This is a genomic window from Mycobacterium sp. P7213 (genome assembly GCF_900604305.1).
Lineage (GTDB): Bacteria > Actinomycetota > Actinomycetes > Mycobacteriales > Mycobacteriaceae > Mycobacterium.
This window is the reverse complement of record NZ_UWOA01000036.1, coordinates 1-49712: the sequence shown is the minus strand read 5'-3', so window position 1 is coordinate 49712 and position 49712 is coordinate 1. Positions and strand designations below refer to the sequence as shown.

General features: G+C 68.9%; 38 protein-coding genes. 28 read left to right on the top strand and 10 right to left on the bottom strand.

Annotated features, from left to right (window positions below):
* Nucleotides 1–2589: non-ribosomal peptide synthetase (locus EJK91_RS14770; protein WP_125079300.1), on the top strand; the 2589-nt coding region annotated here is incomplete at its 5' end.
* Nucleotides 2590–2630: 41 nt separating this feature from the next.
* Entirely contained in the window at nucleotides 2631–3320 is a 690-nt protein-coding gene (locus EJK91_RS14765; protein ID WP_024440701.1) for a cutinase family protein, read from the top strand.
* A gap of 8 nt (nucleotides 3321–3328) precedes the next feature.
* Here EJK91_RS14765 and EJK91_RS14760 read toward each other — a convergent pair whose 3' ends face one another.
* Nucleotides 3329–3700: a nuclear transport factor 2 family protein gene (locus EJK91_RS14760; protein ID WP_024440700.1), complete on the bottom strand. Its 372-nt coding sequence runs from the start codon at nucleotides 3698–3700 to the stop codon at nucleotides 3329–3331.
* A gap of 211 nt (nucleotides 3701–3911) precedes the next feature.
* On the opposite strand from EJK91_RS14760, the gene EJK91_RS14755 reads away from it, so the two are divergent.
* From EJK91_RS14755 to EJK91_RS14720, 8 genes are read left to right on the top strand one after another with little or no spacing between them, the layout of a single operon-like run.
* The gene (locus tag EJK91_RS14755) at nucleotides 3912–4658 is read left to right on the top strand and encodes a thioesterase II family protein (protein ID WP_125079299.1); all 747 of its coding nucleotides are present in this window, start codon (nucleotides 3912–3914) and stop codon (nucleotides 4656–4658) included.
* A complete protein-coding gene (locus EJK91_RS14750) occupies nucleotides 4651–5976 on the top strand; it encodes a beta-ketoacyl [acyl carrier protein] synthase domain-containing protein (protein ID WP_125079298.1) in 1326 nt (441 codons plus the stop codon). The genes EJK91_RS14755 and EJK91_RS14750 overlap by 8 nt, the downstream gene beginning before the upstream one ends.
* Nucleotides 5970–8918 carry an SDR family NAD(P)-dependent oxidoreductase gene (locus EJK91_RS14745; protein ID WP_125079297.1) on the top strand — a complete coding sequence of 983 codons (2949 nt, stop codon included), beginning with the start codon at nucleotides 5970–5972 and terminating at the stop codon, nucleotides 8916–8918. Before EJK91_RS14750 ends, EJK91_RS14745 begins: the two co-directional genes overlap by 7 nt.
* Nucleotides 8911–15525 carry a non-ribosomal peptide synthetase gene (locus EJK91_RS14740; RefSeq protein ID WP_125079296.1) on the top strand — a complete coding sequence of 2205 codons (6615 nt, stop codon included), beginning with the start codon at nucleotides 8911–8913 and terminating at the stop codon, nucleotides 15523–15525. The genes EJK91_RS14745 and EJK91_RS14740 overlap by 8 nt, the downstream gene beginning before the upstream one ends.
* Nucleotides 15522–19925 carry a non-ribosomal peptide synthetase gene (locus EJK91_RS14735; RefSeq protein ID WP_125079295.1) on the top strand — a complete coding sequence of 1468 codons (4404 nt, stop codon included), beginning with the start codon at nucleotides 15522–15524 and terminating at the stop codon, nucleotides 19923–19925. Before EJK91_RS14740 ends, EJK91_RS14735 begins: the two co-directional genes overlap by 4 nt.
* Entirely contained in the window at nucleotides 19922–21214 is a 1293-nt protein-coding gene (gene mbtG / locus EJK91_RS14730; protein ID WP_046300194.1) for an NADPH-dependent L-lysine N(6)-monooxygenase MbtG, read from the top strand. The genes EJK91_RS14735 and mbtG overlap by 4 nt, the downstream gene beginning before the upstream one ends.
* Nucleotides 21195–21425 carry an MbtH family protein gene (locus EJK91_RS14725; protein ID WP_024440694.1) on the top strand — a complete coding sequence of 77 codons (231 nt, stop codon included), beginning with the start codon at nucleotides 21195–21197 and terminating at the stop codon, nucleotides 21423–21425. The genes mbtG and EJK91_RS14725 overlap by 20 nt, the downstream gene beginning before the upstream one ends.
* A 36-nt stretch (nucleotides 21426–21461) precedes the next feature.
* Nucleotides 21462–21980, top strand: coding sequence for a hypothetical protein (locus EJK91_RS14720; RefSeq protein ID WP_125079294.1), 519 nt, complete (start codon nucleotides 21462–21464; stop codon nucleotides 21978–21980).
* A 17-nt stretch (nucleotides 21981–21997) separates the two neighbouring features.
* On the opposite strand, the gene EJK91_RS14715 is transcribed toward EJK91_RS14720, so the two are convergent.
* From EJK91_RS14715 to hisN, 3 genes are all read right to left on the bottom strand, one after another.
* A complete protein-coding gene (locus EJK91_RS14715) occupies nucleotides 21998–23542 on the bottom strand; it encodes a xylulokinase (protein WP_125079293.1) in 1545 nt (514 codons plus the stop codon).
* Nucleotides 23539–24933: a pyridoxal phosphate-dependent decarboxylase family protein gene (locus EJK91_RS14710; protein ID WP_125079292.1), complete on the bottom strand. Its 1395-nt coding sequence runs from the start codon at nucleotides 24931–24933 to the stop codon at nucleotides 23539–23541. Before EJK91_RS14710 ends, EJK91_RS14715 begins: the two co-directional genes overlap by 4 nt.
* A 372-nt stretch (nucleotides 24934–25305) precedes the next feature.
* Nucleotides 25306–26085 carry a histidinol-phosphatase gene (gene hisN / locus EJK91_RS14705; RefSeq protein ID WP_125079291.1) on the bottom strand — a complete coding sequence of 260 codons (780 nt, stop codon included), beginning with the start codon at nucleotides 26083–26085 and terminating at the stop codon, nucleotides 25306–25308.
* A 232-nt stretch (nucleotides 26086–26317) separates the two neighbouring features.
* On the opposite strand from hisN, the gene EJK91_RS14700 reads away from it, so the two are divergent.
* The 13 genes from EJK91_RS14700 to EJK91_RS14640 all read left to right on the top strand — a co-directional run bounded on the left by EJK91_RS14700 (nucleotide 26318) and on the right by EJK91_RS14640 (nucleotide 39776).
* The gene (locus EJK91_RS14700; protein WP_125079290.1) at nucleotides 26318–27730 is read left to right on the top strand and encodes an ethanolamine ammonia-lyase subunit EutB; all 1413 of its coding nucleotides are present in this window, start codon (nucleotides 26318–26320) and stop codon (nucleotides 27728–27730) included.
* Nucleotides 27727–28665 (top strand): ethanolamine ammonia-lyase subunit EutC, encoded by a 939-nt coding sequence (gene eutC, locus EJK91_RS14695; protein WP_125079289.1) that lies wholly within the window; start codon nucleotides 27727–27729, stop codon nucleotides 28663–28665. The genes EJK91_RS14700 and eutC overlap by 4 nt, the downstream gene beginning before the upstream one ends.
* Before the next feature lie 44 nt (nucleotides 28666–28709).
* Nucleotides 28710–29648 (top strand): LysR family transcriptional regulator, encoded by a 939-nt coding sequence (locus tag EJK91_RS14690; RefSeq protein WP_346773469.1) that lies wholly within the window; start codon nucleotides 28710–28712, stop codon nucleotides 29646–29648.
* 45 nt (nucleotides 29649–29693) lie between these two features.
* On the top strand, nucleotides 29694–30737 hold the full coding sequence (gene hrcA, locus EJK91_RS14685; RefSeq protein WP_024440686.1) for a heat-inducible transcriptional repressor HrcA: 1044 nt from the start codon (nucleotides 29694–29696) through the stop codon (nucleotides 30735–30737).
* Between the two features lie 33 nt (nucleotides 30738–30770).
* Nucleotides 30771–31928 (top strand): molecular chaperone DnaJ, encoded by a 1158-nt coding sequence (gene dnaJ / locus EJK91_RS14680; protein ID WP_046300187.1) that lies wholly within the window; start codon nucleotides 30771–30773, stop codon nucleotides 31926–31928.
* Between the two features lie 7 nt (nucleotides 31929–31935).
* Complete coding sequence (locus EJK91_RS14675; protein WP_046300186.1) at nucleotides 31936–32685, top strand: 16S rRNA (uracil(1498)-N(3))-methyltransferase; 750 nt, start codon at nucleotides 31936–31938, stop codon at nucleotides 32683–32685.
* 137 nt (nucleotides 32686–32822) lie between these two features.
* On the top strand, nucleotides 32823–33875 hold the full coding sequence (locus tag EJK91_RS14670; protein WP_125079288.1) for a PhoH family protein: 1053 nt from the start codon (nucleotides 32823–32825) through the stop codon (nucleotides 33873–33875).
* Complete coding sequence (gene ybeY, locus EJK91_RS14665) at nucleotides 33872–34408, top strand: rRNA maturation RNase YbeY (protein ID WP_024440682.1); 537 nt, start codon at nucleotides 33872–33874, stop codon at nucleotides 34406–34408. Before EJK91_RS14670 ends, ybeY begins: the two co-directional genes overlap by 4 nt.
* Nucleotides 34405–35703: a hemolysin family protein gene (locus EJK91_RS14660; protein ID WP_024440681.1), complete on the top strand. Its 1299-nt coding sequence runs from the start codon at nucleotides 34405–34407 to the stop codon at nucleotides 35701–35703. The genes ybeY and EJK91_RS14660 overlap by 4 nt, the downstream gene beginning before the upstream one ends.
* Before the next feature lie 90 nt (nucleotides 35704–35793).
* A complete protein-coding gene (gene era / locus EJK91_RS14655) occupies nucleotides 35794–36702 on the top strand; it encodes a GTPase Era (RefSeq protein WP_024440680.1) in 909 nt (302 codons plus the stop codon).
* 85 nt (nucleotides 36703–36787) lie between these two features.
* Nucleotides 36788–37462, top strand: coding sequence for a DUF5642 family protein (locus EJK91_RS14650; RefSeq protein WP_024440679.1), 675 nt, complete (start codon nucleotides 36788–36790; stop codon nucleotides 37460–37462).
* Between the two features lie 3 nt (nucleotides 37463–37465).
* Entirely contained in the window at nucleotides 37466–38332 is an 867-nt protein-coding gene (locus tag EJK91_RS14645; RefSeq protein ID WP_024440678.1) for an SDR family oxidoreductase, read from the top strand.
* Nucleotides 38319–39776 (top strand): flavin-containing monooxygenase, encoded by a 1458-nt coding sequence (locus EJK91_RS14640; RefSeq protein WP_125079287.1) that lies wholly within the window; start codon nucleotides 38319–38321, stop codon nucleotides 39774–39776. Before EJK91_RS14645 ends, EJK91_RS14640 begins: the two co-directional genes overlap by 14 nt.
* A 26-nt stretch (nucleotides 39777–39802) precedes the next feature.
* On the opposite strand, the gene EJK91_RS14635 is transcribed toward EJK91_RS14640, so the two are convergent.
* The 3 genes from EJK91_RS14635 to EJK91_RS14625 form a co-directional block, all read right to left on the bottom strand.
* The gene (locus EJK91_RS14635) at nucleotides 39803–40669 is read right to left on the bottom strand and encodes a sulfurtransferase (RefSeq protein ID WP_125079286.1); all 867 of its coding nucleotides are present in this window, start codon (nucleotides 40667–40669) and stop codon (nucleotides 39803–39805) included.
* A gap of 14 nt (nucleotides 40670–40683) precedes the next feature.
* Nucleotides 40684–41022: a hemophore-related protein gene (locus EJK91_RS14630; RefSeq protein ID WP_024440675.1), complete on the bottom strand. Its 339-nt coding sequence runs from the start codon at nucleotides 41020–41022 to the stop codon at nucleotides 40684–40686.
* A 120-nt stretch (nucleotides 41023–41142) separates the two neighbouring features.
* Nucleotides 41143–42591 (bottom strand): amidase, encoded by a 1449-nt coding sequence (locus tag EJK91_RS14625; RefSeq protein WP_125079285.1) that lies wholly within the window; start codon nucleotides 42589–42591, stop codon nucleotides 41143–41145.
* Nucleotides 42592–42665: 74 nt separating this feature from the next.
* Here EJK91_RS14625 and recO point away from each other — a divergent pair, with 74 nt between their 5' ends.
* The 4 genes from recO (at nucleotide 42666) to EJK91_RS14600 (ending at nucleotide 46601) form a co-directional block, all read left to right on the top strand.
* Nucleotides 42666–43424: a DNA repair protein RecO gene (gene recO / locus EJK91_RS14620; protein WP_125079284.1), complete on the top strand. Its 759-nt coding sequence runs from the start codon at nucleotides 42666–42668 to the stop codon at nucleotides 43422–43424.
* A gap of 597 nt (nucleotides 43425–44021) precedes the next feature.
* Nucleotides 44022–45254 (top strand): class I SAM-dependent methyltransferase, encoded by a 1233-nt coding sequence (locus EJK91_RS14610; RefSeq protein WP_024440671.1) that lies wholly within the window; start codon nucleotides 44022–44024, stop codon nucleotides 45252–45254.
* 70 nt (nucleotides 45255–45324) lie between these two features.
* Nucleotides 45325–46212 (top strand): decaprenyl diphosphate synthase, encoded by an 888-nt coding sequence (locus EJK91_RS14605; protein WP_125079282.1) that lies wholly within the window; start codon nucleotides 45325–45327, stop codon nucleotides 46210–46212.
* A complete protein-coding gene (locus tag EJK91_RS14600) occupies nucleotides 46212–46601 on the top strand; it encodes a hypothetical protein (RefSeq protein WP_125079281.1) in 390 nt (129 codons plus the stop codon). The genes EJK91_RS14605 and EJK91_RS14600 overlap by 1 nt, the downstream gene beginning before the upstream one ends.
* 5 nt (nucleotides 46602–46606) lie before the next feature.
* On the opposite strand, the gene EJK91_RS14595 is transcribed toward EJK91_RS14600, so the two are convergent.
* Together EJK91_RS14595 and EJK91_RS14590 are read right to left on the bottom strand one after the other, a co-directional pair.
* Nucleotides 46607–46999, bottom strand: coding sequence for a Fur family transcriptional regulator (locus tag EJK91_RS14595; protein WP_024440668.1), 393 nt, complete (start codon nucleotides 46997–46999; stop codon nucleotides 46607–46609).
* Nucleotides 46996–47352, bottom strand: coding sequence for an ArsR/SmtB family transcription factor (locus tag EJK91_RS14590; RefSeq protein WP_046300149.1), 357 nt, complete (start codon nucleotides 47350–47352; stop codon nucleotides 46996–46998). The genes EJK91_RS14595 and EJK91_RS14590 overlap by 4 nt, the downstream gene beginning before the upstream one ends.
* 150 nt (nucleotides 47353–47502) lie before the next feature.
* Between EJK91_RS14590 and EJK91_RS14585 the strand changes: the two genes are divergently transcribed.
* Nucleotides 47503–48897, top strand: a complete 1395-nt coding sequence (locus EJK91_RS14585) for a glycine--tRNA ligase (protein ID WP_206430426.1) — start codon at nucleotides 47503–47505, stop codon at nucleotides 48895–48897.
* A 6-nt stretch (nucleotides 48898–48903) separates the two neighbouring features.
* On the opposite strand, the gene EJK91_RS14580 is transcribed toward EJK91_RS14585, so the two are convergent.
* On the bottom strand, nucleotides 48904–49653 hold the full coding sequence (locus EJK91_RS14580) for a hypothetical protein (RefSeq protein WP_046300151.1): 750 nt from the start codon (nucleotides 49651–49653) through the stop codon (nucleotides 48904–48906).
* Between the last annotated feature and the right edge of the window lie 59 nt (nucleotides 49654–49712).

Sequence of the window (49712 nt, the reverse complement as noted above, 5' to 3'; positions counted from 1 at the left end):
GACCTGCCCGACCCGCCCAAGCTGCCGCCGCCCGCCGGCGCCCCCACCGACCCGCGCCGCAGCACCCGGCGGTGGCATTGGCTGGACCCGGACACCCGCGATGCGCTGTTCGGTCAGGCCCGCGCCCACGGCGTCACCCCGGCCATGACCCTGGCCGCTTCGTTCTCCCACACCCTGGCCAGTTGGTCGAACGTACCGCGCTTCCTGCTCAATGTGCCGCTGTTCGGCCGCGAACCGTTGCACGACGACGTGGACCGACTGGTCGGTGACTTCACCTCGTCGCTGCTGCTGGATGTGGATCTGAGCCAGGCCAGCACCGGCGTGCAGCGCGCGCACGCGGTGCAGGACGCCATGCGCACCGCGGCCGCACACGCCGACTACCCCGGCTTGGCGGTGCTGCGTGACCTGAGCCGCCACCGCGGCACGCAGGTGCTGGCACCGGTGGTGTTCACCAGCGCGCTGGGACTCGGGGAGTTGTTCGCCGACGAGGTCACCGCCGCGTTCGGCACCCCGGTCTGGATCATCTCTCAAGGCCCCCAGGTGCTGCTGGACGCGCAGGTCACCGAGTTCGACGGCGGCATCCTGGTGAACTGGGATGTGCGCGAGGACATGTTCGCGCCGGGCGTGATCGACGCCATGTTCGCCCACCATATCGCCGACCTGACTCGGCTGGCCGGCCGTGACGGCTGGGCGGAACCGGCGGCGGCAGCATTGCCCGCCGACCAGGCGCAGGTGCGCGAGTCGGTGAACGCGGGCACCGCCGAACCCAGCGGGGAAGCCCTGCAGGACGGGTTCTTTCGTCAGGCCGACCGCGATCCCGGGGCGGTCGCGCTGCTGCACGGTTCGGGGGAGCTGAGCTACGGCCGGCTACGTGATCAGGCGTTGGCGGTGGCCGCTGCGTTGCAGCAGCGTGGTGTGCGACCCGGTGACACCGTGGCGCTGCTGGGGCCCAAGGGGGCCGAGCAGATTCCGGCGTTGCTGGGCATCCTGGCCGCCGGTGCGGTCTATCTGCCGATCGCTGCCGATCAGCCGCCCGGCCGCCGAGAGCGGATCCTGGCGCTGGGCGGTGCCGTGCTGGCCCTGGTGACCGGGGAGGCGTTGCCCGCGTTGGAGATTCCGGTGCTGGCGGTCTCCGATGCCGTGCAGCACTCCCGCCTGGCGGACCCGGTTCGCACCGCTCCGTTCGAGCTGGCCTACGTGGTGTTCACCTCCGGCTCCACCGGCGAGCCCAAGGGAGTCGAGGTCAGCCACGACGCCGCCATGAACACCATCGAAACCCTGAGCGCGCGTTTCGGATTCGCTCCGGGTGACCGCAGCCTGGCGCTGCTCACCTTGGATGCCGACATGTCGGTGCTCGATGTCTTCGCCATGCTGCGCGCCGGTGCGGCGATCGTGATGATCGATGAAGCCGACCGGCGCAGTCCCGAAGTGTGGGCGCAGCTGGTGGCGCGGCACCGGGTCAGCGTGCTTAACCTGATGCCGGGGGCGCTGGAGATGTTGGCCGCCACCGGCGGGGAACTGTCGTCGGTGCGTGCGGTGTTGACCGGCGGCGACTGGGTGCGCCCTGAACTGGCGCGACGGTTTGCCGCGCTGGCACCCGGGGTGCGCTTCGCCGGGCTGGGTGGCGCCACCGAGACCGCTATCCACGCCACGCTGTGCGAGGTCGAGGGTGACCCGCCGGCGCACTGGGCCGCGGTGCCCTACGGCATCCCGCTGCCCAACATCGCCTGCCGGGTCGTCGGCGCCGACGGAGCCGACCGCCCGGACTGGGTGACCGGCGAACTGTGGGTCACCGGGCGCGGCATCGCCTCGGGTTATCGTGGCCGGCCCGATCTGACCGCCGAGAAGTTCGTCGAGTACGACGGCCGAACCTGGTATCGCACCGGGGATCTGGCCCGCTACCTTCCCGACGGCACCCTGGAATTCGTCGGCCGCGCCGACCACCGGGTCAAGATCAGCGGCTATCGCATCGAACTCGGCGAGGTCGAATCCGCACTGCGCCGGCTGCCCGGGGTGGCCGAGGCGGTGGTGGTGGCGCTGACCGAACCCGGTGGGCGTGAGGTGCTGGCGGCCGCCGTGCGCGCCGGCGATCCCGCGGTGAGCGTTGCCCGATTGCAGGCCGGGCTGGCCGAGTCGCTGCCCGAGCACATGATTCCGCGCCAGCTGCACGTGGTTTCGGCGATTCCCTACACCGTCTCGGGCAAGATCGACCGGCGGGCGGTGACGGCCGAGCTGGCCGCGGCCGTGGCGGCCGGCGACGGCTACCGGGAGCCGGCCGGTCCGCTGCAGCACGCCCTGGCCGCGATCATCGCCGAGGTGCTCGGCGCCGCCCGGGTCGGAGCAGACGACGACTTCTTCGCCCTGGGCGGCGATTCGGTGCTGGCCACCGCCGCCGTGTCACGCATCCGCACCTGGCTGGACGTCCCGGGCGCGGTGGTCGCCGACATCTTCGCCACCCGAACTGTCGCCGGGCTGGCTGCTCGGCTGGCAGCGGCCGAGGCCGATCCGGGCCGGCTGGACGCGGTGGCCGAGGTGTATCTGGAAGTGGCGCAGCTCGATGCCGCCGAGGTGGCCGACGCCCTGCGATAAGGGCTGGTGGAGCGCGGTCACGGTGTGCCAGCATCGGTGATATGAAAGCGCGCCGATCGCTCCTGTTGCTCGGTGTTCCGGTGGCGATGGCCTTGGCCACGCTGCCCAGCGCACCGGTCGTCGTTCCCGCCGCCTCCGCTGCCGGCTGTCCCGACATCGAGGTGACCTTCGCTCGTGGCACCGCGGAGGCGCCAGGTGTCGGCGAAGTCGGCCAGAAATTCATCGACGCGTTGCGCTCGCAGGTCGGCGGGCGGTCCGTCGGGGTGTATGCGGTCAATTACCCCGCAGGCGAGGACTGGCCGCCATCGGCGTCCGACGGCGCCGGTGACGCGAACGCGCACGTGCAATCCATGGTGGCGACCTGTCCCGACACCAAACTGGTACTCGGCGGCTATTCGCAAGGAGCGATGGTCATCGATCTGATCACCATTGCGCGGGCATCGGTGGCGGGCTTCAACGCCGCGACCTTGTCGGCGGAGGAGGCCGAACACGTGGCTGCCGTCGCGGTTTTCGGCAATCCCACCGACCGGTACCTGGGTGGACCGGTCAGCGAGATCAGCCCCTGGTACGGCGCGAAGGCCATCGATCTGTGTGCAGACGGCGATCCGATCTGCACGCCGGGAGCCCTGGCGCTGCCTTCACACGACGAGATGTTCTCCGCGCCGCACCTGTCTTACGCGCAGTCGCCGATGCCGGCTCAGGCCGCGACGTTCGTGGCGAGCCATCTCTGACGCCGCGGTTATTCGACCACCTCGGAGGCCCAGTACTCACGCAGGCTGGCGATCCGCGCACCGGCGAATTCCAGGATGGCGACTTCCCGCATCCGCTTACGCACGTGCTGGATACGGTCGTCGAACGTCGCCTCCCACTCGGCGATCACCGTGGTGCCGTCGGTGGCGGTGTAGAGGTTGAGTAACCGGGCATCGATGTTGGCCTGGCCCTCGACGACCTTGTGCTGCCAATAGTCGCGGATTCCGGCGCGGGTGCGGATCGGTTCGCCCAGCACCCGCTCGTGGTAGGTGGCGTCGTCGGTGAAGATCGTGACGATGAGCTCGGGGTCCTGTTGCCTCCAGGCTCGCAGGTAGGTATCGATCGTGGTGCGGACGTCCATCAGGGGAGTCTGACCCAGGGCGCGGCCCCGCCTTCGCCGAACGTGCATTCCGTGCCAGGAACGGCGCAGAAAACCGGCCCCAGTGCAGCCCGGTGCGGCGCAAGGGCTGGGACAGGCCCACCGACGCCCGGATTTCCGGCCCGCCGCCGGTAGGGGTAACCTGACGCAGGGAAATTAGGGCAGCCTTTACTAATACTTGCGAGGGGATCGGATGGCCGTCGACGACACCTCGGCCGTCGCGCAGTTCCCCTCCTGGATGGGCCGCTTTCCCGGCCCCGGCGCCCCCACGCTGGTCTTCCCGCACGCCGGCGGAACCGCGGTCAACTACCGCCCGCTGGCGCTGGCCCTGGCCGCCGGTGCCGACACCTACGTCATGCAGTATCCGCAGCGTGCCGACCGTTTCCGTGAGCCGGCCGCCGAAACCCTGCCGGAGTTGGCCCGCAGCCTGTTCGACGCCGCGCCCTGGCATCAGCTCGGGCCGCTGCGCCTGTTCGGCCACAGCATGGGCGCGCTGGTCGCATTCGAATTTGCCCGGCTGGCCCAAAGCCGCGGCATCGAGATCCAGCGGCTGTGGGCCTCAGCCGCCCCCGCTCCCGGCGTGGTGGCCGGGCTGCGCAAGGTGCCCACCGGGGATGCCGACCTGCGCGCCGAACTCGCCCAGCTGGGCGGAACCGACCCGCGAATCCTGGCCGATGAGGAGTTCCTCACCCTGCTGCTGACCCCGGTGCGCTCGGATTACCTGGCGTTCAACCGTTACCAGTGCGCTCCTGACACCACCATCAGCGCCGACATCACCGTGCTGGGTGGCCGCTCCGACGACCGGGTCGGCGCCGACCTGCTGGAGCGCTGGGCCGAGCACACCACCGGCGCCTGGTCGATGTCGCTATACGACGGCGGGCACTTCTATCACTACGACCACATCGAGACCCTGGCGAAGCGGATCATCGCCGATGAATGATCGGCGCCAGGATCCGGTCGTCATCACCGGCCTCGGCGTCGAGGCGCCCGGTGGCATCGACACCGCCGAGCAGTACTGGTCACTGCTGGCCGACGGCCGCGAGGCCCTGAGTCCCCTTCCCGAGGACCGGGACTGGGCGGTGCGCGAACTCATCGAGGGATCGCACCGCGACGGCTTCAAACCGATCTGCAACGCCGGCGGATTCCTCTCCGGCGCCGCCGAATTCGATCCCGGATTCTTCGGTATCGCACCACGCGAGGCCGTCGCGATGGACCCGCAGCAGCGGGTGGCACTGCGGGTGGCCTGGCGCGCCCTGGAAGACGCCGGCATCAACCCTGACGAACTCACCGGCCACGACGCCGGCGTGTATCTGGGTGCCTCGGTCACCGGCTACGGCCCGGACATGGCGCAGTTCAGCGCGCACAGCGGTCACCTGCTGCCCGGCACCGCACTGTCGGTGATCTCCGGCCGGATCGCCTACACCCTGGGCCTGGCCGGCCCGGCGATCACCGTCGACACCTCTTGCTCGTCGGCGCTGTCCGCGGTGCACCTGGCGGTGCAGGCGATCCAGACCGGTGACACCGATATGGCGCTCGCCGGTGGGGTGTGCGTGATGGGCTCGCCCGGCTTCTTCGTGGAGTTCTCCAAACAGCACGCCCTCTCCGACGACGGTCATTGTCGGCCCTACAGTGCCGCCGCCACCGGAACGGTGTGGGCCGAAGGTGCGGGAATTTTTGTGCTGCAACGAAAGTCGGCTGCGTTGCGCGACCGTCGCCATATCTACGGCGAGATCATGGCCAGCCGACTCAACCAGGACGGCCACACCCCCGGCCTGCTCACCCCCAGCGAAGCGGCCCAGCAGCGCCTGTTCCGCCGCGCCTTGGCCGACGCCGGCGTGCATCCCAGCCAGGTCGGGATGATCGAGGGCCACGGAACCGGAACCCGGGTCGGTGACCCGGTAGAGCTGCGCTCGCTGATCAGTGTTTACGGCACCGACACGACAGCCGACATCGGCCCCCGGCTGGGCTCGGTCAAATCCAACATTGGGCATACCCAGGCCGCGGCCGGGGCACTAGGGTTGACCAAGGTGCTGCTGGCCGCCGAGCACCAGGCGATCCCGCCCACCCTGCATGTGCGCGACGGCTGGCACGACGGCATCGACTGGGACGGTCACGGAATCGCGCTGGCCGAGACAATCACCCCCTGGCCGGCGAGTAACGGCCGCCGGATCGGGTCGGTGTCGGCGTTCGGGATGAGCGGCACCAATGCGCATCTGATCGTCGGGGTGGACGACGTTTCCGGGGTCGCCCCGTGCTGAACAACCACCCGACCACGCTGCCCGACGCCCGGATCCCCGTGCTGATCTCGGCACACGCCCGCGACCTGGTGGCTGCCGAGGCCGGCGCCCTGGCGCGCTACCTGCACACCCACCCGGCGGGGGTCCCAGCGGTAGCCCAGACCCTGCGGGCCACCCGCCCGGTGCGCCGCTACCGCGCGGTGATCCGCGCCCGTGACGCCGCCGAGCTCCTCGCGGGCCTCGAGGCTCTCTACCGCGGCGTCGAACACCCGCTGGTGGCCCAGTCGCATCAACCCGAGGCCGCGCGCACCGCTTTCGTGTTTCCCGGCCAGGGGAATCAATGGCCGGGCATGGGAGCCGAACTGCTCGGCGTCACGGCGTACCGCGCTGAGGCGGACCGCTGCCATGAGGCCTTCCTGCGTGCCGGTCACGCCTCGCCGCTGAGCTATCTGCGCGGCATGGAGGACAGCGATCCCGTGGTGGTCCAAGCCGCCCAATTCACCCACGCCGCGGCGCTGGCCGCCACCTGGCGGCATTTCGGTGTGCTGCCCGACATCACCGTCGGCCACAGCCTGGGCGAGGTGGCCGCCGCCTACATCGCCGGCCTGGTGGACTTGGACGCCGCCGTGGCGGTGGTGGCCGCGCGGGCGCAGCTGACCGACCTGCTGGCCGCCAACGCACCGGTCCGATTCGGCATGGCGATGCTCGCCCTGAACGCCGACGCCGCCGCTGACCTCATCGCCGCCACCTCCGGCTGGCTGGAGCTCTCGGTGGTCAACGGCCCCGAGTCCGTGGTCGTGTCCGGCGAATGGTCGGCCATACAGCAGATTCTGGAAGCCGCCGGCCGGCGTGGCGTGTTCGCACGCGAACTGCCGGTGCGCTACCCGGCGCACACCAGCGCCCTGGAGCCGCTGCGAGACCAGCTGACCGAGCAGCTTCCCGATGCGCAATTCCACAGCGCTCCGGTGGAATTCATCGGATCGGTGTACGGCGGGCCGATCCCGCCCGGCACTACGTTCCGGCAGTACTGGTTCGACAATCTGCGCCGGCAGGTCCGGTTCGACTTGGCCGCCGCTGCCGCGGTGGCGCGCGGTGTCACGACGTTCATCGAGATGTCGGCACACCCGACCCTGCTGGTGGCGCTCGGCGACTCCGTGGGTGCCGCCCAGGTGCTGGGCAGCGCCGACCGTGACCAGCCGGCCAATGAGGCGCTGGCAGCCAACGTCGCCGCGGCGGCGATCGCCGACCCCGGCTACCGCTGGCGCGATTTCGCCCCGGCGCAAACTTCCGCGCCGCTGCGGCACTTCCCGCACGCACCGATGCACACCAACCGGCTGTGGGCCGGCGCGGAGACGTCGGTGCCGCGCCATCGGATGCCGGTGGTCATGACCGAAAGCTGGCTGCCGGTCACCGAGCCGCAACAGCGGCCCGCGCGGATAGCCGTCGTCGACTATGCCGGGCAATCGGGTGAACTGACCGCGCAACTGGCGGCGGAACTGGATGCCCTGGACGCCGAAGTGGTCGACCCCGCCGACGCCGAATTCCTGGTTCTGGTGGCTCCGCTCGCCGATGCGGTCGACATCGCCACCGCAACAACCGAGTTCGCCGGGTACGCCGCCAGCCAGACCGTGGTTCAGCCGGGACCGAACTGCCGCCGGGTATGGCTGGTGACCCGCGGCGCCGAGCAACTTGCCGGTGATCCGTCGCCGCGGCCAGGTGCAGCCGCCCTGGCCGCGCTGCACCGCAGCATCGGATTCGACTACCCCGATCACACGTTCGCCCATCTGGACCTGCCGGTGCAGCCCACTGCCGCAGACCTGCGAGCCGCCGGTGCCGCACTGTGGCTGACCGACACCGAGGTCGCGGTGCGTGCGGGGAGCCTGGCGACCCGCCGATTCGTCGAGTCCAGGGCCGCAGCAACCGCGCCGACGATCCCGGAGACCGTGGTGATCAGCGGCGGAACCGGTGCGATCGGATTGGCCTACGCGGCGTTCTGCGCCGAACACGGCGCCCGCGACATCGTCCTGCTCAGCCGCAGTGGGGCCAGCGATGCGAGTACGCCGCAATTGGATGCGCTGCGTGCGCGTACCGGGGCGCGTATCACCGTGATCCGCTGCGACATCACCGATGACGCCGCGGTCGCGGCGGTCGTTGCGCAATATCGACCGGTACCGGCGGGGCTGCTGGTGCACACGGCGTCGGCCGAGGCCGTGGCCACGTCGAAGGTGACCGCTGCGGCAGTCCGGGACGCGTTCGGCGCCAAAGTGATCGGACTGGACAACCTGGCACGGCATTGGCCGCTGGACGCCGGCGCACGCGTGTTGGTCTGCTCCTCGGTGCTGGCGCTGTGGGGTGGTTCGGGACACGGACTGTACGCGGCCGCCAACCGGATGGCTGACACGCTGGTGGGACAGCTTCGGGCGCAGGGCTTGGGCGCCACCTCCATCCGCTGGGGGCTGTGGCGCAGCGTGGCCGTGGTCAGCGGCCAGGAGAAGGACCGGATCGCCCGCACCGGCCTCACGCCGATGGCCCCGGAGGCCGCGATCAGCGCCGGACTCCTTGCCGCGCCGCATGACCCGGCGATCCTGGCCGCCGATTTCGATCGACTGGCGGTGTTCTTCGACAGTCAGGGCGTGCCCTCGCCCTTCGACGCAGCACTGACCGGCGCAACGGTGGACGGCCGGGCCGATCGCCCGATCGGCGAGGTGGTGGCCGACGAACTGGTGACGGTGCTCGGCTTGGAAGGCCCCGACGACATCGACATGCACCGGGCCCTGGTCGACCTCGGCCTGGATTCACTGCTTGCGCTGGACCTGCGCAAGCGCTTGGGGCGGGCCACCGGTTTGCGGGTGGCGCTCGGTCCGCTGCTGGCCGGAATGACTGGAGCTCAGCTGACGGCCACGCTGACCGATGACGCAGCACCGGCCGCGGCTACGGAAAGGACTGTGTTCACCCATGACTGACACCGGCGGTTTAGCGAGGCTCGACGAAGGAGAGGCGAAGCTGGAATCGCCGCAGGGCACCGTCGACCAGGCGACCGACGCCAACGAGCTGCGGCTGGAACTGTTGCGCCGCAGACTCGCCGAACGGGGGCTGGCCACCGCATCTTCGGAGCCGCAGTCCGGGCGGGGCAACGGGTCTGCGCCGCCGGCCATGAGCGACGGACAGCGCCGTATGTGGTTCGTGCAAGCGCTCGACCCGAACGGCGCCCTGGCCAATATCTCGGTCTCCTACCGCCTCACCGGCCCGCTGGACGGCACCCGACTGCGGGCCGCGCTGGCCGCGGTGGCCGCGCGCCACCCCGTGTTGCGCACCGTCTATTCCGTCGACGACGCGGGCGAACCGCACCCGGTGATCGCCGAGGTCACGCCCGGCTTTGCCACACACGACCTGTCCGACCTCGCCGAACAGGCCCGCGCGCTGCGCCTGGAAGTCCTGGCTCAGCGCGAATTCGCCACCCCGTTCCGGCTGGATTCCGATGCCCCGCTGCGACTCACCCTGGTCCGGGTCGCACCGGACGGACACATCCTGCTGCTGGTGGCCCACCACATAGCCTGGGACGACGACTCCTGGGCGGTCTTCTTCGCCGACCTCACGGCCGCCTATGCCGACCCCGATCAGTTCGCCACCCGCGCCCCCGTACCGCACCCCACCGTTGCGGCCGGCTCGGGCCATGACGCCGAGCTGACCTACTGGCGCACCCTGCTGGCCGACCCGCCGGACCCGCTGGAACTGCCCGGCCCGCACGGCTCGGCGATACCCAGCACGTTGCGCGCCGGACTGTGTACCCGCACCCTGCCGGCGGAGTTGATGTCCGACATAACCGAGCTGGCCCGCAGCAACGGCGCGACGCCCTACATGGTGATCGCCGCGGCCCTGTCCGCCCTGATCCACCGCTACACGGCCACCGATGACTTCCTCATCGCCTCACCGGTGCTCAACCGCACCGCCGGCACCGAAGGAGCCATCGGTTACTTCGGCAACACCGTGGTGCTGCGCGCGAAAGTGGACGCCGCCACCCGATTCAGCGAACTGCTGACGCACACCCGCGACGCTGCCCTGGGGGCGTTCGGAAACCAGGGCATCAACCTCGACCGGGTGGTGCGCGAACTCAACCCGGATCGCCGGCACGGGGGTGTGGAACGACTCACTCGGCTCAGCTTCGGTTTCCGCTCGGCCCAAGGGGGCGGCTTCCAGCCGGACGGGATCACCTGCAGCCGAGCCGATTACCGCGGCAAGGTCGCCCAGCTGCCGCTGGGAATCATGGTGGAGGCCGGGCCGGACGGCGCGCTGATCGAGGCCGAGTACCTGCACGACGTGCTCGACGAGGCGTTGGTGGAGCAGTTGCTGCGCCACTTGGTGCGGCTGTTGTCCGCCGCCGTGGCACAGCCGCAGACAACCGTCGGCGAGCTGGACATGCTCGGCGATGACGACCGGGCCTGGTTGGACGCGATCTCTCGCGGACCCGACTTCGTCCCGCCACCGGGGGCGCCGGCCACCCTGGGCGCGCTGGTGGCCGACCGGGCCGCGGCCACCCCGAACGCGATCGCCGTTGTCGACGATCACGGCCGGTACACCTACGCCGAGATCAACGCGCGCGCCAACCGGATCGCACACCACCTGATCGCCGCGGGCATCGGCACCGAAGACAAGGTCGCGGTGCTGTTCGGCCGTTCGACCGATCTGGTGGTCACCGCCCTGGGTATCGCCAAAGCCGGCGCGGCCTACGTTCCCGTCGACCCCGAGTATCCGCTGGATCGCATCGAATTCATCCTCGGTGACGCTCGACCGTCGATCGTGCTGCGGGAACCGCTGACCGAAGACGAGCTGGCCGGCCGGCCCGACACCGACCCGACCGACGCCGACCGGGTACGCCCGCTGCGTCCGGAGAATCTGGCCTACCTCATCTACACGTCGGGTTCGACAGGATTGCCCAAGGGGGTCGAGGTCTCCCACGCCCCGATCACCGAGTACCTGGTCTGGTTCGGCGGCGAGTACGGAATCGACGACACCGACGTCCTGCTGCAGGTCGCATCACCGAGCTTCGACGTGTCGATCGGTGAACTGTTCGGAACCCTGGGAAGCGGTGCCCGGCTGGTGATTCCGCGCCCGGATGGTCTGCGCGACATCGGCTACCTGACCGACCTGCTGCAGCGCGAAGGCGTCACCGCCATGCACTTCGTGCCGTCGCTGCTCGGCCTGTTCCTGTCGCTGCCCGGCGTGAACCAATGGCGCACCCTGAGGCGCATCCCGATCGGTGGCGAACCGTTGCCGGGCGAACTCGCGGACAAGTTCCACGCCACCTTCGACGCCCTGCTGCACAACTTCTACGGCCCCACCGAGACCGTGGTGAACTCGTCCCGACACAAGGTGGAAGGCCCGCAGGGCAACCGGATCGTGCCGATCGGCAGCCCGAACATCAATACCACCATGTGGCTGCTCGACGACGCGCTGCAACCGGTCCCGGTCGGGGTGATCGGCGAGATCTACATCGGTGGAACACATATGGCCCGCGGCTACTTCGACCGCTCCGGTCTGACCGCCGAGCGTTTCGTCGCCGATCCGTGGACGCCCGGCCAGCGGCTGTATCGCACCGGTGATCTTGCCCGCCGCAATACCGCCGGCGAGCTGGAATTCATCGGCCGCGCCGACGACCAGGTCAAGGTCCGCGGCTTCCGGATCGAGCTCGGCGAGGTGGCCTCGGCCATCTCGGTGGATCCCAGCGTCGGCCAGTGCGTGGTCGTGGTTTCGGACCTTCCCGGGTTGGGCCGCAGCCTGGTCGCCTACCTGACCCCCGCCGGCCCGGGCGCCGGAGAAGACACCGTCGAGATCCCGCGGATCCGGGCCCGCGTGGCCGCGGCATTGCCGGAATACATGGCGCCGGCGGCCTACGTGGTGGTCGACGACATCCCGATCACAGCGCACGGCAAGATCGACCGGGCCGCGCTGCCCGACCCGCACCCGATGGAGAGCACCCCGTACCGGGAGCCGCAGACCGACACCGAACACGTGGTGGCGCAACTGTTCGCGCAACTGCTCTCCCGCGACCGGGTGGGTGCCGACGACTCGTTCTTCGACCTCGGCGGTCACTCGCTGCTGGCCACCAAACTGGTCGCGGCGATCCGCGCCCGCTGCGAGGTGGAGATCGGCATCCGGGAGATCTTCGAGGCCAGCACGGTGGCCCGGCTGGCCGCCGCGATCGACCGGGCGCCGGCCGCGCAACCCGGCGAGAACGGGGCCGGTCGACCGCCGCTGGTTGCCGTACCGCGCTCCGGCAACCTTCCGGTCTCGGCGTCGCAGCTGCGAACCTGGTTCGCCTACCGACTGGACCCGGGTGCCACCGGCGACAACATTCCGCTGACGGCCCGGCTCACCGGCCCCTGCGACACAGCCGCCCTGACCGCCGCCATCGGTGACATGGTGGGCCGCCACGACAGCCTGCGCACCACATTCCGCGAGATCGACGGGTTGCCACATCAGGTGATCAACGCCGCCGCAGCGGTGCCGGTGACCGAACTGCACTGCCCCGAAACCGATCCGGGTGCGGTCACAACATGGACGCGGGCCCGACTCGACGAGCAGCGCAGCATCGCGTTCGACCTGGAACGGGATTGGCCGATCCGGGCGGCGCTGCTGCACCTGCCCGGCGACGAACGGGTGCTGTCCCTGGTGGTGCACCACATCGCCGCCGACCACTGGTCGGTCGAGGTGCTCTTCACCGACCTGCTGATCGCCTACCGGTCCCGCGCCGCCGGCTCCGCCCCGGCATGGGAGCCGCCGGCGTTGCAGTACGCGGACTTCGCGCACTGGCAGGGCGAGTTGCTGCGCGACGAGTCCGGTCTGATCGAGGCGCAACGCCGTTACTGGATCGAGCAACTGGCCGGGCTGGCCGACGACACCGGGCCGCGGCCGGACTTTCCGCGGCCCGCCACCGCGAACGGCTCCGGTGACTCGGTCGCCTTCACCGTCCCCCCGCAGGTGCGAGCAGGGCTTGCGGCGCTGGCCCGCGAGACCGGCGCCACCGAGTTCATGGTGGTGCAGTCCGCGGTCGCGATACTGCTGCATTTGGCCGGCAGCGGCGACGACATCCCGCTCGGGGTGCCGATCGCCGGACGCACCGACAACGCACTGGACAACCTGGTCGGGTTCTTCGTCAACATCGTGGTTCTGCGAAACCGGTTGTCCGGAAACCCGACACTGCGCCAGGTGGTGGCCCGGGCGCGGGAAACCGCACTGGGTGCCTACGCGCATGCCGACCTGCCGTTCGACCGGCTGGTGGAGGCGCTCAACCCGGTCCGCACGCTGTCGCGCAACCCGCTGTTCCAGGTGGTGGTCCACGTCCGTGAGGCGGCCGACGTCACCCACGTCATCGACAGTGGGCGCAACGACGTTGAAGGCGACCTGGTATTCCGCACCGTGATGCCCACATTCGACATCGCGCACGCCGACCTGTCGGTGAATCTGTTCACCTCAACCGGCGACGACGGCGCCGGTTATGACGGGCATCTGATCTACCGCACCGACCTGTATGAGCGCGCCACCGTGCAGCGACTGGGCGACTGGCTTGGCCGGGTGCTGGCAACCATGGCGGCCGATCCGGGACGGGCGCTGCGCGACATCAGCCTGGTCGATGACGAGCAGCGCGAGCGCATCCTGCAGCAGTGGAGCCGCGGTGCCGAGATTCCGGCGGACGACCCACAAACGATCGCCGACGTGCTGGCCCCCAGCCGCGGCTTCGACGGTGTCGCCGTGCGCTGCGCCGGAGCCGAGCTCACCTACCGGCAGCTACATGCCCGCTCTGACCGGCTTGCCGAACTGTTGATCGGCGCCGGCGTGAAACCCGGAACCCTGGTGGGCCTGTCGGTGCGCCGTGACCTGGATCTGCCAGTCGCGTTGGTGGGCATCATGAAGGCCGGCGCCGGCTACTTCCCGCTGGACCCGAGCTATCCGCGTCAGCGCCTCGAGTTCATGATCGAGGACGTTTTCGCGTCCGGCGGGGCCAAGGTGATTCTGGTCAGCGAGGCCACCCGCGATGCGATTCCGGCGCCGGACGGTGTGTCGCTGCTGTGTCTGGATGACGCCGACGTGCAGGTGGAGCTGACCAAAGACATTGTCGGGGTGAACCTTCCGGTGCCGCACCCGGAAGACCCGATGTATCTGGTGTTCACCTCCGGTTCCACCGGTCTGCCCAAGGGTGTGCTGGGCACCCACCGGTCGATGAGTGCACGCCTGAACTGGCAGATCGCCCACTACCCGGTCAGCGGTGCGGACATTCGGCTGGCTCAGTCGTCGATGACGTTCCTGGAAGGCGGCATGGAGATGCTGGCCGGGCTGGCCGCCGGGGCGACGCTGATTCTGGCCGATGACAACGACTTCCGTAATCCCGAAGCCCTGGCACGGCTGATAGTGGACGAGCGGGTGGCTCAGGTGACCGCGGTGGCCAGTCTCATCTCGGTGCTGGTGGATTCGGCCCCCGAGGCGGTCCGCGGTCTGCGCCGCCTGGTCTGCAGCGGCGAGCCGGTCTCGGCGGACCTGCTGGCCCGACTCGGCAGCGCACTTGATCCGCATGCGCAACTGCTCAACAACTTCGGTGCCACCGAGACCTCGGGTGCGGTGGTACGCGGCGAACTGGAGCCGCCCACCCCGAAACTGGGCCGGCCCACCCCCGGATCGCAGGCCTACCTGCTCGACGATGCGTTGCAGCCGGTGCCGCCGGGGGTGGTCGGCGAGGTCTATTACGCGGGCCCGCAGATCGTCCGCGGCTACTGGAAGCGGCCGGGACTGACCTCGACCCGCTTCGTCGCCAACCCCTTCTCAGACGAACCCGGTGATCGGCTCTACCGCAGTGGCGACCGGGCCCGTTGGACCCACGACGGGGTGCTGGAGTTTGTGGGTCGCACCGACCACCAGGTCAAGGTGCGTGGCTTCCGGGTGGAGCTGGCCGAGGTGGAGGCCGCGTTGCGTGGCGCACCGGGCGTGTCGACGGCCGCTGCCCGCACCTGGGAGCAGCGCGGTGTCACCACGCTCGCCGGCTACTTGGTGCCCGCGGCCCCGGTCACCGACCCGGCGGAATTCATCGCCTCGGTGCGTGCGGCCGTGGCCGCGACGCTGCCCGGCTACATGGTGCCGTCATCGTTGACCGTGCTCGACGCGATGCCGTTGACCGACTCCGGGAAGCTGAACCGGCCCGCGCTGCCGCAGCCGGCAGTGGCCACCCGCGGGGAGTCGGACCCACCGGTCACCGCCACCGAACAGACCCTGGTCGGAATCTGCGCCGAGCTGTTGGGCGTCGCGGCCATCGGGCGCAGCGACGGTTTCTTCGAACTCGGCGGCGACAGCATCCTGTCGGTGCAGTTGGCCGCGCGGGCGCGCGCGGCCGGGCTGGACGTCGACCCGCGGATGATCTTCGAGCATCCGACGTTCGCCGAACTGGCTGCCGCGGTCGACGCCGCGGCCGCGGCCGGTGGCACTCCGGAGGCCGCTGACACGGCGTTTGAGCCGATGAGCGTCTCGGGTCTGAGCAGCGACGCACTGGCCGGTCTGACCGCGGCATGGGGTGATTCGCCGTGACCGAGACCAGCCAGCGGGTTACCCCGGCGATCGAGGACGTGCTGGCACTCTCCCCGCTGCAGCAGGGACTGTTCTCGCTGGCCAAGCTCGCCACCGATGACGGAGGCGGTGTCGACGGCATCGATGTCTATACCGTGCAGTTCGTCATCGACATCGTCGGTCCCGTCGACGCAGGGCTGTTACGCCGCAGTGCCGAGACGATGCTGGCCCGGCATGCGAATCTGCGGGCATCGTTCTGGGACGTCGACCTGCCACACCCGGTACAGATCATCCCGGCGACAGCGGTTCTTCCGTGGCGGGAAATTGAGGCTGCACCAAGCGAGTTCGATGAGCTTGCGCGCATCGAACGCACCACGAATTTCGACTTGGCCCGCGGACCGTTGCTGCGCTTCGTGCTGGCCCGGTCTGCCCCCGAGCAGTACCGGCTGATCCTCACCGTGCACCACCTACTGATCGACGGGTGGTCGATGGCGGTGTTCTTCGACGAGATGGTGGCGATCTACCGCGCCGGCGGTGTCGACCCGCTGCCTGCCCCGCGCCCCTACCGCGACTACATCGGCTGGCTGACAAGCCAAGACACTGCCGCCGCGACACAGCGGTGGCGCGACTACCTAGCTCCGCTGAGCGGCCCGACCATGCTGGCCGGCGGAGAACGGCTCGCGGTGGGCAGTGCGCTCCCGCAGACCCACGAGGTCGCGCTGGACAGCGAGGCCACCGCGCGGCTGACCGAGTGGGCTCGCCGCCACGGCCTGACGCTGAACACGGTGCTGCAGTTCGCCTGGGCGGTGCTGCTCGGCCGGCTAACCGACCGGACCGACCTGGCGTTCGGCGCGGTGGTGTCGGGCCGCCCGCAACAGCTCACCGGCGTCGAGACCATGGTCGGTCTGTTCATCAACACCGTCCCGGTGGCCGCGTCGACGCCGCCGCGCGCCGAGGTGGTCGCCACCTGTCAAGCGCTGCAACGCGATACCGCTGCCATGCGCGACCTGGGCTATCTGAGTCTGTCGACGGTGCAGCGGGCCAGCAGCAACGCGGTCTTCGACACTCTGCTGGTATTCGAGAACGCGCCCATCGGCTCGGCGACAGCCGGGGTGACCACTGCGGACGGGGTGCGTTTCATCCCGGTGACGGTGGAAAGCCTCACGCACTACCCGCTGACGCTGGTCAGCTACCCGCCCCGCGACGGCCGGCTCACCGTGCTGCTCGAGGCGGTCCCGGATGCGCTGGGGGAGTTGTCAGTTCCCGATCTGGGGCAGCGGTTGCTGCAGGTGCTGCGCCAGCTTCCCGACCCGGCGCGGCCGCGCGTCGCTGACCTGGACGTGCTGCTGCCCGTCGAGCGGAGCCGCATCACCGATCCGGCGGACCGCCACATCAAACCCGAGTCCTCGGTGCCCGCGCTGTTCGCCGCGGCCGCCGCAGCGCATCCGGACAGTCCAGCGCTCACCGGCGAGGACCGCAGCCTGACCTACGCCGAGTTGGCGGCCGAATCCGCCGCACTGGCACGAACATTGGCCGCCCGCGGGATCGGCCCAGAAGACCGGGTCGCGATAGCGCTGCCGCGCTCGCTGGACTCGGTCATTGCGATTCTGGCGGTGCTGCAGGCCGGGGCGGCCTACGTTCCCGTCGACATCGGCCTGCCCGAGGTGCGCATCGACTCGATTCTGCGCCAAGCCGGCCCGAAGCTGACACTGACCGTCCCACTGCTGTCCGAGTTGCGCGCCGAAGACGCGGCGCAGATGCCGACTCCGGTGGTGATCCACCCCGACTCGGCCGCCTACGTGATCTTCACCTCCGGATCCACCGGAGAACCCAAGGGCGTTGTCGGCACCCACCGCGCGCTGGCGTCGTACTTCGCCGACCACCAGCAACGCATGTACGCGCCCGCCGTCGCGCGCTTGGGCCGGCCACTACGGGTCGCGCACGCCTGGTCACTGAGTTTCGACGCGAGCTGGCAGCCGCTGGTCGGTCTGCTAGGTGGTCAGTGCGTACATCTGTTCTCCACCGACGAGATGCGTGACGCCGAGGCGATCATCGACGGCATCCGCCGGCACCGGCTGGACATGATCGACACCTCACCGTCGATGTTCACCCAACTGTTCGACGCCGGCCTGCTGGATGCCGGCTCCGACCACCGCCTGACTGTGCTGGCGCTCGGCGGCGAGGCGATCGCACCGCACACGTGGGCACGACTGCGTGCGGCGCCCTCGACTGCGGTCCACAACTGCTACGGACCCACCGAGACCACGGTGGAAGCCGTTGTCGCCGACGTCGCCGACACCGATGTGCCGGTGATCGGAGAAGCGGTGCGCGGCATGAGCGCCCACGTACTGGACTCTGCCCTGCGCGAAGTGCCCGATGGGGTGGCCGGCGAGCTGTACCTGGCTGGAGTGCAGGTCACCCGCGGCTATCTGGGCCGCGCCGGGGCGACCGCGGCCCGCTACGTCGCCGACCCGTTTCGCGCCGGCGGCCGGATGTATCGCACCGGGGATCTGGTCCGGCGCCGAACCGATGGCCGCCTGGTCTATCTCGGCCGCGCCGACGACCAGGTCAAGGTGCGCGGGTACCGGGTCGAGATCGCTGAGGTCGAGGCCGCGCTGGCCGCCGTGCCCGGGGTGACCGCGGCGGCGGTTCTTCCCGTGCAGGGGCCGGCCGGCACCCAGCTGGCCGGTTTCGTCACCGGCGCGCAGGTGGACATCACCCGGGTGCGCGCCGAGATCGGTAGCCGCCTGCCGTCCTACCTGATGCCTGCCCGAATCACCGCGGTGGAGTCGATGCCGTTGACCGCGAACGGAAAGCTGGACACCGCGGTGTTGCTGGAGCTCGCCGGTCCCTTCGTCAGCGGGGGGGTAGCGGCGGCCACCGACACCGAACGGGTCTTGGTGGAACTGCTTGCCGAGGTGTTCGCCGGCCCGGAGGGCGCCGACGCGGTGGCAGGTGCGGCGCCGGGAGTCGAGACCGATCTGCGCGAGCTGGGTCTGGACAGCATCGTCGCACTGTCGATGGTGCGGGCGGCCCGCCGGCGAGGCCTGCCGCTGCGTCCGCGGACCATCTTGAGCTGCAACACGATTCGGGACGTGGCTGCCGACTTGGACCGCGAGATGGCCGAAGCCGGCGAAGCGGCACAGCGCGACGGATCGCAGGCGCCCGACGGGCCGATTCCGCTGCTACCGGCGGGCCGCTGGCTCTATCAGTACGGCGACCCGCGCCGGTTGGGGCAGGTCGAAGCGATTCGCCTGCCCGACGACACCGCGCCCGAGCAGCTGCGGGCCGCCCTGGCCGCGATCGTCGCCGCGCATCCGTTGTTGCGTGCCCGACTCGACACCGCGGAGCTGACGCTGTACCCGATCGAGCCCGTCGACGTCCTGACCGAGGTCACGGTCGCGGCGGCCGACCTTTCGGTGGTCACCGCGCACGGCACCCGGCTGTTGGAGAGCCTGGATCCGGAGAACGGAGTCATGCTGCGCGCAGTGTGGCTGCGCGCGCCGGACAGTGCGGGAGTGCTGATGTTGTGCGGGCACGTGCTGGCACTGGACCCGGTGTCGTGGCAGGTGATCCTGGGTGAGCTGCACGCCGCGCTGACCGGGGCGGAGCCGCTGCCGGAGCGCAGCGGCTACCGGCGCTGGGCGGCGGCGCTGCAGGAACGTGCGCAGACCCTGGACACCGTCGACTTCTGGGCCGCCCAGCTGGCCGGCGGCGACCCGGATCTGGGTGCTCGGCGGATCGACCCCGCGCGTGATCGCGCCAGTGATCTCACGGTGTCGGTGACCGTCGCCGACCCGGGGCTCACCGCCGCGCTCTCGGCCTTGCCCGTTCCGATGCATGACCTGCTGGTCGCGGCGATCGCGCGGATGGTCACCGCCTGGCGGGCCCGCCGCGGACAGGCCGGGCCGGTCCCACTGCTGGCCTTGGAGACCCACGGACGTGCCGAGGAGGTCGTGACCGGTGTCGACACCGCCGACATCGCCGGATTGCTGTCCGCCATTTATCCGCTGCGGGTGCCCCAGGCCGACCCGGCCGGGGTGGCGGGCGCACTTGCCGGCATCCCGGGAGGCGGAATCGACTACGGACTGCTGGCCTACCTGCGTGCCGACACCGCCGAGCGGCTGGCGGCTCAGCCGGGGCCGCAGGTGCTGCTGAACTACCTGGGCCGGGTCGACCGTGCCGGGGGCGGGCCAGCCGTGGCGCCCGACCTGATCGCCGGTCTGCCGTCGGTGCCCGAACCTGGTCAGGCGGTGCGTCACGAGCTCAGCGTCTTCGCTGCGGTGGCCGACCTCGGGGCGGGACAGGCGTTGATGACCCAGTGGCGCACACTGCCCGATATCCTCGGCGACGCCGAGATCGTGCAACTGCAAGAGCTGTTCACCGACAGCCTGGGCGACCTGGTGGAGGAACTGCGATGAGCACACTTGCGGTGGTAGGGGCCGGGGCCAAAGCGGTCGCGGTGGCCGCCAAGGCCGCCGCACTACGCGAGATGGGTGTCGCTGCACCGGATGTGGTTGCCGTCGAGCGCACCGAGGTCGCCGCCAACTGGCGCGCGACCGGCGGCTGGACCGACGGCGCGCACCGGCTGGGCACCAGCCCGGAGAAGGACGTCGGCTTCCCGTACCGCTCGGCACTGGTGGCCGGCCGCAACGCCGAACTCGACGAACGCATGACCCGCTACGGCTGGCAGTCCTATCTGATCGCCACCGGCCAGTTCGCCGAGTGGGTCGACCGCGGCCGGCCGGCCCCCACCCACCTGCGGTGGAGCCAGTACTTGCGCTGGGTCGCCGACGCGGTGCAACTCAACGTGATTCCCGGCGAGGTGGAGCGGCTGGGGGTGAACGGCGCAGCCTGGGTGCTGCACACTAGGGAGGCCTCCCGGGAGACTACAGTCGCCGCAGACGCGGTGATGATCACCGGCCCGGGGCAGGCCGAGAAGTCGATCCTGCCCGGCAACCCGCTGGTGCTGTCCATCGCGCAGTTCTGGCATCGCGCTGCGGCCGACCGGATCAGCGCCGAGCGCGTGGCCGTCATCGGCGGCGGTGAGACAGCCGCATCGATGCTCAATGAGCTTTTCCGGCACCGGGTTTCGACGATCACCGTGATCTCCCCACAGGTGACTCTGTTCACCCGTGGCGAGGGATTCTTCGAGAACGCCCTGTTCTCAGATCCCACCGACTGGACCGCGCTGACCTTGGCGGAGCGTCGAGATGCATTGGCCCGCACTGACCGTGGGGTGTTCTCGGCCCGGGTGCAAGACGCGCTGCTGGCCGACGACCGGATCCGCCACCTGCGGGGCCGGGTCGCGCACGCGGTGGCTCGCGATGGCCGAATCCGTTTGACGCTGAGCACCAACCGCGGCGGCGAGAATTTCGAGACCGTGCACGGTTTCGATCTGGTGATCGACGGCTCCGGCGCCGATCCGCTGTGGTTCGTATCGCTGTTCGGCCAGGACACCTTGGACCTGCTCGAGCTGGGCTTGGGCGGACCGCTTTCCGGCGACCGGCTGGCCGAAGCGATCGGGCACGACCTGGCCATCACCGACGTCACTCCGAAGCTCTTCCTGCCGAACTTGGCCGGGCTCACTCAGGGGCCTGGTTTTCCCAACCTGAGCTGCTTGGGACTGCTGTCCGACCGGGTGCTGGGCGCCCACCTTTCCGCTGCGCCACCGATACCGAGGAGATCCGATGAGCACCAATCCCTTTGACGACGAAAGCGGCAGCTTCTACGTGCTGGTCAACGACGAGGAGCAGTACAGCCTGTGGCCGACGTTCGCCACTGTTCCCGCTGGGTGGTCAGTGGTCTACGGGGGTGAACAGGGTGCCGACCGCGCGGCCTGTTTGGACTACGTCGAGCAGCACTGGAACGACCTGCGGCCCAAGAGTCTTCGTGATGCCATGGCGGCCGAACGGGGGTAGCCTGGCTCCGGTATCCGTCGTTGAAAAGGGGGAACCGTGACTGGAAGACTTCTACTCCTGAGCGCTGCGGCGCTGGCTGCGGTCGGAGTGTCCGGGTTGTTCGGGGGAGGTGTGGCGTCCGCAGAACCGGCCGCACCGCAGGACTCGGTGACTGGTGGTCCCGCCCCGCTGGAGCCCGCGCCGGCCCCGCCGCAGCCCTCGGGTGTGCCGCTGCCCACGACGGGGGAGGTGTCGGGCATGCTGACCAGGCTCAGCGACGCCGGCATCGGCTACAAGGAGAAGGCCGACCTGGTCGAGAACGGCATCACGCAGCACGAGGGCCACGGGCTCGACAGCGAGCTGCGCAAGGCTTATCGCGACGGAGAGCTGCCCTACAACTTCGACGTGATCAACGTCGTGCAGACCGGCGAGGGCCAGGGGCTGGCCAACGTCACCATCACGGGTCCCAAGATGGCTGCGCCGCAGACCATCCCGCTGCAGCTCGTCGACCAAGGTCGTTGGGTGCTGTCGCATGACTCGGCGGCACAGCTGATGCAGATCATGGCGGCCCACTAGCCCGCAGAACGGGTCGGTCAGCGGTTGAGGCGGCCGAACATGCCCTTCTGTGCCTTGTAGAGCCCGGGGAACTCGGCGAAGAGCCGGTCATAGACCTCGCGATTGGCGGCCACGGGCTCGAATACGCCGTCGAGCGGGATCAGATCACGCAACGCGTCGCGATCCAGCTCGCCCATCCCGATCCCGGCGAACAGGGCCGCGCCCCGCAACTGAGCGTTCATCGGATCGGCCACTCGCTCGCAGGTGCGGCCGGTGACGTCGGCGATGATCTGGCACCACAGGTCCGAACGCGCCCCGCCGCCGACGATCCGGATCGGTCCGGCGCTGGGAGTGAACCGATCCACGAACTCGAGCAGCCAGCGGCTGTTGTAGGCGACGCCCTCGAGCACCGCACGCACCAGGTCGGCTCGGGTGGTGGACAGCGACAGGTTGTGGAACCCGCCGCGGGCGCGGCGGTCGTCGACGGGGGAGTGCTCGCCTTTGAGCCAGGGCGTGAAGATCACTCCGTTCGAGCCGGCCGGTGCGCCCGCCGCCATCGCGGTCAGATCGTCGTAGGTGAGGTCGTCGAAAACGGTGTCGCGCAACCACTGCAGCGCCCGGCCCGCGGTGTCCTGGTTGTTGACCAGCAGATAGGACGCCGGGTCGAGGCCCGCAACGGTAGCCAGCTGGTGGAACGCATCGGTCTTCTTGAACGCCACCGGGCAGCTGATCCACGATGTGGTGGAGATGGTCAGGTGCAGCTCACCCTGGCGCACCGCACCAGCGCCCACCGCCGCGCTGTGCAGATCTGGCGTGCCGGTAACCACCTGGGCCGCGGGTGATATGCCGAGTTCGGCGGCGATCGACGGTGCCACCGGGCCGATGATGGAGCCGGTCGGCAGCAACGGCGGCAGTTTGGCCCGGTCCACACCGGACAGCCGCACCAGCACGTCGTCGTAGTCGAGCACGCCCAGGTTGCGGTTGTTGGTGAGCCAGGTGCCCATCATCGAGGCCCGCGAGGCTGCCGCCCGTCCGGTGAAACACATGCCGAGGTAGTCGACCGGCTCCAGAAGCCAGCGGGTTGCCGCGAAGACGTCCGGGTCGCCGTGCTGCAGGTACAGCATGTGGCCGACCGGGTCGTCGCCGCTGGGCGAGGGCACGCCGCCGTTGCGACGAAGCCAACTGAGCAGGACCCGCGGCCGGTAGCCGGCCACCCGCCCGCCGAATGCCTTGCGGCTGTAGGGCGCACCGCGGGTGTCCATCCACATCACGCACGGGCCCACCGGCCGTCCCTCGGCGTCGACCGGGATGGTGCTGGCCCACTGGCCGGTGATCGACACCCCGGCCACCTGCTCGCCGCGTATTCCGCTCTCCGCCAGCCCGCGTTTGGTGGCGTCGCGGATGATCTCCCACCACAGGCCGGCGTCCTGGATGGCGGCCCCGTCCGGCCCGTACTCGGTCGCGACCGCGATGAGGTCCGACCACAACACCGTGCCGTCCAGCGACACGAAACCGACTTTGGGGCCACCAGTGCCGAGGTCGACGGCCAGAACGACGCGATCGACGTGCTGCGCACTGCTCATAGGGGCGGCAAGGACTGCTGGGTGTCGAGGATGTGCTCCATGAACCCTTCGATGAACTGGGCCGCCTCATCGGTCATTCCACCGGGTACGCCGCCATAGATCGCGGCGCTGATCGGCGCCTCGCCGGCGGCGGTCTTCTTCTTGGCGTACTCGACCGCGTCGTCGAGGTCGGCGGCGAATGCCTCTGCCACCCCGGGCTGGGTCTGCGGCCGGGTGACGGCCATGTGGATGGCGTTGGGGTATTGCTGGCCGTTGAAGCGCCAGCCCTTGGGCTTCATCGCGTCCGCGACGTGGTAGATGTCGAATTCGTCGGAGCGGAAACTGAAGCAGAACGTCGGTGCGCCCAAGATCGTCAGCTCGGGGTGGCTGCGCACGGCGTCCTGCATGGTCGATGCCGTCTCGAGGATTGCCTTGGCGTAGGTCCGGTAGCCCTCTCGGCCCAGCTGCACCATCGATGCCCACGCGGCGGCGATCAGCCCACCCGAGCGGGAGCCCTCGATCCCGGGCGAGTGGTACTTACCGCCGGACCACTCCGGCAGGTAGAAGTACTGCGCGTTGCGGTAGGCCTTGTCGCGGAAGAGCAGCGTGGAGGAGCCCTTCAACGCGTAGCCGTACTTGTGGTTGTCCGCGGAGATGCTGGTGACTCCGGGCACCCGGAAGTCGAACAGTGGGACATCGTAGCCCAGCTCCTGGGCGAAAGGCAGGACGAACCCGCCCAGACAGCCGTCGACGTGCAACCCCACCCCGCGCTGCAGGGCCAGCTGGCCCAGTTCCGGGATCGGGTCGACGGTGCCGTAGCCGTAATTGCAGGCCGAGCCCATGATCGCGATGGTGTTCTCGTCGATGTTGTCGGCCACCCAGTCGACGTCCACCTGGGTGGTCTGCGGATCGATCGGCGCCGTGCGCAGCTCGATGCCGAACAGATGGCAGCCCTTGTCGAAGGCCGGGTGACCGGTTTCGGGTTTGATGAAATTGGGTCGCGTGATGCCCCGGTGTTTGGCGGCGTGCTCCCGGTAGGCCAGCAGCGCATGGATGATGCTGCCGGTACCGCCGGTGGTGACCATTCCGACCGGCTCGGTGTCGGTGACGGCCTCCGCGTGCATCAGGTCCAGGGCCATCGCGATGATTTCGCCCTCGAACTTGGTCGCCGACGGGCAGATGTCGCGTTGCAGCACGTTCACGTGGGCGAACAGTCCGAATGCCTCATCGAGGAAGCGGTAATGCTCGTGGTCACCGCAGTACATGGTCCCGGATACCTTGCCGGTTTCCCAGGTGGGGTCTTCGGCCTGCGCCATCTCACGCAGTTCCGCGAGCACTTCGTCACGCGGCCGGCCCTGCTCGGGCAGCGTGCGGTTGACGGTGAAGCGGTCCGTGTAGGGAAAGTCGGACATGGTGAGAGCAGATCCTCCATCTTGAGGACCCCTCCGGGTCAGAAACCCCGAGGGATCATCGTGTTGTTGTTCGCACGCGCAGTAGCTGAGCTAACCATGGTCGCCCGACGTGGTGTCACATCGCGTCGCGCCCACTCCGGGGGTAGCACCCGGGCTGTCCCACCCTGGTCCCGCAGCGAAATAGGTGAATTCATGATCTCCTGCACGTCCGAATATCGTTTGCGGGCGGGGGCAGTAAGATTGCCGCGCCATTTGTTGAATAGCCGCAGGCCTATAATGTCAAATTGCAGGAGAATATTCCAACACCAAAAGACAACGGCATTAACAAGATTTTGTTGTCAATCCGGCGTCTGGGGGGTGCGCGCGCCAGGGCTAGGCCACGCCGAGACGGTCCAAGACCGCCGCGTGCAGCTTGGCGTTGGTGGCCACCGCGCTGCCGCCGTGGGGGCCGGCGGTGCCGTTGAGATCGGTGAAGGTGCCACCCGCCTCGCGGACCAGGATGTCCAGAGCTGCCATATCCCACAGCGACAACGCGGGCTCGACCACGATGTCGAGCGCTCCCTCGGCAAGTAGGCAATGGGCCCAGAAGTCGCCGTAGCTGCGCGTTCGCCATACCGAGTCGGTCAGATCCAGGAATCGCTGACGCAGCCCGAGGTGCGCCCACTGCGTGAGCCCGGCGAACGACAGGCTCGCCGAGCCCAGATCTGCCACCGCGGAGACCGACAGCCGTCGCGGCGGCGCCCCGTTGACCGCGGCGAACGCGCCCAGGCCGTCGCCGGCCCACCACCGCCTGCCCAACGCGGGGGCGCTGATCGCACCGACGCGCGGCACACCGTCGTCGAGCAGGGCGATCAAGGTGGCCCACACCGGCACACCGCGCACGAAGTTCTTGGTTCCATCGATCGGGTCGATGACCCACTGGCGGCCGCTGAAGGTCGCGCTACCGCCGAACTCCTCGCCCAGCACGTCGTCGCCGGGCCGGTCGCGAGCCAGGGCGTCGCGCAGGGCGACCTCGACCGCGCGGTCGGCGTCGGTGACCGGAGTGAGGTCCGGCTTGGTGTCGACCCGCAGGTCCAGTGCCCCGAACCGGTCCATCGTCATGGCGTCGGCCAGGTCCGCCAGGCTCAGCGCCAGGGTCAGATCGTCATTCATGGATTCCGCTGCAATTCCCACAAGCGGGGGACAGTACCACCGAGTTAGGTGTTTCTCTGCTCCCCGACGAAATTGGCGAATTATGGGATCGCGTCGCCGATATGTAAAACTGGGGCAGCGGGTTGCAATTCTTGCCCGCGATTCATATCGGCACCACGACATTTCCTCGTCACACCAGCGTGCCGTCGTCGACGCGATCTGGGGAATCCCGGCACAGCGGAAGGGGCCAGCGGTGACCACCTACACCCAGACGCTGGCCGGCGCCACCTACCAGTTCAACGGGCTGATCGACCTGCTGGCCAAGGCCTCCCCACGCCGATCCGGTGACGAGCTGGCCGGCTGTGCCGCCGTCAGCGACGCCGAACGAGCCGCGGCGCAATGGGCATTGGCCGAGGTCGAGCTGGACACCTTTCTGCGCGATCTTGTCGTGCCCTACGAGACCGACGAGGTCACCCGGCTGATCGTCGATCGCCACGACCGTGCGAGCTATTCCGCGGTGTCGCATCTGACCGTCGGCGGCCTGCGGGACTGGCTGCTGGAGGTGGCCGCGACGCCGACCGCGGCCGATACCCTGCGCCGGGTCGCGCCCGGGCTGACCCCCGAGGTGGTGGCCGCGGTCAGCAAGCTGATGCGCAACCAGGACCTGATCGCGGTGGCGAGATCGGTAACGGTCACCAGCGCGTTTCGCACCACGCTGGGCTTGCCGGGCCGCCTGGCGACCCGGCTGCAGCCCAACCATCCGACCGACGACCCTCGCGGCGTCGCCGCGGCCACGCTTGACGGGTTGCTGCACGGCTGCGGCGACGCGGTGATCGGCATCAACCCGGCCACCGACTCACCGCAGGCCACCGCCGATCTGCTGTATCTGCTCGACGATATCCGGCTGCGCTACCAGATCCCGACGCAGTCCTGCGTGCTCTCGCACGTGACCACGACCATCGAGCTGATGGAGCGCGGTGTCCCGGTCGACCTGGTGTTCCAGTCGATCGCCGGTACCGAGCGGGCAAACCGCAGCTTCGGTGTGAGCCTCGACCTGCTGCGGACCGCCCATGAGGCCGGGCGTGCACTGCGGCGCGGGACCGTCGGGGACAACGTCATGTACTTCGAGACCGGCCAGGGCTCGGCGCTGAGCGCGCACGCCCACCTGGGCAGCGGACGCCGGCCGGTCGATCAGCAGACCCTCGAAGCCCGGGCCTACGCGGTGGCCCGCGAATTCTCGCCGCTGCTGGTCAACACAGTGGTCGGGTTCATCGGACCCGAATACCTTTACGACGGCAAGCAGATTGTCCGGGCCGGGCTGGAGGACCACTTCTGCGGCAAGCTGCTGGGCCTGCCGATGGGTGTCGACGTCTGCTACACCAATCACGCCGAGGCCGACCAGGACGACGTGGACACCCTGCTCACGCTGCTCGGCGTCGCCGGCTGCAACTTCGTGATCACGGTCCCCGGCGCCGACGACGTGATGCTGGGCTACCAGAGCATGTCCTTTCACGACGCGCTCTATGCGCGCCGCGCGCTCGGGTTGCGGCCGGCCCCCGAGTTCGAGGCGTGGCTGCAGCGCCTCGGTATCGCTGACGAATCCGGTCGGGTGCTCCCGCACGCGCTGGAGAGCTCACCGCTGCGCTCGCTGGCGGCACCGGCATGAGCGCACTGCATTCGAAACCGCCGGGTTATCGCGGCGGTCCCAGCTTCGGCTCTCCTTCGTCGAGCCTCGCTAAACCGCCGGGTCATCGCGGCGGTCCCAGCTTCGGCTCTCCTTCGTCGAGCCTCGCTAAACCGCCGGAATCGCAAGATATCTGGCAGAGCCTGCGCCGCCACACCCAGGCGCGGATCGGGCTCGGCCGCTCCGGTGACGCGCAGCCGACCCGCAGCGTGCTGGAGTTCCGGGCGGCGCACGCCGTGGCCCGCGACGCAGTGCGTCAACCGTTCGACGTCGAGCACCTGGCACGGCAGGTGGCCGCGGTGGGACTCGGTGAAGCCGTGGCGGTGACCAGCCGAGCGAGCAGCCGTGAGGAATACCTGCGGCGCCCCGACCTGGGGCGCCTACCGAGCGATCTGAGTGAAATTCCTTGTAGTGCAGCGCAGGTGGGCTTCGTGCTGTGCGACGGGCTGTCTCCGGCGGCGCTGACCGAGCACGGTGTTCCGCTGTTGCGCGCGCTGACCGATGTGGTGGGCGCGCACCGCACCGTCGCCGCACCGGTGATCGCCACCGGAGCCCGGGTGGCGCTCGGCGACCATATCGGCGCGGCGATGGGCGTGCATACCGTGGTGGTGCTCATCGGTGAGCGGCCGGGATTGTCGGTGGCCAGCAGCCTCGGGCTGTATCTGACGCACCTGCCGAGGCCGGGACGCACCGACGCCGAACGCAACTGCGTGTCCAACGTGCACCCGCCTGACGGTCTCGGCTACTTCGAGGCCGCGCGCGTCATCGATGCCCTGATCACCGGCGCACGGCAACTGGGCCGATCGGGCGTCGACTTGAAGGCGCCGTCGGTGGATGCGCTGCACGGGCCGGGACCGCGTCCATGCGGCGGTCCCAGCTTCGCCTCTCCTTCGTCGAGCCTCGCTGAACCGCCGTAGCGAACCACGCTCGATCCGCGCGTGGTGTCTTAAGATCGACCGCCATAGACATCAACACGCGAAAGCTGCGCCACTTCTTGGTGGCTGCTGAAGAACTGCACTTCAGTAGGGCCGCGGCGCGGGTTTTTCTGGCGCAGCAGGCACTGAGCCGCCAGATCAAGGACCTCGAAGAAGAACTCGGCGTCAAGTTGTTCGAACGCAGCACGCGCAACGTGACGCTGACCCCCGCCGGCGAAGTATTCCTGGAGGGCGCGCGCGGCGTCTTGGCCGCCTTGGACAGCGCCGCCGCCGCAGCGGAACAAGCCGCCCGCGGGGTGGTCGGCACGCTGCGGCTGGGGTACGTACCGGGTGCCGCCCTGGAACTGACCGCACCGATCATCGCCGAGTTCCGGGAACGTCACCCCGACGTCACCATCGAGATGCGGGAATTCCAGGTCAGCGATCCGTCGGCCGGGCTCGCGTCGCGGGCCACCGACGTGGCGTTTCTGCGGCTGCCCCAGAGCACCCCGAACATCAACACCGAGATCCTGGCGGTCGATCCCGTCGTCGCCATGGTGTCGGCCTCGCACCGCCACGCCGGACGCACATCGGTGTCGGTGCGCGACCTTCTCGACGACCCGATCACCCAGTCGTCCAGCGTCGACGAAGTCCACCACGCGTTCTGGAGCCTGGCCTCGGCGCGCACCGATGCGGCCAAGGTCGATGTGGTGCGCGCCGATTCGGTCACGGAGGAAGCGCAGGTGGTCGCCGCCGGGGCGGCCATCGCAGTCACCAGCGCAGCGGCCGCGCATTTCCTGCCGGTGACCGGGGTCCGGTTCCTGCCGATCGAGGACTGGCCCGGATCGGCGATCGCGGTGGGCTGGATCGAACACGAACCGTCCCAGCTCGTCTCCCGCTTCGTCGACGTCGCCCGCTTGGTGCGAGATCGCGAGCCGGGCATCGTGCACGGCATCGAACACCGGCTGCTGGCGGCTTCACCGTAAAATCGAGAGCGGCCGTAGCTGTTCCGAAGTAGGAGGTGAGCATCCATGGGCGTGGCCGATGACCGCCGCTTCGAGGTACTGCGTGCCATCGTCGCCGACTTCGTCGCCACGAAGGAGCCGATCGGCTCCAAAGCGCTGGTCGAACGGCACAACCTAGGGGTCTCTCCGGCCACCGTGCGCAACGACATGGCGGTGCTGGAGGCCGAGGGCTACATCGCCCAGCCGCACACCAGTTCCGGGCGGGTGCCTACCGAGAAGGGCTATCGGGAGTTCGTCGACCGAATCGACGACGTCAAGCCGCTGTCGTCCGCGGAGCGCCGGGCGATCCTGTCGTTCCTGGACTCCGGGGTCGACCTCGACGACGTGCTGCGCCGCGCGGTGCGCACGCTGGCGCAGCTGACCCGCCAGGTGGCGGTCGTGCAATACCCGACGCTGTCGGTGTCCACGGTGCGCCACCTCGAGGTGATCGCGCTGACCCCGGCGCGGCTGTTGCTGGTGGTCATCACCGACTCCGGCCGGGTCGATCAGCGCATCGTCGAGTTGGGTGAGCCCATCGACGACCACCAGCTCAGCCAGCTGCGTGAGATCCTCGGCGCCGCACTGGAGGGCAAGCGGATCTCGGCGGCCTCCACCGCCGTCGCCGAACTCGCCGGACATCTGGACGGGCGCAGCGGGCTGTCGCCAGGCCTGGCCAACGCGGTGGGGCGCTCGGCGACCGTGCTGCTGGAATCGTTGGTCGAGCACCGTGAGGAACGTCTGCTGCTCGGCGGTACCGCCAACCTGACCCGCAATGCCGCGGACTTCGGCAGCTCGTTGCGGTCGGTGCTAGAAGTGCTCGAAGAGCAGGTTGTGGTGCTGCGGCTGCTCGCCGTGCAGCAGGAAGCCGGTAAAGTCACGGTGCGCATCGGTCACGAGACCGAGGCGCAGGAGATGGCCGGCGCCTCGGTGGTGTCCACTGCCTACGGGTCGCAGGGCACCGTGTACGGGGGCATGGGGGTGCTCGGTCCCACCCGGATGGACTATCCGGGAACGATCGCCAGTGTTGCAGCGGTTGCTATGTACATCGGTGAAGTGCTCGGGGCTCGCTAATCTCCGGTCGGCAGAAGTTGGGAAGGGTCAGGCGTGGCACGCGACTATTACGGCTTGTTGGGCGTCGATAAGGACGCCACCGACACCGAGCTCAAGCGCGCCTATCGCAAGTTGGCGCGCACCTACCACCCCGACGTCAACCCTGACGAGGCGGCGCAGGCCAAGTTCAAAGAGATCAGCGCCGCCTACGAGGTGCTGTCTGACCCGGAGAAACGTCGCATCGTCGACCTCGGCGGCGACCCGCTGGAAAGCGGCGGGGGCGGCAATGGCTTCGGCGGATTCGGAGGCGGATCCACCGGTTTCGGGGGCCTCGGGGACGTGTTCGAGGCGTTCTTCGGCGGCGGTGCGGCCTCCCGCGGGCCGATCGGACGGGTCCGGCCGGGGTCGGACTCGCTGTTACGCATGCGCCTGGACCTCACCGAGTGCGCCACCGGTGTGACCAAGCGCGTCACCGTAGACACCGCGGTGCTGTGCGATCGCTGCCAGGGCCGCGGCACCAACGGGGACTCGCGACCCATGGCGTGTGACACCTGCCACGGCCGCGGCGAGGTGCAGAGCATGCAGCGCTCGCTGCTGGGCCAGGTCATGACGTCGCGGCCGTGCCCGGTTTGCCGCGGAGTCGGCGAGGTGATCCCGGACCCCTGTCACCAGTGCGGCGGCGACGGGAGGGTGCGCTCGCGCCGGGAGATCAGCGTCAAGATCCCGGCCGGAGTCGGCGACGGCATGCGCGTTCGGCTGGCCGCCCAAGGTGAGGTCGGCCCGGGCGGGGGACCGGCCGGTGACCTCTACGTCGAGGTGCACGAACAGCAACATGACATCTTCGCCCGCGACGGGGATGACCTGCACTGCCACATCTCGGTGCCGATGGTCGACGCGGCTTTGGGCACCACCGTGTCCGTGGATGCCATCCTCGACGGCGCCACCGACATCACCATCCCGGCCGGCACGCAACCCGGGGCGACCATCGTGCTGCGCGGCCAGGGCATGCCGCAGGTGCGCACCGGGGCGCGCGGTGACCTGCACGCCCACATCGAGGTGGTGGTCCCCGAGCGACTGGACAGCCAGGACACCGAGCTGCTGCGCAAGTTCAAACAGCACCGCGAGCGCGAGACCGCCGAGGTCCGCTCGGCGCACCCGCCGAACAGCGGCGGGCTGTTCAATCGACTGCGCGAAACCTTCACCGGGCGCTGAGCCCGCGGTGGCAGGCCTGTTCTACGTCGATGCGCTGCCTGAGGTGGGTGCGCTCGCGGTACTCGGCGGCGACACCGGGTTTCATGCCGCAACGGTGCGCCGGATCCGGCCCGGTGAGCAGCTGACTCTCGGTGACGGTGCCGGGGTGGTGGCGCAATGCCAGGTCGAGGAGGTCGACCGCGGCGGGTTGCGGGCCCGGGTGCTGCAGCGCTGCCAGCTCGAGCCGCCCAGTCCGCCGGTCACCGTGGTGCAGGCGCTGCCCAAGTCCGAACGATCCGAGCTGGCGATCGAGCTGGCCACCGAGGCCGGCGCCGACGCCTTCATTGCGTGGCAGGCTGACCGGTGCGTGGCCCGCTGGGACGGTGCCCGCGCCGATAAGGGCGTGCGGCGCTGGCGGGCGGTCGCCCAGGCGGCCGCCGGGCAATCCCGCCGGGCCCACATTCCGCCCGTTCACGGGGTGCTGACCGGCGCCGAGCTGGTGTCGTGGGTCGGTGAACAGGTGGCGGCCGCCGCGACCGTGCTGGTACTGCACGACGCGGCCCGCGTCGCAGTGGCCGACGCGGTGGGGCCCACCGCGTCGGCACTGGCCGTGGTGGTCGGCCCTGAAGGCGGCATCACCGAGGCGGAGCTGGCGGCGTTGACCGGCGCCGGTGCCGTTGCCGTCCGGCTGGGCCCCACCGTGTTGCGCACCTCGACCGCGGCGGCCGTTGCGCTGGGCGCGCTCGGGGTGCTCACGCCCCGCTGGGAGAGTGCCTAGCCCGGCGGATTCGCCCGCCCGGCAGCACCCCGTCGTGAACGAACCGCTCATCGGTGACGGTAGGCGGTAGACTCAAGCGTCCGACTCGTCGCCGTACCCACGGCACAAACCCCCAGGAAGCAGGCATCGGAAACCCCGTGACGCCCCGCGATACCCCCGCTGCCGGGCCGGCCTCGCAGGTTCGCAGCAGCGTCGATATTCCACCCGACCTGGTCGTGGGCCTGCTGGGTTCTGCAGATGAGAACCTGCGCGCCATTGAACGCCTGCTGAGTGCCGACCTGCATGTGCGCGGCAACGCCGTCACCATCTCCGGAGCGCCGGCCGATGTCGCCCTTGCTGAGCGGGTGCTCTCCGAGCTGGTGGCGATCGTGGCGGGCGGGCAATCGCTGACGCCCGAAACGGTACGGCACAGCGTCGGGATGCTGGTGGGCACCGGCAATGAGTCGCCCGCCGAAGTCCTCAGCCTCGACATCCTGTCGCGGCGTGGCAAGACCATCCGGCCCAAAACGCTCAACCAGAAGCGCTACGTCGACGCCATCGACGCCCACACCATCGTGTTCGGCATCGGCCCGGCCGGTACCGGCAAGACGTATTTGGCGATGGCCAAGGCGGTCAAAGCACTGCAGACCAAGCAGGTCACCCGCATCATCCTGACCCGTCCGGCGGTGGAAGCCGGTGAGCGGCTGGGGTTTTTGCCCGGCACGCTGAGCGAGAAGATCGACCCGTATCTGCGCCCGCTGTATGACGCGTTGCACGACATGATGGACCCGGAGCTGATTCCCAAGCTGATGAGTTCCGGTGTCATCGAGGTGGCGCCCCTGGCTTATATGCGCGGCCGGACGCTCAATGACGCGTTCATCATTCTCGATGAGGCGCAGAACACCACCGCCGAACAGATGAAGATGTTCCTCACCCGGCTGGGCTTCGGCGCCAAGATCGTGGTCACCGGTGACGTCACCCAGATCGACCTGCCCGGCGGGGCGCGGTCGGGGCTGCGGGCCGCCGTGGACATCCTCGACGACATCGACGACATCTGCGTCGCCGAGCTCACCAGCGTCGACGTCGTCCGGCACCGGCTGGTGTCGGAGATCGTCGACGCCTACTCACGCCACGAATCCGAGCAGGACCGGCCGGGGCTGGCCATGAACCGGGCGTCACGGCGCGCCTCGCAAGGCAGGTCACGCCGATGAGCATCGAGGTCTCCAACGAGTCCGGCCTCGACGTCTCCGAAGTCGAGCTGATCAGCGTCGCCAAGTTCGTGCTGGCCAAGATGGACGTCAATCCCGGTGCCGAGCTGTCGATGGTGCTGCTGGACACCGCCGCGATGGCCGACCTGCACATGCGCTGGATGGACCTGCCCGGGCCCACCGACGTCATGAGTTTCCCGATGGACGAATTGGAGCCCGGCGGCCGGCCGGATGCTCCTGACCCCGGTCCGTCGATGCTCGGCGACATCGCACTGTGCCCGGAGTTCGCCGCCGAACAGGCTGCGGCGGCGGGCCATTCGCTGGGCCAGGAACTGGCGCTGCTGACGGTGCACGGCGTGCTGCACCTGCTCGGTTACGACCACGCCGAGCCGGACGAAGAAAAAGAGATGTTCGCGTTGCAGCGCCGCCTGCTCGAGGAATGGGTCGCCGATCAGGTGGAGACCTACCGGGCCGAGACCCAGAGCGAGAAGGACCGCCGGCTGCTGGACAAGACCAGGTACTTCGACGAATCGTGACCGAAACACCGCTGCTACTCGGCGTGATTGCGCTGATCGGTCTGGGCGGGTTGTTCGCCGCGATCGACGCCGCGGTCAGCACCGTCTCGCCGGCGCGGGTCGAGGAGCTGGTGCGGGCGAAACGACCCGGTGCGGGGTGGCTGGTCAAGCTGATGGCTGAGCGTCCGCGCTACATCAACCTGGTGGTGTTGTTGCGCATCACCTGCGAGGTCACCGCGACTGCGCTGCTGGTGTATCTGCTCAGCGCCGTGCTCGGCTTGGACTGGGGCCTGTTCGCCGCCGCGGCGGCCATGGTGGTGGTCAGCTTCGTGGTGATCGGGGTGGGGCCGCGGACCCTGGGCCGGCAGAACGCCTATTCGATCGCGCTGGCCGCAGCGCTTCCGCTGCAAGTCCTGTCGGTGCTGCTCGCCCCGATCAGCCGCGTGCTGGTGGTGTTGGGGAACGCGCTGACGCCGGGGCGCGGCTTCCGCAACGGGCCGTTCGCCTCCGAAATCGAGCTGCGTGAAGTGGTCGACATGGCGCAGCAGCGTGGGGTGGTGGCTGCCGACGAACGCCGGATGATCCAGTCGGTCTTCGAACTCGCCGACACCCCGGCCCGCGAGGTGATGGTGCCGCGCACCGAGATGGTGTGGATCGAACGTGACAAGTCAGCAGGCCAAGCGACGTCGCTCGCGGTGCGCAGTGGGCATTCCCGCATCCCGGTGATCGGTGAGAACGTCGACGACATCCTCGGTGTGGTCTACCTGAAAGACCTTGTCCAACAGACCTATTACTCGACCAACGGGGGGCGCGACACCACGGTGGCGCAGGTGATGCGGCCGGCGGTCTTCATGCCCGACTCCAAAGCACTCAACGCGCTGCTGGAAGACATGCAGCGCAGCCGGTATCACATGGCCCTGCTGGTCGACGAATACGGCGCGATCGCCGGACTGGTCACCATCGAGGACGTCCTGGAGGAGATCGTCGGCGAGATCGCCGACGAGTACGACCAAGGCGAAGTCGCTCCGGTAGAGGAGCTGGACGGCAACAGATTTCGGGTCTCGGCGCGGCTGCCGATCGAAGACGTCGGTGAGCTGTACGGGGTGGAGTTCGACCCCGGTCTCGACGTCGACACGGTCGGTGGGCTGCTCGCGCTGGAGCTGGGCCGCGTTCCGCTGCCCGGCGCCGAGGTAACCTCACACGGCCTGCGTCTGCGGGCCGAGGGCAGCCGCGACAGTCGCGGGCGAGTGCGGATCAGCACGGTTTTGGTCAGCCCGGTCGAGCCCGCCGCTGAGGAGGCCGTAGTTGAGCAGTGACGCACCAGCCGGGCGTGCATCGAACGTGCACGCACCACGACAACTCACCCGAAATCTCGCGCTGAGAACACGTTCGGCGAAAGGCGACTCGTGACTGGATCAGATTCCGGGTTCCATTCCGGCTTCGTATGTTTCGTCGGCCGGCCCAACACCGGCAAGTCGACGCTCACCAACGCCCTGGTGGGCGCGAAGGTGGCGATCACCTCGAACCGTCCCCAAACCACCCGGCACACCATCCGCGGCATCGTGCACCGCGACGACTTCCAGATCATCCTGGTGGACACGCCCGGCCTGCACCGGCCCCGGACGCTGCTGGGCAAGCGGCTCAACGAGTTGGTCAAAGACACCTATTCCGAGGTCGACGTGATCGGCCTGTGCATCCCCGCCGACGAGGCCATCGGGCCGGGAGACCGCTGGATCATCGAGCAGATCCGGGTCGTCGCACCCAGAACCAAGCTGGTTGTGGTGGTCACCAAGATCGACAAGACCACTCGCGACAAGGTCGCCGCACAACTTGTCGCGGTCGGCGAACTGGCGCCGGAAGCTGAGATCGTTCCGGTGTCGGCGGTCAGCGGTGAACAGGTCGACGTGCTGATCGATGTGCTGGCCGCCGCCCTGCCCGTCGGACCGGCCTTCTACCCGGACGGTGAACTGACCGACGAGCCCGAAGAGACCCTGATGGCCGAGTTCATCCGGGAAGCCGCCCTGGAGGGTGTGCGCGACGAACTACCGCATTCGCTGGCAGTGGTGATCGAAGAGGTGCGCCAGCGCGAAGACCGCGAGGATCTGATCGAGGTGTATGCGCTGCTGTACGTAGAGCGCGACAGCCAGAAGGGAATCGTGATCGGCCGCGGCGGCGCCCGGCTTCGCGAGGTGGGTACGGCGGCGCGCACTCAGATCGAAAAACTGTTGGGTACCAAGGTGTTTCTCGACCTACGGGTCAAGGTGGCCAAGAACTGGCAGCGTGACCCCAAGCAGCTGGGGCGGCTGGGCTTCTAGAGCCGGGCCGGCTTGCGGCGTATCGCGCCCGAATCGGGGTGGCCACCGCCCGCAGCCGGGGAATCGGCATTGGTAGATTCCTTGGATGCCCGTACGCAAGTCGTTGCTCATCTCCTCGGTTGGCCTCATCGTGTGTGCGCAAGCACTGGCCGGCTGCGGGGGCAGCCAGAAGCCGGTCGACACCACCAAGCTGTTCAACGTCCAGTCGACGTTCGGCTCGGACTTCAAGACCCAGACCAAGGGCCCTAACGACATCGACCCGAAGATCCTCGGGCCGCAGAAGATGCCCCCCGGCGTGACGTTCGATCCCGCCGACTGCGCCGATTACGCGGCCAACACCGGCCGGCCGCCGAAGGGCATCCGGGGCAAGATGTCGATGGTCTCGATCCTGGGCAACGGTAACCAGTTGGTGGCCATTGCCATGCAGTCCGACCAGGACCTGCCTTACGACGACACGGACGCCGAGAAGTGCAGGCACGTCTCGTTCAATGCCGGCAAGCTCACCGGCTACCTCGACGAGGTGGACGCGCCGCAAATCGACCACGCGAAGACGACCGGTTCGCACTCGGAGATCGAGCTCACCGGCAAGGACGGCCAGCAACAGTCCCGCGAGTCCTACACGTTCACCGCCTACCTGGGCAGCGCGCTGGTGCAGGTCACCGCGAACCCGCAGCCGGTCAAGGGTCAGCCGCCGGCGATGGTCGACGCCGACCGGGCCCGCCAGTTGCTGGTCGACGCGGTGTCGGCACTGCGCGACTGACCCATGGCGACGAAGCAGTCGGTCGGCAACGCCCGGGTGCTGATCACCGGCGGAGCCCGTGGGATCGGGGCGGCCACCGCCAAACTGCTCGCCGCCCGCGGTGCCCGGGTGTGGATCGGTGACGTCGACGAGGACACCTGCCTGCAGACCGCCGCTGAACTCGGCGTCCGCGGCGGCCGGCTCGACGTGACCAGTACGGCGTCCTGGCAGGAACTGCTTGCGCGCATCGAGGCGTCTGACGGCCCACTGGACATCCTGATCAACAACGCCGGGGTCATGCCGCTCGGAGCCTTCGACGCCGAGACCGAGCAGGTCCGGGACCTGACCCTGGACGTCAATGTCCGCGGTGTGCTCAACGGCATGAAGGCGGTGCTGCCCGGCATGGTCCGGCGCGGTCGCGGCCACGTCGTCAACGTGGCCTCGATGGCCGGCATGGTTCCGGTGCCGGGCATGGTCACCTACAACGCGAGCAAATTCGCGGTCCTGGGGGCGTCGCTGTCGGCACGGCGCGAGTACGCCGGCACCGGTGTCGCGGTCTCGGCGGTGCTGCCCTCGGCGGTGCGGACCGAACTCACCTCTGGCGCCCCGCTGGGCGGCGGCATGCCCACAGTCGATCCCGGGGACGTAGCTGCGGCGATCGTCGCGGTACTGCGATCCCGTGCCGCTCGCCGGTCGGTGCCCCGCTGGGTGGCTCCCGCGTGGTCGATGACCGCGTTTGTGCCCGAGCGGCTGCAGAGCTTGGCCCGGCGGCTGGTCGATGATCGGCGTGCGTTGACGTCCATCGACACCGCAGCCCGCAGCGCCTACCTCGAGCGGGTGGACCGGCAGGCCCGCGCGCATCAGGTGAGTCAGCCTCATGACCGAGCGTGAGCCCCGCGTCGTCATCATCGGGGCGGGCGTCGCGGGTATCACCACCGCCCACGTGCTGCGTGAGCAGGGCTTCACCGATATCACCGTGCTGGAGAAGGGCTCCGACGTCGGCGGGGTCTGGTACTGGAACCACTACCCGGGTCTGCGGTGCGACGTGCCGTCGCAGATCTACCAGTTCGGGTTCGCGCCGAAGCCCGATTGGCAACATGCTTGGGCCACCGGCGCCGCGATCCAGCGCTACCACCGCGACGTCGTCGACGAGCTCGGGCTGGCGGAGCTGATCCGGCTCGACACCGAGGTGACCGACGCCCGATGGGATGAGCAGCGGCACTGGACTATCACCACCGCCGCCGGTGAGGAGTTGGTCGCCGACTTCCTGATCTGTGCGACCGGCGTGCTGCATCACCCGTTCGTTCCCGAGATCCCCGGGCTGGCCGACTTCGCCGGCCCGGTGGTGCACACCGCCCGTTGGGACGACGAGCTCGACACCGACGGAAAGCGAATCGCGGTGATCGGCACCGGTTCCACCGGCGTGCAGGTGGTCTCCGCCCTGCAGCCCGATGCCGCAGCGATCGACCACTATGTGCGTTCGGCGCAATGGATCCTGTGGGCGCCCACGTCGCTTCGGCAACTGCCCGGCGTCGCCGCGGTACTGGCACGCTTTCCGAAGTTGCACCGCACGCTCTACCGGTTGATGGCGTTCGGCGGGTCGCGAGTGCTGACCGACGTCACCACCCGTCCCACCTGGCGGCGCCGGGCGGTGCAGGCCTACGCTCGGGCCTGCCTGCGAATCCAGGTGCGCGACAAAACGTTACGGGCCAAACTCGAACCGGACTATGAGCCGTTGTGCAAACGCCAGGTGGTGTCGGGAAGCTATTACCGGGCCATCCGTGCCCACAACGCCGACCTGATCACCGACGGCATCGCCGAAATCACTCCGCAGGGTATTCGCACCACCGACGGCACCCACCGCGACACCGATGTCATCGTGCTGGCAACCGGCTTCCATGCCCACAACTACATGCGCCCCATGCGGTTGCACGGGCGGGACGGGGTCAGCATCGACGACGCCTGGGCGAAGGGTCCGCGCGCCTACCAGATGACCGCGATTCCCGGTTTCCCGAACCTGTTCACGGTGTTGGGCCCCAATTCGCCCACCGGGTCGATCTCCCTGCAGTACACCTCGGAGCTGACCGCGCGTTACATCGCGCAGTGGCTGGCGAGGTTCCGGGCCGGCGAGCTGTCCACCGTGGAAGTCACCGATCAGGCCACGACGCGGTTCAACGACGACGTCGCGATCGCGATGGGCCCGACGGTGTGGAACACCGGCTGTAACTCCTGGTACCTCACCGAGGGCGGCGCGGTGGATCTGTGGCCGTTCGACCGCGCGAGGATGAAGACCATGCTGGGCAGCCCCGATCCGGCGGACTTCCACCTCGGCTGACCCGGCCATCTCGGCTGGTACGGCCGTCAGTCCTCGCCGCGTGCCACCGGCCGGGAGGGTTCCGCACTCCACTGCGACCATGATCCCGGGAACATGGCCGCAGAGCGGCCGCCGGCGGCCAGTGCCGCGACGATCACGGTGGCACTGATCCCAGAACCGCAGTAGGCGCCCACCGCGTCGTCGGAGCCGACACCCCGGTCGGCCAGCAACCGGGCGATCGCGTCGTCGGGCAGGAAGGTTCCGTCGCCGTCCAACAGGGCGGTGAACGGCAGGTTCTTGGCTCCCGGGATGTGACCGGCGGCCGCATCGATCGGCTCCACCTCGGCGCGGAACCGTTCGGGGGCGCGGGCGTCGAGCAATGCCACCGCGCCGGTGCGGGCGCCCTCGCCGGCCTGGTCGGCAGTCAGCGTGGGCCGCAGGCCTTCATAGAGATCCTCGGGCAGCAGGGTGACGTTGCCCGGTTCGGGGGAGACCTCTCCGGTCTGCAACTCGCCGCCGGCCCGAGTCCACGCCGGTAGGCCACCGTCGAGAATACGAACGTTCGCCACTCCGGAGGTGGTCAGCAGCCACCACAACCGCGCGGAAGCGGCCCGATTCCAGTCGTCGTAGACCACTACCGGCCGATCACGCCGCACGCCCCATCGCCGGGCGGCGGCTTCCAGATTGCGGCCGGTCGGCAGGGGGTGACGGCCCCGACCGGGCACGGTGTGGTCGGACAACTCGTCTTCGAGCGAGACATACACCGCACCCGGCAGGTGGCCGTGAAGATACGCCTGACGCCCGTCCGGTGCCTCCAGGCTCCAGCGGACGTCGAGAATGGTTACCGGATCACCGGTCCGCAGGAGCTCGCTGAGCTCCGCGGCGGTGATCAGGACCTTTCCGCGCGGGTCCACCGCGGGGGTCCCGCTCAGTAGTTGTTGCAGGAGTTGGCGACCGAAGTGATGGTGCCGACGTACTGCTGAGCCTCCGGCATGCCCTGGACCATGGTGGCCAGTTGCTGGCGCTTGGCCGGCGGAGCGTTCAGGAACATCTGCAGCATGCCCTGCGCGTTCGGGTTGGCGTCGAACTCGGCGGCTGCGGAGGGGTTCTCTGCGACCAGCGCCTGATGAACCTGCGAGTAGTTGCAGGTGGTGTTGATGATCGGGCCGAGGTCGGGGCTCGCAGCTGCGAACCCGGCTCCGGCTGAGAGCGACAGAGCCAGACTGCCCGCTGCGACTGCGAACCTGGTCAACGACAGAGAGGCCATTTTGCGGACGCCTTTCACCAATGCACTTTTACGGGAACTGAAGACCTAGTCAAGACTGGCTAAGCTTAGCCGACCACCGCGCAACTCGCTGAAGTCGCAGCTAGCGGCGATCTGGGGTGCTTACGAGCCGTGGCCGGGCTCGGTGCGCCACCACGGTGTGGGTTGCCGGGCAGCCCAGCCGTTGATGCCCTCCAGCTCAGCGGCCAGCGAGACCAACAGGCCATCGCTGTTGGCCGGCCCCATCAACTGCACTCCTATCGGCAAGCCCTCGGAGGTGAACCCGGCAGGCACGCTGATCGACGGCCACCCCAGCAGGTTCCACGGCCAGGTGACGGGGCAGGCCGCGATCATGGTGCGGTCGGTCTCCCAGCTGCCCAGGTCGTCGAATGTGTTCACCAGTGGTGGCGGCTGGGCAGTGGTGGGCGCCAGGACCACGTCGACGATCCGGAAGATCGAGCCCACCCGACGCTGATCCTGCGCCTCGTGGGCGCGGGCCTTGCGCAACACGGCCTGCGACAGCAGCCGGCCGGTGCGCATGTTGGCCAAGGTCCGCTGGTCCAGGTTGACACCGCCGCCGAGCCTGTTGGCGGCGGCCCACACCCCGGCGGTGGACCGGGACAGGAAATTCCACGACAGCCGCAGCCCGTAATCGGGGTTGCCCGGGAGGACGACGTGCCCGAGCAGCCGCAGCTGCTCGGCGGTGCGTTCCAGCGCGGCCCGGATCTCCGGATCCAGGCGAGCCGGGAACCCGGTGTAGGGGAACTGAGTCGACAGCGCGATACGCAGTTGACCCGGTGCGGTCCGCACATAGTCGGAGACCTTCATCGGCGGCGGTTTGTGCAGGTCCCCGTCGGCGTTGCCGGAGACCGCGTCCAGCACCAGCGCGGCGTCCTCGACGGTGCGGGCCAGTACTCCGTTGACGGTGAGTCCGTTGAACGCCTCCGGCAGCGGCCAGGTGGAGATGCGGCCACGCTGGGGCTTGATGCCGACCAGGTGCGTCCATGCGGCGGGGATACGCACGCTGCCGGCTCCATCGGATCCGATGGCAGCGGCGACCAGACCCGCGGCCACCGCCGCGGCGCTGCCTCCGGACGACCCGCCGGGAGTGTGCCGACGGGACCAGGGATTGCGGGTGTGGCCGAACCCGGGGCCACTGGTGAACGGCCACTGTCCCAGTTCGCAGGTGTTGGTCTTGCCGACGATCACCGCGCCGGCGGCCCGCAGCCGGCGCACCACCTCGGCGTCGTGGCCGGCGGGCTCGACATAGCCGGAGGCGCCGAACGAGGTGGCGACCCCCGCGATGTCGGTGTCGTCTTTGACCGCGATCGGGATGCCCAGCAGCGGGGCGCGGTGCCCGGCGGCCCGACGCCGGTCGGCTTCCGCGGCGCTGACCAGCGCAGACTCGGTGAACACCACCCGGAAGGCGTTCAGGGTGGACTGGCTGGCGTCGATGGCGTGTAGCGCGCGACGCACCAGGTCGACGGAGGTCGCCTCGCCGCTGGCCAGCTGGTAGAGCTGCTCGGTGAGGGTGGGGAAGCGGGTGCCGGACGCCGCGGGCGGGTGGGTCATCGGTGATGAGAGTATCGGCGTGCCGTACGGGTGGGTGTCGTCGAAACACCCCCTCGCGATGCGAAACTGGTCCGATGCGGCTGTACCGGGACCGGGCGGTGGTGCTGCGCCAGCACAAGCTCGGCGAAGCCGACCGGATCGTCACTTTGCTCACCCGCGACCACGGGCTGGTCCGCGCGGTGGCCAAGGGGGTGCGTCGTACCCGCAGCAAGTTCGGTGCCAGGCTGGAGCCGTTCGCCCACATCGACGTTCAGCTGCACCCCGGCCGCAATCTCGACATCGTCACCCAGGTGGTGTCGGTGGATGCCTTCGCCTCCGGCATCGTCAGCGACTACGGCCGCTACACCTGCGCCTGCGTGATTTTGGAGACCGCGGAACGTCTGGCCGGTGCCGAGCGAGCCCCGGCGACGGCGTTGCACCGGCTCACCGTTGGGGCGCTGCGCGCGGTGGCCGACGGTCGGCGCCCTCGCGAGCTGGTGCTGGACGCCTATCTGTTGCGTGCCATGTCGGTGGCCGGGTGGGCGCCGGCACTGACCGAGTGCGCCCGTTGCGCCACCCCCGGTCCGCATCGGGCATTTCATGTCGCGGCCGGCGGCAGCGTCTGCGGGCATTGCCGTCCGGCTGGGTCGACCACCCCGCCGATGGGTGTGCTGGATCTGATGGCGGCATTGCATGACGGCGACTGGGAGGTCGCGGAGCTTTCCACGGCGTCGCATCGTAGCCATGCCAGCGGATTGGTGGCCGCCCATCTGCAGTGGCACCTGGAGCGACGGCTTCGGACCCTGCCGCTGGTGGAGCGGGTTCAACCCCGGGCCACCGGCAGCGACGGCTGATCGACCGGCACCTACCTGGGGATTGCGTCCGTTTCGGTGGACTATGCGGGCGTCGGCGGTAGGCTGATGCGACTTCACGATCCCTAGGTTCAATCAGGAAGGCAGGCCGAATGTTTCACGACACCGGGTGGGGGCGCTGGGCGCACAGGACGACACCGGGCTACGGAGCCGGTATCGGTGCGGCGGCCGGAGCGCTACTCGTCGTGGGAATGATCCCGGCGGTGACTTCCTGTGCGCGGGCCGCCGAACCCGCTCCGGTCTCCGGGATTACGGCGCCGTTGCCGGCGAACGGCCCCGGTGCCGATGGTGCTGACGGTGCTGACGGTGCCAACGGAGCTGACGGTGCGCCCGGAGCCGACGGTGCCCCAGGTGCCGGTGGCCCGGGCTGCCCGGGCTGCCCGGGCTGGCCGGGCTGGCCCGGTGTTCCACCGGGTCCGGCCGCGCCGCCGGCTCCGCCGGCACCACCCAGGCCGGGTTGGCCGCCTGCACCACCGGGCGGCGTGCTTCGATGTGAGCCGCGTCGCACCGGCACAACCAGCCCCCGCTAAAGTCTGATCCGATCCGGCGGGGGGCAATTCGACAAGGAGCCACAAAGAAGTGACCGATAATCCACGCGCAGACGTCGTCTCCCGGCAGTACGAGCGGTGGACCTACCCGCCGCCCATCAACGACCTGCAGGCATGGTCGGCCGGAAACTGGGAGTGGTTCGACCCGAGCCACGCGCACCGGGTGCTGTGGCCCGATCGTGAATACCGCCCTGACCTCGACATCCTGATCGCGGGTTGCGGCACCAACCAGGCGGCGGTCTTCGCCTACAACAACCCGCAGGCGCGGGTGGTGGCCGTCGACATCAGTGCGTCGTCATTGGGGCACCAGCAGTACCTCAAGGACAAGCACGGGCTGTGGAACCTGGAGCTGCACCAGCTGCCGATCGAGGAGCTGTCCACGCTCGACCGTGACTTCGACCTGGCGATCTCGACGGGCGTGCTGCACCACATGGCCGACCCGAAGGTAGGCATGAAGGCGATCGCGGACCGCCTGCGGCCCGACGGCGTCGCCGGCATCATGCTCTACGCGCGCTACGGCCGCATCGGCATCGAAATCCTGGAGACGGTCTTCCAGGACCTCGGGCTGGAACAGAACGACGAGTCGATTCAGACCGTCCGCCAGGCCATCCGCCTGCTGTCGCAGGACCACCCGGTCCAGCCGTACCTCAAGATCGCCGGCGACCTGGCCTCGGACTCGGGTCTGGTGGACACGTTCCTGCACGGTCGGGCCAAGAGCTACGACGTCGACGGTTGCATCGACCTGGCCAAGTCGGCCGGCCTGGACTTCCAGGGCTGGCTGCTCAAGGCGCCGTACTACGCCCACGACGTGGCGGTGCCGTCGGCCGGCTTCTACGACAAGGTCAACGCCTTGCCGGAGGAGAAGATCTGGTCGGTGATGGAGCGCATCCACACCCTCAACGCTCGGCACTTCTTCATCGCCACGCGGCCCGAGCGGCCCAAGAGCAGCTACCAGATCGACTTCTCGACGCCCGAGAGCCTCGACTACGTGCCGCTGTTCCGTTGGAAGTGTGGCTTGAACGGCAACGAGATCTTCCGCTCGGGCTGGCGCATGCCGCTGAACCCGGCGCAGCTGCCGTTCGTTCAGAGCATCGACGGTCGTCGCAGCATTCGTCAGATCGCCGCGGACCTGGCGCAGGCCGCCGGCCCGGCGCGCGGCAGTGCGGCGGACCTGGAGAAGTTCGGTCGCAAGTTGTTCCAGTCGCTGTGGCGCCTCGACTTCGTCGCGATCGATCTGAGTGCCGGTTCCCGATCGTCGGCATAGTCGGTAAGCCGCCGCGGCGACCGCATGGTCGCCGCGGGCGGCTCCGGCCCGGTCGGGCAGGATAGGGCGCATGGTGTTGCATCGGGCCAATCGGAAGCCTGCCTTCCCCCAACTGCCCGCGGCACCCGACGACTATCCGGTATTCCCGGACAAGTCCACCTGGCCGGTGGTGTTCCCGCAGCTGCCGTCGCCGCCGGTCGGGGGGCCGTGTCGCCCCCCACAGCACACCTCCAAGGCTGTTGCCCCGCAGATCCCCGCCGAGGCGCTGCCCAACCACGTTGCCGTGGTCATGGACGGCAACGGCCGCTGGGCGACCCAGCGCGGGTTGGGTCGCACCGAGGGGCACAAGATGGGCGAGGCGGTGCTCATCGACATCACCTGCGGTGCGATCGAACTCGGTATCAAATGGCTGACCGTGTACGCGTTCTCCACCGAGAACTGGAAGCGCTCCGCTGAAGAGGTGCGCTTCCTGATGGGCTTCAACCGCGAGGTGGTGCGCCGGCGCCGGGAGAATCTCAACGCGATGGGCGTGCGGATGCGCTGGGTAGGTTCGCGGCCGAAGATGTGGCGCAGCGTGATCAAGGAATTCGAGATCGCCGAAGCCATGACCGTCGGCAACGACGTCATCACCATCAACTACTGCGTCAACTACGGGGGCCGCACCGAGATCGCCGAAGCTGCCCGGGCCATCGCCGAAGAGGCGGTGGCGGGCAAGCTGAACCCGAGCCGGATCAACGAGGCCACCATCGCGCGGCATCTGCACCGGCCCGACATGCCCGATGTGGACCTGCTGATCCGCACCTCGGGGGAGCAGCGGTCATCCAACTTCATGTTGTGGCAGGCCGCCTACGCCGAATACATCTTCCAAGAGAAGCTGTGGCCGGACTACGACCGCCGCGACCTGTGGGAGGCCTGCGAGCAGTACGCTTCTCGGCAGCGCCGGTTCGGCACGGCCTGATGACGGACCTGGCCGATCGCCTCACCGCGGTGCTCGCCGAGGTGGTGACCGTTGACGCCGAGCCGGACGGCGCGCTGACCGTCCGCCATGACGGCACACTGGCGTCGTTGCGGGTGGTGCCGATCGCCGAAGACCTTGAGCTGGTGTCGCTCACCCAGATCCTGGGGTGGGATCTGCCGCTGACCAAGCAGCTGCGTGAGCGCGCCGCCGAGCAGGCGGCCCTCAGTCAGCTCGGGACCGTGACCCTGGTCGAGAAGGCCGCCGAGTCCGCAGATGTGATGCTGCGCTACAACTTTCCCGGATCGGGCTTGACCGACGACGCGCTTCGCACACTGGTGCTGTTGGTGCTGACCAAGGGCGTCGATATCCGGGACGCGCTGATCGGCTGACGAACTCAGTTCCGGCAGTCGGCGCAGGTGCCGAAGATCTCGATGGTGTGCCCGACGTCGGAGTAGTCGTGCTCGGCGGCGATGCGGGCCGCCCACTCCTCGACCTCGCGGTCGCCCACCTCGACGGTGGCCCCGCAGTCCCGACACACCAGGTGGTGGTGGTGATGCTCCGAGCAGCGCCGGTAGACCGCTTCGCCGGTGTCGGATCGCAGCGTGTCGACCTGTCCGGCGGTGGCCATGGCCTGCAACGTGCGATAGACGGTGGTCAGGCCGATGTTCTCGCCGCGCTCACGCAGCGCGTCGTGCAGTTCCTGGGCCGACCGGAAGTCCTCGACGGTCTCCAGCAACGCCGAGATCGCCGCTCGCTGCCGGGTGGAGCGCACACCGGGGGCGGTCAACGGTCCTCACCGGCATGGGCTACGGCGTCGATGGCGATGTGCGCCAAGTGATGATCGGCCAGCCGGTAGAGCACTTCGCGGCCGGAGCGTTCCCCGGCGACCACCCCGGCGGCCTTGAGGATCTTCAGATGCTGACTGACCAGGGGCTGGGGGACTCCGAGCGCGTCGACGAGTTCATGCACGCAGCGATGCGACTCCTGCAGTTGCAGCACGATCGCGATGCGCACCGGAGCGGCCAGCGCACGCAGCAATTCCCCAGCGGCGTCGAGGATCTCCCGAGGTGGTGTCGCGGGGAAGGCAGGACCGGTGTGTTGGTGGCCGTCGGCCACCAGGCCAGACGCTGAGGAGGGCACAGCACCACCTCCGCACGTGTTGGAAATCGTTTTCAGCTGGCTTCCACTGTTCCATGCGTGATGATGCATGTCAAAGAACTTGGGCGGTATCGATACGATGACTGATGTTTTGCGTGTCGGCGTTGCCGGCGCGGTCCCGTCAAGACAGGAGTGCACCCCCTCGTGGCGTCCATCATCGACACCGTTGCCAACCTGGCCAAGCGACGTGGCCTGGTCTTCCAGTCGGGCGAAATCTACGGCGGCACAAAGTCGGCGTGGGACTACGGCCCACTCGGGGTGGAACTCAAGGAGAACATCAAGCGACAGTGGTGGCGCTCCGTCGTGACCTCCCGCGACGACGTCGTCGGCTTGGACAGTGCGATCATCCTGCCGCGGCAGGTGTGGGTGGCCTCCGGTCACGTCGCGGTGTTCAACGACCCCCTGGTGGAATGCCTCAACTGCCACAAGCGGCACCGGCAGGACCACATGCAGGAAGCGGTGGCGCTGAAGAAGGGCGGCAACCCTGATGACGTGCCGATGAGCGAGGTCGCCTGCCCGGACTGCGGTACCAAGGGCGAGTGGACCGAGCCCCGCGACTTCAACATGATGCTCAAGACCTACCTGGGCCCCATCGAATCCGAAGAGGGCCTGCACTACCTGCGGCCCGAAACGGCGCAGGGCATCTTCGTCAACTTCGCCAACGTGGTGACCACGGCACGCCGCAAGCCGCCGTTCGGCATCGGCCAGATCGGCAAGAGCTTCCGCAACGAGATCACCCCGGGCAACTTCATCTTCCGGACCCGCGAGTTCGAGCAGATGGAGATGGAATTCTTCGTCGAGCCGTCCACGGCCAAGGAATGGCACCAGTACTGGATCGACACGCGCCTGCAGTGGTACGTCGACCTGGGTATCAAGCGTGAGAACCTGCGCCTCTACGAACACCCGCTCGAGAAGCTGTCGCACTACTCCGCCGGCACCACCGACATCGAGTACAAATTCGGCTTCACCGGCAACCCGTGGGGTGAGCTGGAAGGCATCGCCAACCGCACCAACTTCGACCTGACCACGCATTCGGAGCATTCCGGGGTGGACTTGTCGTTCTATGACCAGGCATCCGACACCCGCTACGTGCCTTACGTGATCGAACCGGCAGCCGGCCTGACCCGCTCGCTGATGGCCTTCCTGGTGGACTCCTACCACGAGGACGAGGCCCCCAATGCCAAGGGCGGGGTGGACAAGCGCACCGTGCTGCGTCTTGACCCGCGACTGGCCCCGGTCAAGGCCGCCGTGTTGCCGCTGAGCCGCAACGCCGACCTGTCGCCGAAGGCCCGCGACCTGGCCGCTGAGTTGCGCAAGTCCTGGAATGTGGAGTTCGACGACGCCGGGGCCGTCGGCCGGCGCTACCGCCGCCAGGACGAGATCGGTACCCCGTTCTGCATCACCGTCGACTTCGACTCGCTCGAAGACCACGCTGTCACTGTGCGGGAGCGCGACACGATGTCTCAGGAGCGGGTGGCCATCGATGCGGTCTCCGATTACCTGGCCGTGCGCCTCAAGGGTTGCTGAACGCGTTCAGTCCCCGGCGGGTTCGGGGGCTGGCGGCCAGGCGGGCTTGAGCCAGTCGGTGCGAGCCCGCCAGGACTGCGCGGCCGCGTAGGCGAAAGCCAGGCTGGCCGCGCCCGCGCAGATCCAGGTGGGCAGTGTGAAGGTACTTCCGATCAGAACGCTGATCAGCTGGTAGGACATCGCCGCAACCTTCAAGGCGATCCAGGCCAGGTACTGGTCGGCGGAGGATTTGGAACGTGGATCGTCGCGCAGTGTCAGCAACACCCGGCCGGTGAGCCCGAACAGGTAGAGCGCGAAGACGCAGATCAGTGTCCAGTAGACCGTGAACCATGGGCCACGGGTCGCAAAGACATCCTGATACTGCGGTTGTCCACGGTCGGCTATGAAATACACGATGATCGTCAACGGCAGAACGAATTTCAGCGGCGCTTTGATGTAGCGACGCTCCCACAGCCTGGCACGATCCTGATCGGTCAGTCGCGTCGTCAGATGCCCGAACATGGTGGCCACCGCGGCGAACATGCACAGCGCAGCAACCAGGCCGGCGACGTTCCAAACCCCGAGCACGCGGTATATGAGTGGGTCGAGCAGCCCCCACCCGACGGGGGACATGAGAAGACCCGCGCCACCGATGAAGATCAGGATGCGCGAAGGATTGGTGTCCCAGCGTGATCCCCAGGTGTGGCGGCGGACCCACAGCGCATACCCGGATGCCGCCAGGGCCGCCGCCACGGCGACGTTGATGAGATCGAACATGGGTGTACCGGAACTCTAGAACCGGCCGCCGCCGCCCAAGAAGCCCCCGCCCGAAGACG

What these genes read in the sequence shown, in the direction of transcription:
- EJK91_RS14765 (WP_024440701.1), top strand. Translation starts at nt 2,631, where the DNA reads ATGAAAGCGCGCCGATCGCTCCTGTTGCTCGGTGTTCCGGTGGCGATG.
- EJK91_RS14760 (WP_024440700.1), bottom strand. Translation starts at nt 3,700, where the DNA reads ATGGACGTCCGCACCACGATCGATACCTACCTGCGAGCCTGGAGGCAA.
- EJK91_RS14755 (WP_125079299.1), top strand. Translation starts at nt 3,912, where the DNA reads ATGGCCGTCGACGACACCTCGGCCGTCGCGCAGTTCCCCTCCTGGATG.
- EJK91_RS14750 (WP_125079298.1), top strand. Translation starts at nt 4,651, where the DNA reads ATGAATGATCGGCGCCAGGATCCGGTCGTCATCACCGGCCTCGGCGTC.
- EJK91_RS14740 (WP_125079296.1), top strand. Translation starts at nt 8,911, where the DNA reads ATGACTGACACCGGCGGTTTAGCGAGGCTCGACGAAGGAGAGGCGAAG.
- mbtG (WP_046300194.1), top strand. Translation starts at nt 19,922, where the DNA reads ATGAGCACACTTGCGGTGGTAGGGGCCGGGGCCAAAGCGGTCGCGGTG.
- EJK91_RS14725 (WP_024440694.1), top strand. Translation starts at nt 21,195, where the DNA reads ATGAGCACCAATCCCTTTGACGACGAAAGCGGCAGCTTCTACGTGCTG.
- EJK91_RS14715 (WP_125079293.1), bottom strand. Translation starts at nt 23,542, where the DNA reads ATGAGCAGTGCGCAGCACGTCGATCGCGTCGTTCTGGCCGTCGACCTC.
- EJK91_RS14710 (WP_125079292.1), bottom strand. Translation starts at nt 24,933, where the DNA reads ATGTCCGACTTTCCCTACACGGACCGCTTCACCGTCAACCGCACGCTG.
- hisN (WP_125079291.1), bottom strand. Translation starts at nt 26,085, where the DNA reads ATGAATGACGATCTGACCCTGGCGCTGAGCCTGGCGGACCTGGCCGAC.
- eutC (WP_125079289.1), top strand. Translation starts at nt 27,727, where the DNA reads ATGAGCGCACTGCATTCGAAACCGCCGGGTTATCGCGGCGGTCCCAGC.
- hrcA (WP_024440686.1), top strand. Translation starts at nt 29,694, where the DNA reads ATGGGCGTGGCCGATGACCGCCGCTTCGAGGTACTGCGTGCCATCGTC.
- ybeY (WP_024440682.1), top strand. Translation starts at nt 33,872, where the DNA reads ATGAGCATCGAGGTCTCCAACGAGTCCGGCCTCGACGTCTCCGAAGTC.
- EJK91_RS14650 (WP_024440679.1), top strand. Translation starts at nt 36,788, where the DNA reads ATGCCCGTACGCAAGTCGTTGCTCATCTCCTCGGTTGGCCTCATCGTG.
- EJK91_RS14645 (WP_024440678.1), top strand. Translation starts at nt 37,466, where the DNA reads ATGGCGACGAAGCAGTCGGTCGGCAACGCCCGGGTGCTGATCACCGGC.
- EJK91_RS14640 (WP_125079287.1), top strand. Translation starts at nt 38,319, where the DNA reads ATGACCGAGCGTGAGCCCCGCGTCGTCATCATCGGGGCGGGCGTCGCG.
- EJK91_RS14630 (WP_024440675.1), bottom strand. Translation starts at nt 41,022, where the DNA reads ATGGCCTCTCTGTCGTTGACCAGGTTCGCAGTCGCAGCGGGCAGTCTG.
- EJK91_RS14625 (WP_125079285.1), bottom strand. Translation starts at nt 42,591, where the DNA reads ATGACCCACCCGCCCGCGGCGTCCGGCACCCGCTTCCCCACCCTCACC.
- recO (WP_125079284.1), top strand. Translation starts at nt 42,666, where the DNA reads ATGCGGCTGTACCGGGACCGGGCGGTGGTGCTGCGCCAGCACAAGCTC.
- EJK91_RS14605 (WP_125079282.1), top strand. Translation starts at nt 45,325, where the DNA reads ATGGTGTTGCATCGGGCCAATCGGAAGCCTGCCTTCCCCCAACTGCCC.
- EJK91_RS14600 (WP_125079281.1), top strand. Translation starts at nt 46,212, where the DNA reads ATGACGGACCTGGCCGATCGCCTCACCGCGGTGCTCGCCGAGGTGGTG.
- EJK91_RS14580 (WP_046300151.1), bottom strand. Translation starts at nt 49,653, where the DNA reads ATGTTCGATCTCATCAACGTCGCCGTGGCGGCGGCCCTGGCGGCATCC.